The organism is Bradyrhizobium sp. LA6.1, assembly GCF_040547805.1.
GTDB classification, from domain to species: domain Bacteria; phylum Pseudomonadota; class Alphaproteobacteria; order Rhizobiales; family Xanthobacteraceae; genus Bradyrhizobium; species Bradyrhizobium barranii.
The window spans coordinates 1-56,112 of the sequence record NZ_JBEPQK010000006.1; the positions used below are offsets into that span (position 1 = coordinate 1).

The window sequence follows — 56,112 nt, forward strand, 5'->3', positions numbered from 1 at the left end:
GCGGCTAATCGCTGCGATCGCGGCCTGAAACGTCCTCGGCACCTAACTCTCAGAACCGACCTCCCGTGAAACTGCTTTTTACACGGCCAAGACCCAACGCGGACGTAGCCGCTGTGCGCAGGCGGAAACCAAGACCTCCTTCAATGCGACGAAACAAAACCTGTCGGGATGAAACCATTTTCCGGCGTTCACGAAGGCATGGTGAAACCGCCGGCCATTAGAAAGCAACCATGGGAAGCGATGGGCCGGGGGGCGCTGCGTAAGGATCGACAATCGCCATGGGGCGAGGAGCGAAGCCATGTCACAGATTCGCAAAGCTCTTCTAGGCGCTGTCGCGACCGCGTTGACGCTCGGTGCAGTGCAGTACGCTTCAGGTCACGACCTCGTAAACCGCTGGCAGGCGGTCTCCGAACAGTCAAGCCACATCGTCAATCGCGCCGGCAAGGCAGATCGTCTTGCCGACCGCAAGCCTTTCGCAGTGCCGACGAAAACGGTTTCGCTGCGCTTGAACGATCTCGCCGATACCTCGGTCTTGCTGCGTATTCCGTCTGCGCAGGCCCGCACCACCAAGCCGCCGACGCTGCTGCGAAATCAGAGCCGTAAGCCGACACTTGCCTGCGAGCCCGTGGTCAGCGCGCTCACGGAAGTCGCAAGGCTTCTGCAGCCCGGCCGTTGCGTGACCTGATCGGCTCAATCCTCACCGTTCATACGCCGACCGGAACGCAAACGGCCGCGCGTTGCCTTCATGCGCCAACGGCTGCTCGAGGCAGCCGCCGATTGGTAGGGAGGGCGAGGCCTCTGTCGGAGGGAACTACTACTTTAGCGGTTCGTCTCAGCCCGCGCCGGCCAGTGCCACCGCATCGGCGCCGACTCGCGGGCGTACCAGAAAATAGAATGCGGAGACGTGCGTGATCATCAGCAGCGGCACGTAGATGATCGGGATCGCGTAGGTTGAGCCAAGCCACTCCGCATGCGCGGGAAGGCCGACCTGGATGGCATCATAGTAGTCGACGACGAGATCGACCGTGCCCGCGAGATTGAAGGCGACGACGAACAGCCAGAAGAGCGTGCGTATCCTCACCGTGAGAAGCGCCAGCATGGCCAGCACCCCGGTCGCGAAGTCGCCCCAGGCGGCGAACACCGCGAAGCCAGCCGGCAGGTCCGGGCTCACGATGCCGGGAAGGATGAAGACGAGCCCGAAGAAGCGGAAGCTGTGCAGAGTGGCGATGGCACGGTGCGCGTCGCGCCCGTCCATCGACCTGAGCCAGGGCCAGACATACGTGCCGAAGCAGAGCAGCCACGCGACATAACCGAGGACAAGATGTATCTGGAAGAGCGTTTCTGTCGTCATTTTGGTCTCCGATCAGATCGCGACTAGCGCATGGATCAACAGGTCCACAGTGCCGTGAATGGGACGGTCCAAAGCAGGCTATGCCAGGCTCGAAGCGGCGGGACGATCGCAGAGGGAGCAGCGTCGGTGGTCATCGGCAGTCCTCCATCCGGATCTCGCCCTTATTGCCGGCGCTCGGGATTGGCCATGAGCAAGCGGAGCGGCAAAAGCGGACCGATTGCGATATACTCGTGGTCCATCAGATCTTGCCTGGCCAATGGGAGATCCCCCATGATCGCCTGCGCCCCGGCGACATCCCTGGCATCGACGAGGAAGATCGCTCCGCGCCCATCGCCACGCGAATACCACTCGCGAATTTTCCCATTGAGATAGAGCTGCACCGTCTGCTGGATTTCAGCGGGCATGACGGCCATGACCTGCTCGCGCGTGACGCCCGTCTTCACGGTCAGGATGACCATCACCCCGGTGGTTGTGGGCGACATGGCTTGTGAGATGGCTTGTGTTTGGGCAACGGATGGATCGATCATGGAAGTCGCTCCCATCAGGGTTAGGGTGAGCATGACGACAAATTTGCGGATGACTTTCATCGGTCTCGTTTCCCGGAGCACGACGGTCTCCTTTGTTCTCTGAGATCGCGCTGACGTCGCAGATGTCCGCCATCAGCGATGCTTCCGATCTGCGAGCGAGACATACGACCGATTGGCGCGAGCGACTATTCGGGATAATGTTGATGGGCTATGAAGCAGAACTTCACAGTCAGACAAGGCGCGCTCGATGGCGTGGAAGCGTTCCTGCGCGTCGCCCAGTACCGCAGTTTCCGCCGCGCAGCCGCGGAGCTCGGCGTCACGCCATCGGCCATCAGCCAGGCGGTCCGTGCGCTCGAGGCACGTGTCGGCGCAGCCTTGTTCATACGCACGACACGCAGTGTCGGCCTGACCGAGGCCGGCGCGCGGTTCCTCTCGCGCGCAAAGCCCGCTTTCGAGGAGCTCGTCGCCGCAAGCGAGGTTGCGCGCGATCTTGGGCAGCGGCCGACTGGACTGTTGCGCCTCACCGTGCCGCGCGCGGTGGTACCGATCCTGTTGGAGCCGCTGATCGCATCCTTCTGCCAGGCCTATCCCGAGGTCGAAGTGGAGATCGCCGCCGGCGAGGAATTGGTCGACCTCGCGGCCAAGGGGTTTGATGCCGGCGTCCGGATGGGCCAATTCATCGCCACCGACATGGTCGCGGTCCGGCTGACGCCCCCCTTCCCGTTCGTGGTCGTCGGCAGCCCCGACTATCTAAGCCGGCACGGGCGACCCGAGCGTATCGACGACCTGCGTCGGCACGCATGCCTGCGCATTCGCCGCAGCAACGGATCGATCGCGCCATGGTCTCTTGTCGATGGCAACAAGACAGTCGAAGCGATCGTCTCGGGGCCGCTGATTGCCCACGACTTTCCCACCATGCTTGGCGCCGCCGTGGAAGGCATGGGACTTGCGCAAGTGCCCGCGCCGATCGCCACCAGCCTGGTGAAGACGGGAAAGCTCATACAGGTCCTGAAGTCTTTCGCGCCAATAGCGCCGGGCGTGTTTCTCTACTATCCGAGCCGTCATCAAACGATGCCGAAACTGAGAGCCTTCATCGACCACGTAAAGGGTCGTCAGGTTGCTGCCGGCAAAACGCGCGTTCACGTTGATGACAAGCGAACGCGCGGGACGAAAACGCGCTGATATCGAAAGCGCGGAACGGTTGATCGAGCAGTTCGAGAAGATGTCGCGGGGGTGAGGGAGACACCGCAGCAAAGCGGTGTCACCGCTTTCGCTTGCGTGCTTTGCCGTATGATGCGAGGAACCTGCGCGTACCGGCTTCCGCGTAACGCCAGAGTTCCGCAACGGCGAGAACAACCCCATGGTGATTGCAGGCAGATGACCCACTCCCCCGTCATGATCGCGTCGTGCGCCTGCGGCAGCGTCGAAGTCAAAGCGCTCGGCAAGCCGATTGTCAGCGCCGCCTGCTATTGCGACGACTGCCAGAAGGGTGCGGCGCAGCTCGAGGCTCTGCCGAATGCGCCTGCCGTCCGCGATCCCGGCGGCGGGACGGCCTATGTGCTTTATCGCAAGGACCGCTTCGCATGCTCCAAGGGAGCCGAGCTCCTGAAGTCTCATAAGCTCAAGGACATTTCGCCGACCAACAGGGTTATCGCGACCTGCTGCAACTCGGCGATGTTCGTCAGTTTCGATCGCGGTCCGCACTGGGTCTCGGCCTACCGGGCGCGATTTCACGGCGAGCTCCCTCCCCTGCAGGCCCGGATCTGCACGAAGTTCAAACCGGAGGGCGTCGTGCTGTCGGACGATGTGCCGAGCTATCGAAGCTATCCGCCCGGTCTCATGGTCAAGCTTCTGGCCTCGCGCATCGCGATGGCGCTGGGAAGATGAGCGTGTGGAATGGGTAGAGCGCAGCGAAACCCATCGGGTTCAACGCGCGGTATTGATGGGATTCGCTGCGCTCTACCCATCCTACCAATGGAGCTCACGCCCTCTTCCCGCTCCGTTTGGTCATCGGCGCGTGACGGCGCTCCCGTTTGCCGCGCGCGATCTCCGTCGCCAGCGCGTCCAGCTTCGGCTCCCAGAAATTCCTGAACTGACCGATCCAGGCATCCACCGACCGAAGCCCCGCGCCGTCGACCGAATAGAGTCGTCTTTGCGCCTCCGCCCGAACCGTCGCAAAGCCGCTCTCGCGCAGCACCTTGAGATGCTGCGACACGGCCGCCTGCGTGATCCCGAACTCGGCCCCGATCGCTTCAACGACCTCACCGGACGCCATCTCCCCCGGGGCGAGCAGCTCGAGGATACGACGGCGCACGGGATCGGCGAGGACCTCGAAGACGTGCATCAGCTTCCTGTGCCCGGATGTGCAACGTCAGGCGGCATCTCGCCGCGGTAGAAGGCGATGGTGCGGTCGGAGCGCTGCTTCGCCGTATCAGGATCGACCCCGCTTGCGACATGCGCCTTGCACCAATATTCACCGCTCGTCGTCATGAATTCCTTGCCGGCAGGAGAGCCCATCCAGGCCTCGGCCGTCTCGTGGTCGACCGATGCGCCGGTCGCAACATATCGCTCCAATCCCGCGATGGCGAGATCCCAGCCGATACCCACCGCACCAGGACCGAACTGATTCCAATGGTCCTCGATAATTGCGGTGTGCTCCAGCGTCAGACGCGCCTGATCGCGTTCTGCCGCCAGCTTGACGTCGATCCAGCTCATCCCGCCGCCGAATTCCCACGTCGCTGCAAAATGCGTCGGCGGCGCACATGCCGTGATGGTGCCGCCCGCGTTCCCCTTCAGCTGGTACCTCCCGCCCAGCTGGAGGTCTCCCTCGACCGGCAGGAACCAGCGCGGAATGCGTTGCCGGCTGGTCACTGCGTCCCAGAGATCGTCGACACTGGTCTCGTAAAGCCGCGTCAGCGTCACCGTGCTGGCTGCTTTTCCATCCTTCTCGAAATTCTTCACCGAACGCGTGACAAGCCCCAAGACCCTGGCGACGTCGATTTCCATTGCATCCCTCCGTATCGTTTCGCGCAATGGCGAGTATCGGCTTTCACTAATATAAGTCAACTCTTATATTAGTGAGACCGTGCCGCCGTGTGGAGCGCGCGATATTGATTGATGCCAGTTCGTCCGCCGTCGGAGGGCGCTATTTCAGAGGCAGGAATACGTCCGCAACCGTCTCATGCTCCGGCACCTCCGGGAAGAAGCTCAGCCGCTGGCAATAGATCGGGAAGTCGCGTGCTTCCTCGCCGCTCGCCGGAAGCCAGTCGCGATAGAGGTAGAGCGCGGCGGGTTCCAGATTGTCGGTGTAGCCGACGACACGCAGCACCGCGCAGCGTCCGCCGGGGATCTCGCCGGCCTTGATCTCTTCGCCGTTCGCCTCGATCGGCTGGTCGGTCCCGACACAGAGGTCCGTGCTGTAAGTGGCGGGCGAGGAAGGACGGCGTTCGGACCGCCAGACATTGAAGGTCGGACTTGTCCTGGGGTGCAGGCCGGCTTTCTTTCGCCATGCGATGAACCGCCGGATGGTGTCGCCGAGCGTCGCCGGGTCGCCCCGATGCTCCATGATCGCCACCCTCGTGGAGGGCACATCGCGTATGGTCACGTCGTCAGTGGTAAAAGTCTTCATGAGCTTGCTCCTCGCGTTGTCGAGAGGCCCGAAGGCCACAAGCCACGGCTCCCAGTCGGGAGAGTTGCGGAACGACGACGGCGATTGCCCGAACCGTTGCCGAAAGGCGCGGGCAAAGGCGTCCGGTGCATCGTAACCGGCGTCCATCGCGATGTCAGTGACACCAAGGGCGTCACTGTAGGCCAGCATGTAGGAAGCGCGCTTCATACGGGCCAGCTGGACATAGCGATGCACGGACAACCCGAAGGTCGCCGTGAACTGCCGGTGGAAATGAAATTTCGAGAAGGCTGCAACGCTGCTCAGCGTTTCCAGGTCCAGATCGCTGTCGAGATGCCGGTCGATATGGTCCAGCACCCGCCGCATCCGGTCCTGATAGTTCTGCAGCGCCGCCTTCATCGTCCCTCCTCCGTGGCGGCTCCAGATAGCCGCTGACGGCGATCATTTGCTCGACCGATCTTGCGGTTTGGAAGTTGTCGCGAATTCGTCGGCCCCGTAGGGCGGATTAGCGAAGCGTAATCCGCCGTCTTCAACGCGGCTCGATGAAAGGTGGTGGATTACGCCTTCGGCTAATCCACCCTACGCCATCACCCCCCGCCACGCCCTACCCGCCGGACATCAGTTCCTTCGCCAGCGCCATATAGGCCGGCAGCGTCACGGGGTCGTTGGCGGCGTTGCCCGCGACGGGGTGCGATGCGTAGCGCGCGATCACCATCTCGGCCTTGGGATCGACGTAGATGCCCTGGCCGTGAACGCCGCGCGCCATATAGGCGCCGTGGGCGTTGTGCGTGACCCACCATTGGTTGCGATAGGACGCGCCGGGCAGCGTGGCGTAGCCGGCCGGCTTGAACTTCTCGGGGGCGCCGCCGCGCGCGATATCCTCGACGACGGACGAAGGCACGATCTGGCGGCCGTTGAAGCGGCCATGATTGCGCATGGTCTCGCCGAACCGGGCGAGATCGCGCAACGCGGTCGAGAGGCCGCCACCGCCGCTCTCGGTGCCGATGCGATCGACGTGATAATGCGCGTCCTCCTCCGCGCCCATTGGCGTCCAGATGCGCTCGGAGAGAAGGTCGGATAACGTCATGCCGCTGGCGCGCCGGCAGATCCAGGCGAGCACATCGGTGTTGACGGTCTTGTAGGCAAAGGCCTTGCCGTGCTCGCCCTGCTTCTTCTGCGCGGCAAGGAAATCGAAGATATTGGTCGGGCCGTCATAGTCAGGCGGAATCGGCGCCATGCCGTTGGCACGGCGCAGGCCCCACACGTGGGAATTCTTGTCGGTATAGACTTCGGTGTATTCGAGCCCCGTGGTCATATCCATGACCTCGTGCACGCGCGCATCGCCGAACGCGCTGGCTTTCAGCTCCGGCACATAATCCGTGACCTGTGCCTGCGGATCGATCTTGCCCTCGGTGACGAGAATGCCGGCCAGCACGCCGGTGAAGGATTTCGTCACCGACATCGCGATATGCGGCTTGTGCGGCTTCAGCGCGCCGAAGTAGCGCTCATGGATCAGCTTGCCCCGATGCAGCACGGCGATGCCGTCGGTATAAGTCTCCTCCAGCATCTTCGCGAACGTCATGGGCCGGCCGTCCATGGTGGTCGAGGCGACCGCGCCGATGTCGTGGTCTTCCCGCGGCAACACGGACGCAGGCCCCGCCCCGCGCCAGACATTCACGGTCGGCACCAGCTGGCGGACGTTGCTCCAGGCCCAGCGCAACTCGGGAAAATTGCGGAACGAGCCGTTCTGGAAGGTGATGGTGCGGTCGGGAGATGGCGGGAAGCCCTTCATCCAGCCGAGCGCTTCGGGGTCGGTCTCGGTGGCGGTCGCGGTCTGTTGGTTGGGGGCGGTTGCAGCGGGCATGAAGGCGGGCTCCGGAGGCGACGATGTAGTCGGCGTACCATGGGACAGCGCCGTCTACATCCCGCGTTTGCGCCGGGGGGCCGTGCAGTGGTCCCGCCGCGCTTTACTCGAAGGTCGCGCTGTTCCAGTACACCGTCGGTGACGACTTGCCGGGATGCACGACGAGAAAGCCGCCCTGCCAGGGGACCACGCTAGGCGTCCGCTGGGTGAACGCGCCAGCGATCGTGCCTGAATCGCTCCAGTCCGCGCCGTCGCTGGTGACCGAGTAACGCACCTTCTTGTTGTTGTCGGCATAGAAGCAATAGAGCGTCCCGTTCGGCCCTGCGGCGAGCGCGCCGCTGGTGTTCGAACAGAGCGACATGCTCGGCAGCAGATTGGGGCCGGTCCAGTTCGAACCGTCGGACGACACATAGGCGCCGAGCACCGTCGGCATCCCCTTTTCGAGACCGGCGATCGGCGCCACGATCACCAGCGCGCCCCCGCAGCTCTCCACCGCAGGCGCCACCAGCCCACCGCCCGCGATCGTCGCAGGCACCGGGCCGTCGACGCTGGGAATCATCACGCTTTGCGGAGACCCGAAATGCACCCAGTCGGTCGTGCTGAGATACTGGATGCTGCCGTCGGCGCCGCCCCAGGCAATATACCAGACGCCGTTGAGCTGGCCGATGCTGGCCCCGGTCGTGGCCGGCGGTGCGGGCCAGAGCCCCGCTGCGCTCCACGGCCCTCCGGACGCCCCAGAGGACGAGATGAAGGCGAGAAGGCTGGTCTTGCCCAGACCGAGCAGCGCCAGTCCGCCCGAGGGCGTCGCGCAGGCGGCCAGTCCGCCGAACGGGCTCATGGTAGGCGACTTCGCACTGGACCATTTACCCTGATTGAGGCTCCACGCACGCATCGCCGGGGGCAAGGGACTCCCCATTCCGATGCAGAGGATTTGCGATCCCGGCATCGTCGCGAGCGCCACCGGAACGAGACTGACGCTCGAAGCGATCGGCGCGTCGGTGCCGAACGGCAGGAAGGTCGGCGTGACGGCCCAGGAGCCCTTCTGCGATGGTCCCGTTGGGCCGGTCAGGTCGCCCTTCGCGATCGGCAGGATCACTTCCGAAAGCCAGGCCTGCAGCGTGGTCGAGCCTGCCACGTACTGCACGGCGTCCTCGACCAGCACGTTCAGTTGCATGCCGCTGGCGGCGGCGGCGACCAATGAGCCTATCTCCGCGTCGGTCAGCGTGGGCTCGATCGGCTGTCCCCAGCGTCCCCTGAAGGCGAGCCAGGGTGGCGAGGTGACGGGCGTGGGAAGGATCGCCTGCGCATCGTTCTGGATCACGACCGGCGGATTGGGCGCGGACAGATTGACGGTCGGACCGCCGCCGCGCGCGTAGTCGGCCACCGCGAAGCGCACGTCCCACACGTCGACGCCGCCGATCTCATAGGTGCTGTTGCTCGCGGCCGGATAGTTGGCATGCGACCCGCTCGCGACATAGACGTTCGGGTGCGTACCGCTGAGCGACAGGAAGCCGTCGTTCGGCGAGCACCATTGTCCGCCCGAATGCTGCGAGAAGAATACGCCGAGGACCTGCTGGTCGATATTGACGCGCACCGTGACGCATTCCCAGTCGCCCCAATGGATCGAGAGCGGCATCAGCGCCTGACCGGTACTGCCGGTCCAACCGGTGACCTCGAAGGTCTCCTGCCCGTTGTAGGGATAGAACAGCCAGTACTGGAGATCGACCATGTCGGTGCGGTCGTCGACCGGCAGGACGTGAACATAGCTGGTGGCGGTGGGGATATAGCCCTTCATCAGCGAGGCCCATATCGCCTGCGGCGCGACCAGATAGTCGTCGGGGCTGCTCTGCTCGGCCGTCCCCCAATTCCACTGACCGGGACCGGAATAGATGCCGCCGGCGGCCTGATAGCCGACCTGGCCGATGTACCAGTCGGTCGACGAGGGCAGATTGACCTCGTCCTTGTCGAGATGAAGGATCGGCGCGAAGTTCGAGACGAGTTCGGCAAGCGTAGGCCAGGCCATGATTTGCTCCCTGCTGGTCGTAGATCGACGGTCGGGAGCTTCGAACAACCGATATTGGACGCGAGCCAGCCCCTGCGCGATAGCCTACAACAATACACGCTTAAAGCGAGATCACATCATACTGAAACTGAGCGCAGATGAAACAGCGCGGCAGCGATGGAGAATTTCACACTGCTGTCATTCGTCTGTGAAGTTTGCGTCCTGGCGCGGCCGCTCGCGCGGGTGCGCGTCATGAGCGAGCACTCGCGCGCCGAGGCTAGTCGAGCAGGCGGCGAGCTATTGTATTGATGGTCAGGTCGATGGCGGCGCCCTGCTCGTCGCCGTCGCCAATGAACCAGGCTGCCGACAACCCCGTCCACGCAACGATCCAGCGAAGCAGCCGCTCGGGCTGAAGTCCCGTCACGGCGACCACGATATCCAGCCGGGCCTCCAGTCGACCCGGCAGGGTCGCAAGCGGACGGCCGGGATCGCTGAGGTCGGGGTTCGTGAAGATGTTGGCATAGTCGAATGTTCGTTCGCCGACGAGCCCATGCGGGTCGATCGCCAGCCATCCCCGCTCACCGAAGTCGAGCACATTCTCGTGGTGCAGGTCGCCGTGCAGCGGACCGATGGCGCGTGGCGCGGCCAGGAGTTGGCGGGCGATGTCGGCGGCGGGCTCGAGTGCCGCGTGGTCCGGGGCGAGCTGGAAGAGCGGCTGAAACCAGTCTTCCAGCGGGTGCAGGTCGGGAAGCGGGCCAGACCGCGTCGCGTGCAGCCGCGCCGCCGTGTCGCAGAGGATCCGGCATGCCTCCTCGTCCCGGCCCGACCAAGCCATCTGCGCGAGATCACCGGCTCCCGAGGCCCGTTCCATCAGCAGCGCGTCCGCAGTCGAGGCAAAGACCCTGGCTGCGCCCTGACCGTCCCACCAGGTCAGAAGGCGATAGCCCGCCCCCTCATCGGGAATACGGGCAACCTTGAGCATTGCAGGCCGGCCCTCATGTCGGACCGGCAGGACCCAGCTGGAATGGGTGGTCAGCAGTGCCCCGTCCGGAACCAGACGCCATCGTTCTAGCCACGTTGTGACTGGCGCTGGAATATGGGGATGCGAGTCCATGGGGTCATCACCTGGGATCATGTCCGGCGCTCTGTCTGCCGGGACTTGATCAATCATGCGGCCGGCCGCCACCGTTTCGTTGCAGCGATACCCTTTCCACGTTTTCGTTTTCCTTTCCCGTGGCCAAAGAGTCGCGCTTTCGCGTCGCGGTCGGCGAAGGTGACGGCGCACCTGCGACGACACGGTCGCAGGTGCGCTCGCCCATGACACCGATGGTCTTCACCGGACTCTGGCGAAACCGTTACCGCTTTCGCCCAGCGCGCCCCTTTGCCTTCGCCGCGCGTTTGCGGCCTGGGGCGGCTGCTCGCGCCGGTCCGCGTGGCGTACGGCCGCCGGTCTCAGTGGACAGTTCGGGACGCAACCTGGCGAGCTTGGCGCGATCGGGCAGCATGTCGGCAAAACCGTCGATCGCGCGCGGCGCGGTCGTATCGTCGCCGGCCGCAGCTGTTGCGGCGCGCGCGCCTGACGGCACTGCGGTCTGGCTGAGCGCCTGCAACCGCCGGCACGCTTCACCGAGGTGATAGGCATCGCCGCCGAGCGCCACCCATTTGCCGACCTCGGGATGCAGCACGAGATTGGCCGAATGGTTGTCGCTCGCGCTGGTCGGATAGTCGACGAACACGTCGATGCCCGACTGCACGCCAACCATCACGCCCTGCGCCGACCACGACACCGCGACGTCGACGCGGTAGCGGCCCGGTTTCTCGAAGGCGAAGCCCGCCGTGCTCCAGAACACCTTCGCTGACGCCGTGACGCTCTTGCCGGGCTCAAGCTCGCCCAGCTTCGCGTGCTCGCACAGGATCACGAACGGCCTGACCGGACGCTCGTGCCCCTCGCCGTCGGTGACGGTGATCGATGCGAACAGCGCCTCGGTGCTGACGTCGTTCGGCGCGCGCAGCGACACGCCGCTGGTGTTCGTCATGGTCCAGGTCAGATCCAGCGGCTGGCCGAGCGCGACGCGGTCGGTCGTGGCCGTGACCGTCAGCGCCAGCTCGGAAGGTTCGAAGTCGTGCCGGTCGGCGGCTTGCGGCGCACCGGTCGGGAACCAGCTTGCGAACGGCCATCCGCCCGGACGAATGACCGGATCGGGCATGTGGTTGAGGTGATGACGGACGTTGGTGTTGTGCGCGAGCGCGATCTGATCCGGGAACACGCCGGGTGCGCCGGTCGCGGGACCGCCGAGCACGTCCGCGACACTCGGCGTCGTGGTCATGATCGAGTTGTCGGCCGCCGTCTCCTGCTCCTGATGGATCTGGTTCAGCGTATGCGTCAGCTCGTGGGTCGCGCTGCGCAGGAACGCTCGCGGCACGTCGCGTTGCTTCTTGTTCGCGGCGAGACCGAAGTTCGAGGAGTCCGAGACGGGATAGCCGTCATCGGAGAAGCTGGCGCAGCCTTCGCGAGGTACGCCGATCTGGTCGTACATGATGCCGCGCGAGCAGCCGAGCTTGGCGGGCACCACGATCATGTGCACGCGCCATTCGGTGTCCAGATTGGTCGCGGGATTGCGTACGGTCGTCATCAGCGCATGCAGATCCGCTGAGCTCCAGCAATTGGTCGCCACCACGCCTGATGGCACCGGAACGTTGAGCTGGTCCTGCACTACCGACAGCTGCCAGCCGGTCTTCGCAAAGACCGTGTCGAAGAACTCGGTGCCACCGGCACCGTCAGGCACCGGCGCGGGCCGGACGGCTCCGACCAGCGTGTCGATCTCCAGCGTGGCGCGGCGGAAGAACTTCGACACCCAGGCGAGCGTGATGCTGCCCTTGTCCACGCCGCCCTCGAACAGCCGGCCCTGGTAGAACGGGCCGCCGGTCAGGGAGAACGGAAACGGCGCCGGCACCTTTGAAAGCTTCATCGTCACGGTGCGCGACGGCGAAGCCGGGAACGTGCCTTTGAACTGGCCGGCCGGCGGCTGCGTGTAATTGAACTGCTCGGCTGTGATCGTCAGCTCGCACTTCTTCGGCGGCGGGACCGCGACAGGCGCGGACACGCTGGTCACCCTGAGATAGGAATGATAGCGCGCGCGGGGGAAGATGGGGATCCGCGGCCTGCGGATCGGAAACGGAATCAGGGGGTCATCGAGCGCACTGAGCGAACCGGCCAGGCTCGTCAATCCCGAGCCCGCCGCCGCTTCATCTTCGTCCGCGTCGCCCACCGGCACCACGAGCCCCACCGGCGGGATCGGACCGATCACCGGCCGGCGCGAGTAGAGATCGCCGCTGACGATCAGATGGTCGGCGCCGCCGTCGGGTGCCGAGCGATCGACGCGCAGCGTGCCTTCAAAGGTCACGAAGCCCGCGGTCGGCCTGAAGTTGATCTGGTAGCAGCCTTCGCGGAAGTCGAGCCTGCACAGCCTGAACGGCGGAAACGGCTGCAGATCGGTCGAGGCCGGCTGATCGCCGGACTCCTCGTCGCTGAAGCTGATTTGGCGCGACAGGGGGACTTGCGGCTTCATCGCGGGCTCGACCGATGCCGCGGTCATCTTGGAAAGGCTGCCACTCGATTCATGCTCTGAGCAATTGCACATGTCGTCTTCTCCTCGTTGAAAGGGTGAGACGATCGACGTGAGCATCGGGCTCGTTCGCGGGTACAGCCGCGTTATTTCGGTCAGCTGTGGCGTGCGCAGTCCTACGCGCGCCGATAGGTCACGACACAGCCCTCTGAATCCGTAAACTCAAATCGGTCGGCCTTGAGTGAAATGCGATAGGTCACAAGTTCATCAGTCGCCGTCCCGACGACGAGTGTGTTGGAATCTTCGAGACGGTAGATTCCCGCGTCCCACCACACCATGCCCTGCCCTGGTCCGCGCATGCCGCGGTAGGTGCCGGTCGAGAATGTGAGAGTGGCGGGATATTTGTCCGCACACGCAGCCGACGTGGATTTGGTCCACGTACCAACCATGCTCTGTTCGTGTTTGTCAGCCATAGTGTCTCCATAGCTCTCATCGGCCGAGCGGCCGATTGGAGGCTATTTCAACATGCCGTTCTGGCGTGTGCAGCTCATTTGAGGCTGATGTGATGGCAGGTGTGTCAAATCGACTAAATTCACCTCGCTCAATCACAACAGGTACTCTATCGCAGCATTGACGCAAGCGTGCGTGTGAGATGCTTCACACCGAAGGTGCGACAATTGAGCACCGGCGATGAGAGCGAGATGAAAGCGCGGCGGAGAAGCAGCTCAGTCCGCATCTTGCGACAGCGGGCTCAAGTCACAGCCGGCGTTCGTGAACCGGACATTTGGACGGCGCGGTTCGCAGAGGCGTGGTCGTGTTGCAGGTTCGCAGCACGCCTGACATTCCCTGTCGGCACCAACTGACGCAAATTCAATCGGAGACGTTCACTTCCGAACCGTGCGGTTGACCTTGGTGTCCATCAAGGCGCTGAGAGGTCCGGTAGCGGCCGGGCGACATGCCATGATGTCGATGAAAGAGTTTTGAAAACGCCGCCGCTGTCTCGTAACCGACCTGGCTCGCGATCCGTGCGATGGGCTCATCGCTGGTTTCGAGCAGGAACGCCGCTTCCGCCATCCGGCGTTCGATCACATAACGATGCATCGACTGGCCGACGAGCTTGGTGAAGCGGGCCGAAAATACCGAGCGGCCGAGCCCCACGCGATGGCCGAGGTCGCTCAGGGTCCAGGGCCGCTCCGGGTTTTCGTGGATCAACTTGAGCGCCGGTCCGATATGGCCCCGAGCCAGCCGCCTTGTCCGGGACTGAGAGACGCGATCCAGCTTCGGAGCACCTCGACAAACAGCACTTCCGTCAGTCGTGAGAGCGCGACGCGCTGGCCGGGACGCTCGTGCGCGGACTCACTCACCATGCGCCGCAGGATCGCTTCGAGCCAGCCACCGTCCGCCGTCGGCTTCAACAGAAGCACGGGCGGAAGCATTTCCAGCACGCTGCTGAACGAGGGCCGCGACACGGTGAAATTGCCGCAGATCATGGTCGAGAGCGGCTTGGCACGGCCGCCGTGACGAACGACGCCAAGACGTGCCGACGATCGATCGAGGTCCACAATCTGCAAAGGCTTGGCCCGGCGATCCGAATAAAACACATGGGGCTCGCCGCGTGTGATGACGACAAAATCGCCCTCGGTCATCTGGATTTCTTGTCCGAGTTCGAGCGCGAGGGTCGCGGAGCCCCGACTGAGATAGTGAAACAGCGCGTAGGGGCGCGCCGGCAGCGCCAAATTCCAGGGATGGCCGAGCTCGAAGTGGAACAGCAGCGTCCCACCGAGACGAACGCGATCGAGCACTTGGGCGAGGATGTCCATGCCGCCGAAGTTAGTCCGGTGGACGGTCGGACACAACATCCGGACGATTGATCCCTACCGTCCGAAAAGCCTGCGAACTAGGTCATGTCGCGGCGGGCCGACGTCATGTGCGGCAACCATCTCGCCAACGGCGGATGGAAGAAACCGCGACCAGGCAGGAAACGCCTGTCCATTCCCCCGGACCTTATTCCGTCCGACATATCAACAGGAACAATCAATGCTAAATATCCTTCTCTCAGCCGCCACCGTACTCCTGGCCGGAACGGCATGGGTCGGCCCCGCCCATTCCGCTGAGCTGCCCAAGGGAGCAGCCCACAACATCGTGCTCGTGCACGGCGCTTTCGTGGACCAGACGAGCTGGCAGCCCGTTGCCGATATTCTGTCGAAGAAGGGCTACAACGTCACGCTCGTGGAAAATCCGCTCACTTCGCTCGCCGCTGACGTCGATGCCACCAAACAGGCGCTCGCGAAACAGGACGGCAGGACCGTTCTGGTCGGCCATTCATGGGGCGGCGTGGTGATCACGCAAGCCGGCAACGATCCCAAGGTCTCGGCGCTGGTCTATGTCTCCGCCTTCGCACCGGAGGTCGGTCAATCCCTGGCGTTGCTGGCCAAAGACGGCCCGCAGACCGAAGGCGTCAAGGCGATCCATCCCGACGCGAAGGGCAATCTGTATATCGATCCTAAGTTGTTTCCGTCAGCCGTCGCGGCTGACCTTCCTCCTGAGATCGCCGAGCACCTGGCCAACTCGCAGCTTCCGCTGAGCCTCGCTGCGTTCGAGGCGCCTGTCAGCATTGCGGCCTGGCGCGACAAGCCGACGTTCTACGTCATCACCACGAAGGACAAAGTCATCGCGCCCGAGGTCCAGAAGTTGTTCGCAGCCAGGATGAAGGCTCAGACGACGGAAGTCGCCGGCAGCCATGCCTCGCTCGTGGTCCATGCGAAGGAAGTCGCTGAGGTCATCGAAAAGGCGGCGCTCGCGAAGTGACGAACCTGCTCCCGGCGCTGTCGCGCCGGGAGCGCGCACGCTCGCTCGGAGGAATGCGGAACGCCTCGGACCGCGATGGCGCGAAGCGCCAGCGACATCCTAGAGGAAGGTTTCGGTCGCCGCGCTGCGTGCGTCACCCGCTCGATCATTTCATGCCAAGCATCCGGAGTACGATATGACTCAACTCGACATCGCGAACCAGGACGCCCTCACACTCGAAACGGCGCCAACCCATTACATCGAAGGCCACGGAATCCGCTTCGCCTATCGCCGTCTCGGCCCCACGACTGGAACTCCGCTGGTTCTTCTGCAGCACTTCTCGGGAAACATCGACGGATGGGATCCCGCCGTCGTCAACGCTCTGGCCGCTGATCGCCCCGTGATCGCCTTTGACAACGCAGGGGTCGGCCGGTCGACCGGTCAAACGCCCGACAACGTCGCGACGATGGCACGAGACGCCGTGGATTTCATCGACTTGCTCGGCCTCTCCGAAGTGGACCTGCTTGGCTTCTCCCTCGGCGGCTGCGTCGCTCAGCAGATCGCCGCCGAACACGGACAGCTGGTCCGCAAGCTCATACTCGTCGGTACCGCGCCGAAAGGCGGAGAGGAACACCTGTTAGCGGTTCTGCAGGAAGCGTTTTCCCAAACCGATGCGCCGGACCCCCGCCTGCCGCTGTTCTTCACGAATTCATCCGCCAGCCGGTCGTCCGGCTTGGCCTTCCTGAAGAGGACCAAGGTGCGCAAGGATGATCGGGACACCGATAACGGCAACGCGGTAACCGATCCACAGGCCAAGGCGCTGATCACCTGGTGCGCCACACCTGATCCCGGGCACGCCATTCTGCGCGCTATCCGCCAGCCCGTTCTTGTGGTCAGCGGCAGCCACGACACCATGCTGCCTGCGAACAACGCTTACGCAATGTCTAGGGAACTGAGTAACGCTCAGCTGGTCCTCTATCCCGATTCAGGGCACGGCGCGCTGTTTCAGCACCACGACATCTTCGTCAGCCACGTCCGGACTTTCCTGGATGCCCAACCCGCCCGTGGCCGCATGACACAAGGCGCGTTCTGACGGGATCAGGCGCACTTTATCCATGAGAATTGTTACAGAGGACAAAATGACAATCGCTAAAATCGAAGTAGAGCGCTTCAGCCTCACGAGCTTAAAATCATTCGACACTATTGTGGCGGCGCTCAAGTCGGCGGTCGGGCAGCCCAACATGGTCGAATTTTTCAAGGAAACGAGGGCGACAAATTCCTTCCCGGATTTGGAGCGCGTTGTACGAAGCGGCCTCGGCCGAACGGACCTTATGCTCTTCGCAGAATTTGACTTGGGCGACATTCTGCGTCGCGAAGCCGGATCCAAGACGCCTAAAATCGTACGGCTTGTGATCGGCAATCCACTCATCATGAAAGAAATGGTCAAGCACGTGCCCGATGCTGGATCTTACGCTCCAGTCACGGTGCTCATTGATGAGCGTTCCGATGGCGTGCATGTCTCTTACGACAAAATGGAGAGTTTTCTGCTGCCTTATGGCAATTCGGACGCACTCTCCGTCGCCCGAAATCTTGATACGAAAATCACAACCTTGCTACGCGAATGTGCAAGCTAAACGCCCTCGACGTCTTCGGCCGATGGAAGTGCGTACCTCATAGCAGTCGCGGAACGAGCTTTGAGTCACAAGCAGCCGTCGCGACCAAACATCGCGCCCGTGGCCCAGAAGTTGTTCGCGGCTAGGATGAAGGCTCAGACGACGGAAGTCGCCGGCAGCCATGCCTCGCTCGTCGTCCATGCGAAGGAGCTCGCTGAAGTCATCGAAAAGGCAGGGCTCGCCAAGTGACGAACCTGCTCCCGGCGCTGTCGGTGTCGGGAGCAGCCTGTGTTTATGCAGAGGACAATTGGGAGGTCGCTTCCAAGATTCTGAAGGGCCGCCTGCACCGGCGTCAACGGCGGGCGATGGAATCTGGCTCTTGGCAGGCGTGTTTGTGAGCCGCTCACACCGAAGGTGCGACAATTGAGCACCGGTGCTCGGAAGGAAATGAAATCGCGGGCAACCAAGGAAATCAATCTGGCAGGTGGGTGGATGTGGCGAAGCACCACCCCCAAATGCTCATTGCTTGAAACAATGCTCGCGATGCCACTTTAAAAAATGCGGATGAGGCCGGTCCGATGGCCTCCTCGGCTCAAGCGCACGACCGGTCTTGTTGATGACCGATCGAACGCCTTCCAGGTCGTTTGTCTGGCGCGAGATCAATATTTCCAAATCATCGGCCAAGCTGATCAGACCGCGATCGAACATCCAATGAGCGGTACCGGACAGTGCGATCCCGTTGCTCACGATGTCCGGCCCGCTCGCCTCCACAGGCCGAATGTGCGCAGCTGCAACTTCTGCGCGCCCCATCCCGTTAATTAGTTTCAACCCGGTAATGGCACAGCGCTCGTCGTAGGCACGCAGTACAATCCGGCGAAAAACTCGATCGCGCAAAACTCTGGATACCGTAAGGCTGACGCGATCTCGCTGCTGCTCAAAGATGAACGGCGCCTGCTCTTTTTCGTCAATTTGAGACAACCGAACATCGGCATCAACCCGGGGCAACACCGGTGCGCCTTCTGTGAAACCGAGCTCGAATATTCGATTGAAATCGTCGGGTGAGATTGGCCGAACCGCCGCCTGAGCACGTCCCGAAATTCGTCCCCGCTCGTTCAACACGCCGCGCTCCACCGGACCATCAGGCCCGTTGAAAGCGACTGGATTGGCAAAATCGAGATAACTTCCGGGTTCAATCAGAGCGAGATACATCCCCGAAGTACCGGGGTCAGGAATAACCTGCTGAACCCGAGCAATCGCAAAGTAGCCGCGCGTCTCGGTAACCTTGCTCGGTTCGTAATAGATGATCCAGTCACCGACGCAGGCTTGAACGCGACGCAAATACTGACTGGGGAACTGATACCGTTCAGCCGGGCTGTCATCGTAGATCGAGTCCAATCGATGGATGAATACCCCAAACCCCATGATCTATGCTGCGACGCCTCTCCGGGAAGTAACCACCGAATTCAGTGCTGTTGAACTTGGAGCCCCCTACTCCCACTCAATCGTCCCGGGCGGCTTGCTCGTCACGTCGTACACCACCCGGTTCACGCCCTTCACCTCGTTGATGATGCGCGTGGCGGTCTCGCCGAGAAACTTCATGTCGAACTGATAGAAGTCCGCGGTCATGCCGTCGGTTGAGGTGACGGCGCGGAGGCCCACGACGTAGTCGTAGGTGCGGCCGTCGCCCATGACGCCCACCGTCTTCACGGGAAGCAGCACGGCGAAGGCCTGCCAGATGTCGTCGTAGAGGCCGTGCTTGCGGATCTGGTCGATGTAGACGGCATCGGCCTTGCGCAGGATGTCGAGCTTGTCCCTGGTGATGTCGCCGGGGCAGCGGATGGCGAGGCCGGGGCCCGGGAACGGGTGGCGGCCGACGAAGATTTCGGGCAGGCCGAGCTCATAGCCGAGCTTGCGCACCTCGTCCTTGAACAGCTCGCGCAGGGGCTCGACGAGCTTCATGTTCATGCGCTCAGGCAGACCGCCGACATTGTGGTGCGACTTGATCGTCACCGAGGGGCCGCCGGTGAAGGAGACGCTCTCGATCACGTCGGGGTAGAGCGTGCCTTGCGCGAGGAAGTCGGCGCCGCCGATCTTCTTGGCTTCCGCTTCGAACACCTCGATGAAGAGGCGTCCGATGGTCTTGCGCTTGGTTTCGGGATCGGTGACGCCTTCGAGCTCGCCGAGGAACTGCTTGGACGCGTCCACGTGCACGAGCGGGATGTTGTAGTGGTGGCGGAACAGGTCCACCACAGTCTTGGCTTCGTCGAGGCGCAGCATGCCGTGGTCGACGAACACGCAGGTGAGCTGGTCGCCGATCGCTTCGTGGATCAGCACGGCCGCGACCGCTGAATCGACGCCGCCGGAGAGGCCGCAGAGCACCTTGCCCTTGCCGACCTGGGCGCGGATCTTGGCGATCTCCTCCTCGCGGAAGGCGCGCATGGTCCAGTCGCCGGAGAGGCCCGCGATCTTGCGGACGAAATTGCGGATCAGCTTGGCGCCGTCGGGCGTGTGCACCACTTCGGGGTGGAACATCAGGCCGTAATATTTGCGCTTCTCATCCTGGATGATCGCGAACGGTGCGTTCGGCGAGGTGCCGGCCACCGAGAAGCCCGGCGGCATTTTTGTGATGCGGTCGCCGTGGCTCATCCAGACCTGGTTCTTGCCGCCGGGCGACCAGACGTCCTCGAACAGCTTGCTCGGCGCCTTCACCTCGACATCGGCACGGCCGAATTCGCGGTGATGGCCGCCCTCGACGGTGCCGCCGAGTTGCTCCGCCATGGTCATCTGGCCGTAGCAGATGCCGAGCACGGGCACGCCGGAGGCGAAGATCAGCTGCGGGGCGCGGGGCGAGCCGGCTTCATGCACCGACTCAGGTCCGCCGGAGAGGATCACCGCTTTGGGTTTCATCTCCTTGAAGGCTTCTTCGGCCTTATTGAACGGGACGATCTCGCAATAGACGCCGTCCTCGCGCACGCGACGCGCGATCAGCTGCGTCACCTGGCTGCCGAAGTCGACGATGAGAATCTTGTCGTGCGCCGAGGCCACCGAGGGCGTCGACGCGGAGCGGTCGTTCTGTGCTGCTGTCATGGCCAGCAAATACGCGACCGTGCCCCTGCCCGCAACCGCGCGATGCGCGCGCCCACATTCTTCTTTGGGCATGGACAAACGGATATAGGTAAGTAATATTGACCTAATATACCCTCGCGCCAAACAGAGGGCAATCGGGGAGAACGCCATGTCACAGCACCATCAGCCATCAACGCTTGCCGCGCTCGGCCGGACCTGGGTCGAGGCCTGGAACGCGCGCGATCTCGAGCGCGTGCTGACGCTCTACGACGAGGACACCGTGATGGCCTCCGACCGTATCCCCGCGATGGGGTTCGATGCCAGCGGCACCGTGCGCGGCAAGGACGCGTTGCGGGCGTATTGGGGCAAGGCGCTCGCCCTGCTGCCGGAGCTGCATTTTGCGCTGATCGACCTGTTCGTCAGCCCGGATAGCGTCGTGGTGTTTTACGAGAACGAGCGGGGCAAGCGGATCTGCGAGTATCTGCGGGTGAATGATGCGGGGCTGATCGTGCAGGGGTCGGCGAACCATTTGGTGTAGTGACAGCTCGCTGGATTGGACGGTGCCGCCCCATCCACCGCTGTCATTCCCCGCGCAAGCGGGGAATCCAGTACGCCGCGGCTTCTCCGCATCACGGCACGGCCTCTGGAATACTGGATCGCCCGATCAAGTCGGCGATGACACCGAGTATTGCTCGCAATGACGGAGACTGCCGGACGAGCGTGCGCTAACACTGCGCCCGCCGGCTCTGAGACAGGATCACCACCCATGAAACTCCCCGCCTCCCCCTTCACCGTCACAGACTGGAGCAAGGTCGAGGCCACCACGCATCCCGGCGAGACCGGGCAGGCCAAGTGGCGGACGCTCAACATCGGCGATCTCCGGGTGCGGATGGTCGAGTATTCGCCGGGCTATCTCGCCGACCATTGGTGCGACCGCGGCCACGTGCTCTACGTGCTCGAGGGCGAGCTCGACAGCGAGCTGCGCGACGGGCGGAAATTCAAGCTCACCGCGGGGATGAGCTACCAGGTCTCGGACTTCGGCGACGCCGCGCACCGGTCCTCGACGGCCACGGGGGCGACGCTTTTCATCGTGGATTGAGGGCTGTCGGGCGGCTCATTTGCACCGCAAAATAGCAAAGCCGCGCCACATGCCGGCCCACGGGTGGCGCCTTGAAGTAGCCCCAAATTCTCGCTATATTGTGATCATCGATACTTGGCCGAACGACTGGGCCGCTTCGCTTCGTTGCAGACGGGCGCGCACGCTTCAGATGACTTCCCCAAACATCGACTGAACAGGATCATGGGCGCAATTTCGCGTACCGGTCCACGTGCGTATCCTCTCTAACTAACTAAAGGAAATTCCCATGGCTATGGGCACCGTGAAGTGGTTCAACACCCAAAAGGGTTATGGTTTCATCCAGCCGGATGACGGCCAGAAGGACGTGTTCGTTCACATCAGCGCCGTCGAGCGCGCTGGCCTCTCCTCCCTCAACGAGGGTCAGAAGGTCTCGTTCGACATCGTCGCCGACCGCCGCAGCGGCAAGTCGTCGGCTGACAATCTCCGCGTCGGCTAACGCCCACGCACCGTTCTGACCACGGACGTACCGGCAGAACGTCGAGTTAGAAAGCCCCGCGAGCTTCGGTTCGCGGGGTTTTTGTTTTGGGGAACTGCGGCGCGGCACACGCGGTGCCGTAGGGTGGGCAAAGGCGCGCTCTTCGCGCGCCGTACCCACCACCGTTCACACTGCGAATGGTGGGCACGCTTTCGCTTTGCCCACCCTACGAGGGTCACTACGAGAGCTACGTCTTCTTCAGCACCGAGACGAAGAACCCGTCCGTCCCCGTTCGCCGCGGCGTCATCAGCCAGCCTTCATCCGACTGCAGCGCGGCCTTTGCGAAATCCTCCGCCTTGTCCCAGAGCACGCTTGCGGTCTGCTCGGGCGGCACGACGGCGAACTCGGGATGGCGGGCGGTGAACGCCCTCACCTGCTCGCCGTTCTCTTCCGCCAGCACCGAACAGGTGATGTAGGCGATGCGCCCGCCGGCCTTGACCAGCGGCACGGCGCGCTCCAGCACCTCGGCCTGGTCACGCAGGCGGATCTCCAGCGCGCCGGGGCGCATGCGCCATTTGGCGTCCGGATTGCGGCGCCAGGTGCCGGTTCCCGTGCAGGGCGCATCGATCACGACGAGGTCGGCGGTGCCGCTGATGTCGGCCAGCGGATCGGCCTCGCCCTTGGGCGTGCGAACATCGGCATTATGGACGCCGGCGCGCGACAGGCGCTCGTGGATCGGGGCAAGCTGGCGTTTGTCGCTGTCGGTGGCGATCAGCCGGCCCTTGCCCTGCATCATGGCCGCGAGCGCCAGCGTCTTGCCGCCGGCGCCGGCGCAGAGATCGATCACCTGCTCGCCGGGTTTTGCCGCGGTGAAGCTCGCCGCAAGCTGCGATCCCTCATCCTGCACTTCAACGGCGCCCTTGATGAAATCCTCCTCCGCCTGGAGGCCGGGATTGCGCGCATCGGCCGAAAGCTCGATGCGCAGGCCGTTTGCGGACCATGGCGTCGGTTCCGCATGAAGATGAGCAAGCCCGCGCAGCACCTTGTCGCGATTGGATTTTAGCGTGTTGACGCGCAAATCGAGCGGCGCCCGGCTCGCCATCGCAGCCGCCTCCGCGGCGCGCTCCTCGCCGAACACTTTCGCAAAGTACGGGTCGAGCCAGTCCGGATAGTCGCCGGCGATCGCAGCCGGTGCGTCCTTGAGGGAACGCGAGGCCAGCGCGGCCTGCTCGGCCTCGGTCAACGGCGCCGGTGCAAACCGGCTGCCGTCGAGCAGCGCGCCCATGGTGGCCGCGTCCATGTTGCGCTCGAGGCGGAGCATGCCGATCAGCCGGGCGCGCGCGGTATCGGCATCCATCAGGAAGGCGCTCGAGGCATAGCGGCGCAGCACGTCCCAGACGAGGCCCGCGATGGCGGCGCGGTCGCCGGAGCCGGCGAAGCGGTGCGCGGTGCCCCACTCCTTCAGCGCCTTGGCGGCGGGCACGCGGTCCTTCTCGATGGTGTCGATCAGTTCGATGGCTGCGGACAGCCGGGCAGCGGGAGTCATTTGAATCTTTCAGGTCAGGAATGGCTATTTTTGTTTTGCGCTGATCTTGTCGGAAAACCGGTATCCACTTTGCGCTAACGCGGCCCTCCGAGTCCGGATCATGCGTGCATCAGATCAACAACAGCATCTTCAGCGCGAAGTAGATCCACATCGCGAGCAGCACAAGCACGCCCGCGAGCCAGATCGTGGAGCGCCGGCCGGGATCGTTGGAGGAGACGAACACGCCGGCATGGGCAAAGCGCGTCACCACGAACACCCAGGACATCAGCACGATGAAGAGATCGGCATGGCGCAAGGGCAGCGCCAGGGCGATCAGCGCGTAGAACAGCACCGGCAATTCGAACTGCTCGCCCAGCGCAATGTCGCGGCTCTTGGTCTCGCCGGAGACCAGCGAGCGCCGGCGCGCCAGTACCATTCCGATCAGGAGTGCGAAGGTGAGACCGACCTGCACGAAGACAGGCAGCAAAACCATTTGGATGGACATCGGAACTTTCCCGTAAGGCGGAACACCGCGGACCGTCATTAGCCGCGACTGCTGGCGCTGACAATCAACGAGTTGAACCGGTGTTCCCGGTCCCGCGACCAAAGGCCGATAGTTAAAGCGATTTCGGCCCCCGGGGCCGCAAGGCGAGCGGGCGCCAAGAGACTGACATGAACACCCTCTCCAGCCTTTTGACCGAATCCGCGGACGGCCGGCTCGGCGTCCTGATGTCGGCGCTGTCAGGCATGGCGGCGGCGCTCGCGGTCGCGCTGGCGATGACAGTGTACTTCCGCCTGAGCTACCGGAGCTGGCGCGACGTCGTCAGGCATGGTCTCGCCACTCTGGCCGCCCTCGCCCTGTTTGCCTTCGCCGCCTACGACATGCGCCACGCCGCGCTGGCTTATCTCGGCCTCAACCCGTCCAAGCCGGCGGTCGAGTTCGAGATCCGGATGCCCAGGGAAACGCTAACGGCGGTGACCGACAGCCAGATCGAGCTGCACACCGACCGCAACCAGACGCTGGCGCTGGTCGACGGCGTGCGCGAACTCGGTGATGGCCGCTCCGTGCTGCGCGGCGCCGTGGCGCTCAACCACCGCACCGCCGACCGCGTGCTGGTCGTGAACCTGCCCGGCAAGGGCACCTTTGAATTCCGTCTCCGCCTGCCCGCCGAGCCGCACCGGTCCGAGCAGTTCGGGCCCTGGCACCTCGCCGACCGCATCGCCTCGCCGGCCACCGGCAGCGTCGCCCCGCAGGACGCCTACACGATCCGCTATCGCGTGCTTTAAACTTTGTTTCATTGCGATGCATGCGCGCGCCGTCATCGTTCCGACGTGCGACACCGCGTATGCTGACCCCATGTCCGAATTTCGCCTGACGCAGATTTCCGACACCCATCTCGGCCGGCGCTTCCCCGGCCTGATCGCCAACTTCGATCGCGTCAGCGAGCATATCGACGCTGATAGACCCGACCTCGTCGTCAACACCGGCGACGTCTCCTTCGACGGGCCGACAAGTCGCGACGATGTCGAATTCGCCAAGAGCCGGCACGCCGCCCTGCCCGTCGCCTGCCGCTACCTCCCCGGCAATCACGACATCGGCGACAATCCGACCGCGATCGGGCCTGCGCCCAAGCCGCCGGTCGAGGAAAAGCACCGCCAACAATTCCGCGACATCATCGGCGAAGACCATTGGTCGTTCGAAGCGGCCGGCTGGCACTTCATCGGCCTGAACTCGCTGGTGATGAATTCCGGGCTCGCCTTCGAGGCCGAGCAGTTCGACTGGTTGTCCCGGGAAATGGCGCGCATCAACGGCAGGCCGATCGCGCTGTTCGTGCACAAGCCGATGTTTCTCAACCTGCCCGACGACCCCGAGACGCCGGAGACCTCCATCCGCTACGTGCCGCAGCCGGCACGCGCGCGTCTGATCGAGATGTTCTCGACCGTGGACCTGCGCCTCATCGCCAGCGGGCACGTGCACCAGCGGCGCGACTTCACCTACCGCCACACCCGCCATGTCTGGGCGCCGTCGGCAGGCTTCAGGATCAACGACGCGCGCCAGGACCGGATCGCGATCAAGGAAGTCGGGCTCGTCGAGTACCGCTTCCGGCCGAACAGTTTTGAAGTTCGTCACGTCAGGGCCGCGGGCCAGGTCGATGTCGATATCGAGGAGCTGCTCGCCCAAATGGGCGGCGAGCACTAACCCAATTCACGGGCACAACACCTTACCCAATTACCTCACTGCATTGAATTCGCGCCAAGATTGGCTAGAATACGCTAATGACAACGTTGTCATTCCGACATATCGTTCCCGAGCGGTCGAGGAGCCGCTGAGGGAGCGACGATGCAGTTCTTGTCCCGGTGGGAGAGCCAACGTCTTTCAACGACCACGCGGGGCATCCCCCTGGTCGATGGCCTGCCGATCGAGGAGATCGCCCGCCAGAATTGGCAGCCTTGCCGCGGCGATCTCGCCCTGCCCGCCCTCACCCTCGATGAAGCTGCCTTCGCGGCCAATCGCGACCTCTTCCTTCGCTGGTGCGAGAGCGCCGGCGTTGCCGTTGCGCCCCACGCCAAGACGCCGATGTCGCCGGAGCTCGCACGGTCGCTGCGCGGGGCCGGCGCCTGGGGCACGACGGTTGCCAACATCCAGCAAGCCGCTGTGCTGCTCGCCCATGGCGAGCGGCGCCTGCTGCTGGCCAACGAGATCGGCGGGCTGGCGGCCGGCCGGCGGCTCGGCGCGCTGATCGGCGCCTATCCCGACGTCGAATTTCACGCCTTCGCGGATTCACCGGCGGCGGTCGCAGCACTGGCGGAAGCGGCCCGGATTGCGGGCCGCCGCGAATTGTCCGTGCTGGTCGAGCTCGGCGCGGGCCGGGCCGGGGCGCGCGATCGCGCCGCGGTCGAAGCGACGATTGCGGCCGTGCTCGCGGCCGACGGCCTCCTGCTCGGCGGCGTCGCCACTTACGAAGGCGCGGTCGCAACGCCCGATGCCGACGAGACGATGCGCGCGATCGCGGCGCTGATGGAGCGCACCATCGCGGCCTTCGCGCTGGTACGTCATGCTGCCCCGGGCCGGCCGCTGATCATCAGCTCCGGCGGCTCGGCCTATTTCGACGTCGTCGCCCGCGCGCTCACACCGAGCGCGCAGGCCGACGGCAACGCCAGCGTCCTCTTGCGCTCAGGCGCCCTGTTCTTCGCCGATCACGGCATTTACGCGCGCGCTTTCGCCGAGCTCGACCGTCGCGGCGGTCTCGTCATCGACGGCGCGCGGCACTCGGCGGCCGAGGGTTTCCAGCCTGCACTCAAACTTTGGGCCGAGGTGTTGTCGCGGCCGGAGGCAAGCCTTGCGATCGCCGGCTTCGGCATGCGCGATGCCTCCTTCGACCAGGGATTGCCGGTGCCGCTGTGCGTCTTCCGCGACAGCGTCGCGCAGCAAGGGCTCGCCGAGACCTTGTCGGTCACCCGACTCAATGACCAGCATGCGTTCCTGTCCGTTGCGCCCGATGGCTCGCTTGCGGTCGGCGACGTCATCGCCTTCGGCATCTCGCATCCCTGCACCTGCCTCGACCGCTGGCGCGTCATCCTCGGCCTCGACGCCGACGGCGTGGTGACGCGCGCCCTCCCCACCCAGTTCGGCTGAGGCGGCGCGCGCAATGAATTTCCTGCCGCTGTGGCGCTATCAGAACCAGCTCATCGATGGCGCCATCGTCACGCTCGAGCTGACGGTGATCGCGGCCCTGGCCGGGCATTTGATCGGCGTTGCCGGCGCGGTCGCGCTGAACGGCCGCGTCACGCCGTTGCGCTGGCTGGTGCGCGGCTATATCGAGCTGTTCCGCAACACGCCGTCGCTGATCCAGATCTTCATCGTGTTCTTCGTGCTGCCGAACTTCGGCCTGAAGCTGCCGGCCTTCGAAGCCGCCGCCGTCGCGCTGTCGCTCTATTTCGGCGCCTACTCGGTCGAGATCATCCGCGCAGGTCTCGATTCCGTGCCGAAGAACCAGATCGAGGCCGGCCAGTGCCTTGGGCTGTCAGGTTGGCAGGTGTTCCGTCACATCCTGCTGCCGCCGGCGCTGCGCAACGCCTATCCGGCCGTGACCAGCCAGTTCGTCCTGCTGCTGCTCGGCACCTCGCTCGCCTCGCAGGTCGCCGCCGACGAGCTGTTTCATGCCGCGGGCTTCATCGAGAGCCGCACCTATCGCAGCTTCGAAGTCTATGCGGTGATCTGCGTGGTCTATTTCGCGATGGCGATGTCGTTCAAGGCGCTGTTCGCCATCATCGGTCTGGCGGCCTTCCGCTGGCCGCGGCGGCGCTGAGGGGAAAGCGATGCGATCCTTCACCCTCATCGATTTCGTCTCGCTGTTCGCGGCGCTGCGCTGGACAGTTGCGCTCGTCGTGCTCGCGCTCGCCTTCGGTGCGCCGCTGGCGCTAGCGCTCGCCACGGGCCGCATCAGCCGCTTCGCCGGCCTGCGCTGGACGATGGCGGCGTGCATCCAGATCGTCCAAAGCGTGCCGCTGCTCGGGCTGCTGTTCTTCTTCTATTTCGGCATGCCGATGTTCCTGGGCATCCAGGTGCCGGCCCTCGTTGCCGTGACCGTCGCCTACACGCTCTAGACCGCCGCCTTCCTCGGCGAGATCTGGCGCGGCGGGCTGGAAGCCGTGAAGCAGGCGCAATGGGAGGCAGGCAGCTGTCTCGGCCTCTCCGCCTGGCAGCAATTCCGTCACATCATCGCGCCGCAGGCGCTGCGGCTGTCGCTGCCGCCGACCGTCGGCTTCCTGGTGCAGCTGATCAAGGGCACCTCGCTCGCCTCGATCCTCGGCTTCGTCGAGCTCGCCCGCGCCGGCCAAGTGGTGAGCGCGGCGACGTTCCAGCCGCTGCTCACCTACGCGCTGGTCGCCGCGATCTATTTCGCGCTGTGCCTGCCGCTCACGCTCTGGTCCCGCTCTCTGGAGGCCCGCCTCGATGGCTCTCGTTGAAATCCGCGACGTGCACAAGACATTCGGCAAGGTCGAGGTGCTCAAGGGCGTCTCGCTCGACGTCGAGGAAGGCGAGATCGTCACGATCATCGGCCGCTCCGGCTCGGGCAAGTCGACCCTGCTCCGCTGCATCAATGCACTGGAGAGCGTCGATTCCGGCGAGATCCGCGTCGAGGGCGAGAAGGTCCACGCCAGGATGCCTGACCTGAAGGCATTCCGTCAGCGCGTCGGCATCGTGTTCCAGGCTTTCAACTTGTTTCCGCACCTGAAGGTCGAGCGCAACATCACGCTGGCTCCGCTCCTCACCGGCCGCACCGACAAGGCCCGCGCGCGGGCGCTTGCCGACGACGTGCTGACCAGGGTCGGTCTCGCCGACAAGATCGACGCCTGGCCGGAGCAGCTCTCCGGCGGCCAGCAGCAGCGCGTCGCCATCGCGCGCTGCCTCGCCATGGCCCCTCACCTCATGTTGTTCGACGAGGTGACCTCCGCGCTCGACCCCGAGCTCGTCGGCGAAGTCCTGAAGGTGATGGAGGCGATGGCGAAGCAGGGCATGACCATGATCCTGGTCACCCACGAGATGGGGTTTGCCCGCAACGTCGCCAACCGCATCGTCTTCATGCATCAGGGCCGCGTCTGGGAACAGGGACCGCCGGCAAAGCTGTTCGCCAATCCTGAAACCCCCGAGCTCGCAAGCTTCATCGCGTCCGCCAAATGATCAACCAGCCATCCGCCACCAGGAGAGAGTCATGAGACAACTGAAGTCCCTCTTTGCGATCGCAGCCACCGCGCTCGCCGTGCTCGCTGCCCCCACCCTCGCGCAGGCCGACAAGCTCCAGGACGTGCTCGCCTCCGGCAAGCTGCGCGTCGGCCTGCTGACCGATGCCGCGCCGTGGGGCTTCAAGGACGACAAGGGCGAGATCGCAGGTCTCGATGCCGATCTCGCCCGGCTGATCGCCGCCGACATGGGCGTCAAGCTCGAGCTCGTGCCGGTGACGGGCGCGGCGCGCATCCCGAGCCTGCTCTCCGACAAGATCGATATCCTGATCGCGGGCCTCGGCGCGACGCCCGAGCGCGCCCAGCAGGTGATGTTCTCGCAGCCCTATGCGGTGGTGAATCTCGGCGTCTATGGCGCCAAGGCAATTCCGGCCGCGACCGGCAAGAAGCCTGACAATCTCGACGGCCGCAGCGTTGCGGTCGCCAAGGGCTCGACGCTCGACGTCTGGCTCACCGACAACGCGCCGAAGGTGAAGCTGGTGCGTTTCGAGGATACGCCGGCCGCGCTCGCCGCGTTTCTCGCGGGACAGGCCGATACCTTCGCCGAGAACAGCGCCATCGCGCTGAAGGTGCAGGACCAGAACCCGACCAAGGAGGTCGAGCTGAAGTTCCTGATCCGCCAGTCGCCGGCTCATGTCGGCGTGCGCCAGGGCGAGCAGAACCTGCTCAACTGGATCAATACTGACATCTTCTTCAACAAGCTCAACGGCAAGCTCGGCGCGTTGCAACTAAAGTGGTTCAAGGAAGAGCAGACGCTGCCGACGCTGTAAGCTTGCGCACGGCTCCTGCATCATGCGGGGGCCAAGCTTCACGAGGAGAATTTCGAGATGATCAAACGTTACGTCGTCGGCTCGCGCATGAGCCAGGCCGTCGCCGCAGGCGGCATGGTGCACATCGCCGGCCAGGTCGCTGACGACCGCAAGGCCGGCATCGTGTCGCAGACCCAACAGGTGCTCGCCAAGATCGACGCGTTGCTGAAGGAGGCCGGCTCCGACCGGTCGAAGCTGATCGCCGTCAACGTCTTCCTGCCGCATATCACCGACTTCGACACCATGAACTCGGTCTACGATGCCTGGATCGATCCGGCCAACCCGCCGGCGCGCGCCTGCGTCGAAGCCCGCCTCGCCGATCCCGACCTGCGCGTCGAGATGACCGCGGTCGCCTTGCTGTAAAGGCACCGCCACCCTTTCAACCTTTGGCCGGCGCCGGCGACGGCGCGGCCGCGAGGCAAGCCATGCATACCGGACTTTTCCATGAGATCGATTTCGAGAAAGACCAGAAATGGTCGGGCCATCTCGGCATTCCCTTCTCGATCGATCGCTCCCCCTACTACCAGCTCAAGATCCCGATCTTCCGAATCAAGAACGGTGCCGGACCAAAACTGCTCTTGATGGCCGGCAATCACGGCGACGAATATGAGGGCGAGATCGCGCTGACGCGGCTGTATCGCCGGCTCGATGCAAAGGACGTCAAAGGCGAGATCACCATCCTGCCCTTCGCCAATTGGCCAGCCGTGATGGCTGCGCGCCGCCGCTCGCCGCTCGACGAAGGCAACCTCAACCGCGCCTTCCCCGGCGATGCCGCGGGCACGCCGACGTTCCGGCTTGCGCACTTCCTCGAGCACGAGCTGTTTCCGCGGCACGAAGTCGTCTTCGACATCCATTCCGGCGGCACCTCGATGGCGCATGTGCCTTGCGCGCTGATCGAGCGGCAGGGCACGCCCGAGATGTTCGGCCACGCGCTGCGCCTGATGGAGGGGTTGGGGATGCCCTTCGCCTTCGTCGCGGAAAACGGCGCGACCGCTCCGACCTCGATGGCCGCGGCTGCACGCGCCGGCGCGATCGGGCTCTCCGGTGAATTCGGCGGCGGCGGCACCGTCACGCCGCAGACCATGGCGCTCACCGCGCGTGCGATCGACCGGCTGCTGCTCGCACTCGGCCTCGTCCAGGCGCCGGTGCTGGGCCCTCACGCGCCGGTCGAGCGCGCCACCGAATTGCTGGCGCTGCAAAGCCATGCGCAGGCGGTGTTCGCGACCCGCCGCGGCTGGTTCGAGCCCGCCGTCATGGTCGGCACGCGGGTTGCGGCCGGCGACATCGCCGGCTGGTACCATAATTTCGAGCGCCCGGAGCTGCCCGAAGAGGTGCTGCGCTTCCCCGCCGACGGCATCGTGATCTCGCAGCGCCTGCACACCGACAGCCAGAGCGGCGACTGCCTGGTCCAGGTCGGCCGCGCGCTGTCACGAGACGAGCTGCCGGCGCGCTGAGTTTTGGAGACGATACCGACTGCGATTACACTCGGGATTCGATGACCGATCCGGCAAAGCCGACCTATGACGACGTGGTGCGCATTCCAGCGCCGCCCGGCCGCGCCAGCGCGAGCGGGCGGCCGCCGCGCATCGAGGAGGTCGCGGAGCGTGCGGGCGTTGCGCCGATCACGGTGTCGCGGGTGCTGCGTCACCCCGAGAAGGTCAATCGCGAGACTCGCGAGCGTATCCTCGAAGTGATCGAGGCGACCGGTTACGCCTCCAACCCGCATGCGCGCGCGCTGCGCTCGGGGCGCTCGAATGTGGTGATGGCCTTCGTCTCCAACATTCTCAGCCAGCAGTTCGGCCTCGCGGTGCGCAGCTTCGCCGCCACGCTGGAGCCGGAAGGCTTCGAGGTGCTGGTCGGCCAGACCTCCTACTCCTATGCCAAGGAAGTCGCGATGATCCAGTCGCTGCGCGGCATCCGCCCCGCAGCAGTGATGTTCACCGGCGTGATCGAGCTCGAGGAGAATCGTGCCGCGCTGCTCGAACTCGGCATTCCCGTGATCGAGACCTGGGCGTTTCCGCGCGACCCCATCGACATGCTGGTCGGCCTGCCCAATGCCGATGCCGGCGCGATGGCGGCGCGCAGGCTGGCTGAAGCCGGACATCGCCGCGTCGCCTTCATCGGCCGCGGCAGCGGCCGTGGCGCACTGCGCTGCGACGGATTTCGGAACGCAGCGGCACAGCTGGGCCTCGAGATCGTCCACGAGATCGGTGTCGGTGAGATCACGGGACTGGCCGACGGCCGCGCCGCCTTCACCGCCCTGCTCGAACGCGGCGGCGACGTCGATGCGGTGTTCTGCGCCAACGATCTGCTTGCGACCGGCGCGCTGATCGAGGCCCGCGCCCGCGGCCTCTCGGTACCGCACAATCTGGCGCTGCTCGGCTTCGGCGACAACGATGTCGCCGATCAGATCACGCCCGGTCTCACCACCATCTCGTTCGATGCGGCGGCCGTGGGGCGGATCGCGGGCGAACTGCTACTGGCGCGGCTATCAGGCACGCCGCACGCCGAGCAGCGGCTCGCCGTCGAGCTGTTCCTGGTCGAGCGCGGTAGCGTCTGAGGTTGCGGATCAGGCGATGGTCTTGAGATCCTGCTGGATCGCAGCCAGCAGCGATTGCAGCGCATCACTGTTCACCGGCCTCGCCTCCGCCTTCGCAGGCTGGATCTTGTCAGGCTGCGCAGCTTTGCCCGGACGTTTCGGGAATGGCGGTGGTGGCGCCGGCATCGCGGCTGGCGTGAAATCGCCCTCCTCGTCGACATGGACAAACTTGCCATGGATGACGTCGTCGCGACGGCCCATGACGAACAGGGTCGCCCAATAGCCGGCAGCCAGAAGGATTACGCTGAAAATACCAATCTCTAACATCGCAGCACCTAAAATATGCGCGATGATTCAATGCCTTCGCCCAGCCGTCAATGAACCGACGGTCACACCTGAGGCTTTTGCGGGCAGGTGTGGCCGGTCGGTCACTCTTTGTTAACCATCGATGTCCGGGGTGTGACGCCTTTGCAACTAGGCCTTGCAGCTAGAGCCCCGTTCCGGGGCTCTAGAGTCTCGTTTGGCGCGTTTTCTTCACGCGAACCGGTACCCACTTCGCTCGAAAACGCTTTACGCCTTATCTTGCCCGACCCGCACCAGCTGCTTGCCGAAATTGGCGCCCTTCAGGAGCCCCATGAAGGCGCCGGGTGCGCTGTCCAGGCCCTCGGTGACGAACTCCTTGTACTTGACCTTGCCGTCGCGGACCCAGGTAGACATGTCGCGCAGGAAGTCGCCATGGCGGTTGGCGAAGTCGGAGACGATGAAGCCGCGGAAGGTGAGCCGCTTGGTCAGCGTCGCGCGCATCATGCTGGCCGCCCATTTCGGCGGCTTGGCCTCAGTGTCGTTGTAATGGGCGATCAGGCCGCAGACCGGCACACGCGCGAACGGATTGAGCAGCGGGAAGACCGCCTCGAACACGGCGCCGCCGACATTCTCGAAATAGACGTCGATGCCCTTCGGACAGGCAAACTTCAGCTTCGCGGCGAAATCGGTTTCGCGGTGATCGAGGCAGGCATCAAAGCCGAGCTCCTTCACCACGTAGTCGCACTTGTCCTTGCCGCCGGCGATGCCGACCGCGCGCGCCCCCTTGATCTTCGCGATCTGGCCTACGGCCGAGCCGACCGCACCGGAGGCACCGGCGACGACGACGGTCTCGCCTTCCTGCGGCTTGCCGATGTCGAGCAGGCCGGTATAGGCGGTCATGCCGGGCATGCCGAGCACGCCGATGGAGGTCGAGATCGGACCGAGCTTCGGATCGACCTTGATCAGGCCCTTGCCGTTGGAGATTGCGTGCGACTGCCATCCGGTACGGGCTCGCACGATGTCGCCCTTGGCGAAATCAGGATTGTTGGAGGCCGCGACCTCGCTGACCGCCTCGCCCTCCATCACGCCGCCGACCGGCACAGGTGCTGCGTAGGACGGACCGTCACTCATGCGCCCGCGCATATAGGGATCGAGCGAGAGCCAGATCGTGCGCAGCAGGACTTCACCCGCGCCGGGCGCCGGAATCGCGAATTCCTCCAGACGAAAATCGGATGGCTTTGGCTCGCCGACGGGACGCGCGGCGAGAACGATGCGTTTTGCTTGGGACATGGCTTCCTCCGGATTTTGTTTCGACCGGACGGAAGCGGAGGGAAAGGAGCGCGTCAATACAAAAGCACACTCTCGCTGTCATCGCCCGCGAAGGCGGGCGATCCAGTATTCCGAGACGCCTGTGATTGAGCCGAGAAGCCGCGGCGTACTGGATGCCCCGGTCAAGCCGGGGCATGACAGTGGTGTGTGGAGTACCTAACCCGCGCCCGGATAGTTCGGGCTCTCGCGCGTGATCGTGACGTCGTGGACGTGGCTTTCGCGCAGGCCCGCGCCGGTGATGCGGACGAACTGGGCCTTGTCGTGCAGGTCCTTCATGTCCTTTGCGCCGACATAGCCCATCGCGGCGCGCAAGCCGCCGGCGAGTTGGTGCATGACGTTGCCGACCGGGCCCTTGTAGGGCACCTGGCCCTCGATGCCTTCAGGCACGAGCTTGAGCGTGTCCTTGATGTCCTGCTGGAAATAGCGGTCGGCCGAACCGCGCGCCATCGCGCCGACCGAGCCCATGCCGCGATAGGCCTTGTAGGAACGGCCCTGCCACAAGAACACTTCGCCGGGGGTCTCGTCGGTGCCGGCGAGCAGCGAGCCGACCATGGCGATGTCGGCGCCGGCGGCGAGCGCTTTCGCAAGGTCGCCGGAGAACTTGATGCCGCCGTCGGCAATGACGGGAATGTCGGACTTCTTTGCAGCTTCCACCGCATCCATGATCGCGGTGAGCTGGGGAACGCCGACGCCGGCGACGATGCGGGTGGTGCAGATCGAGCCCGGGCCGATGCCGACCTTGATGCAGTCCGCGCCCGCATCGATCAGCGCCTGCGCGCCCTCGGTGGTGGCGACGTTGCCGGCAACGACCTGCACGGAGTTGGACAGGCGCTTGATGCGATTGACCGCATGCAGCACGTGGCGGGAATGGCCGTGCGCGGTGTCGACGACGACGAGATCGACGCCGGCATCGATCAGGCGCTCGGTGCGCTCGAAGCCGGTGTCGCCGACGGTGGTGGCGGCGGCGACGCGCAGGCGGCCCTGTGCGTCCTTGCAGGCGAGCGGATGAGCGACCGCCTTCTCCATGTCCTTCACGGTGATCAGGCCGACGCAGCGATATTGCTCGTCAACCACGAGCAGCTTCTCGATGCGATGCTGGTGCAGCATCCGCCGCGCCTCGTCCTGGCTGACATTCTCGCGCACGGTGACGAGGCCGTCATGCGTCATCAGCTCGGAGACTTTTTGCCGGCGGTCGGTGGCAAACCGCACGTCGCGGTTGGTGAGGATGCCGACCAGCTTGCCGGGCGTATTCTTGCTCGCGCCGGTGACGACGGGAATGCCGGAGATGCCGTGGTCGCTCATCAGCTTGAGCGCATCGTCGAGCGTGGCGTCGGGGCTGATGGTGAGCGGGTTCACCACCATGCCCGACTCGTAGCGCTTGACCTGCCGGACCTGGGCGGCCTGCCCTTCGGGATCGAAATTGCGGTGGATGACGCCGAGGCCGCCGGCCTGCGCCATGGCGATGGCCATGCGGGCTTCGGTGACCGTGTCCATGGCGGAGGCCATGATCGGGATGTTGAGCGGAATGGCGCGGGTGACGCGGGAGCGGATGTCGACCTCGCCCGGCATGACGTCCGACAGGCCCGGCTTCAACAGCACGTCGTCGAACGTAAAGGCTTCGCGAATGCCTTGAAGTTGCACCGTGGCCATCTGCCAACTCCTTCCTGCGGCCCTGCCGCAAATAGCTATGGATGAGCGCCGCCCTCAGCGTGCCTTGCGGCATCGCCGGAGAATCGGAGCCCATCGGTGGGGTTGACGCGGGTCGATAGCACGGCCACGCGACGAATCAAAGCAAATCGGACCGCCGGCCAGCCATGCACAGGCTTTTTAAGTAAATTCGGCGTGGATGGCCGGGTGGCGGCCCCCCTCGTCATTCCCCGGCGCGACGAAGTCGCGAGCCCGGAATCCATCCCGCAGCGGTCTCTGGGGCCCGATGGATTCCGGGCCCGCCAAGGGGCGCGCCGCGGAATGACGCGGGAGCGCGCACACCCGCCGTCGAGGGTCACACCGTTGTTACGCAGGATTTAGGTGCTATGCGTTGATCCGCAATGGTCCCGGCGGAGCGGCGGTGATAAGCCGCAAGTCCACCTTTCCTTCTGATTTTCATTACCAATCCGTCATGGTCGACAAGCAACGCGTCATTCCGCTGATCGTGGCCACCGCTCTCTTCATGGAGAACATGGATTCGACGGTGATCGCCACCTCGCTGCCCGCGATCGCGGCCGACATCGGCACGAGCCCGCTGACGCTCAAGCTTGCCATCACCTCCTATCTGCTGTCGCTCGCGGTGTTCATCCCGGCGAGCGGCTGGACTGCGGACCGGTTCGGCGCGCGCATGGTGTTCGCGATCGCGGTCGGCGTGTTCATGGTCGGCTCGATCGGCTGCGCACTCTCGACCTCTGTCACCGATTTCGTATTCGCGCGCATCCTTCAGGGCATGGGCGGGGCGATGATGACGCCGGTCGGACGCCTGGTGCTGCTGCGCTCGGTCGACAAGAGCGCGCTGGTCAACGCAATGGCCTGGGTGACGGTCCCTGCCCTCATCGGCCCCGTGATCGGCCCGCCGCTCGGCGGCTTCATCACGACCTATGCGTCATGGCACTGGATCTTCCTGATCAACATTCCGATCGGGCTGCTCGGCATCTTCATGGCCTTGCGTTTCATCGATCCCATCAAGAGCGAGACGCGGGAACCGTTCGATCTTTACGGCATGGTGCTCGCGGGCGTTGGCCTCGCCGGCATCGCCTTCGGTCTTTCCGTCGCCGGGCTCAACCTTCTGCCCTGGAGCACGGTCGCGGCCCTGGTCGTGGGCGGAGCGATCTCGATGACGCTGTATGTCCTGCACGCGCGGCGGACGGGTTCGCCGGTGCTGGATTTTTCGCTGCTGAAGCTGCCGACGCTGCGCGCGGCCGTTTTCGGCGGCTTCATGTTCCGGCTCGGCATCGGCGCGCTACCGTTCCTGCTTCCGCTGCTGATGCAGATCGGATTCGGGCTGTCGCCCTTCCATTCCGGCCTCGTCACCTTCGGCTCCTCGCTCGGCGCCATGGGCATGAAGACGCTGGCAGCGCGCATCATCCGCACCTTCGGCTTCCGCAACTTGATGACGGTGAACGCGATCGTCAGCGCGTTCTTCCTCGGCGTCTGCGCACTGTTCACGGTGACGACGCCGCTGCTCATCATCATGGTGATCCTGGTGGTCGGCGGGTTCTTCCGCTCGCTGGAGTTCACCGCGATCAACACGGTGGCCTATGCCGACGTCGAGACCGCGCAGATGAGCCGCGCCACCACGCTGGTTAGCGTCAACCAGCAGCTCGCGGTCTCCGCCGGCGTCGCGGTCGGCGCGGCCTGCGTGGAAACGACGATGTGGTTCAACCATGTCAGCGAGATCGACGCCACCGTGTTCGCGCCGGCCTTCGTCGTGATCGCGCTGACCTCGGCGGCGTCGAGCTGGTTCTTCTGGCAGATGCCTGCCGATGCCGGCCACGAGATCTCCGGCCGCAAGGCGGTGGAGATCGCCAGCCGCAAGGGGGCCGCAAAGAGCGCCGCGACCGCCGCCGTCAAGACGGCGACGGAGGATACGCAGGACGTGCGGGACCAAAGGCTCGGCTAAGGCGCTATCAGGCCCGAGTGACGTCGGTCAGAACCCGACGTCGCAAAATCGTCCACGATGTGGCGGGCACGGGCGGCGTCCGCCGGCCGGTCGGCCCAGCACTCGTGCCCAGCCGCCTTGACCTAGCTCAAGGAGCGAAAGCCGGACATGAGCCTCGATGACACCTGCAAACGGTGATCGAAGACCAGGCCATGGCTCTATTGGGACGGGATACTCCGTTCGGGGACGTACTTGATCCGATGGAACGGATCTCGGAGACTTTGTTCGGGCTGATCATGGCCCTTACCTTCATCTGCTCGCTTGGTGTCGCGACCGGGACCAATATCAATGTTCAGACGATGCTGGTTGGTGCGCTCGGCTGCAACCTCGCCTGGGGCATCGTTGACGGCGGTCTTTATCTGCTGGCGCGCATCAATGACCGGGGAGACAAGATTCTGACCCTCCGCGCGATCCGCAAGGCGCCGGATCCCGAAGCAGCGCGCCGCGTCATTGCCGACGCACTGCCGCCGGAATTGTCGGCCATGCTGCCCGTAGAGCAGTTGGAATCGCTGCGGCAACGGTTGCAACAATTGCCTGAGCCGGCTCCCGGTCCAGGGCTGACGAAGCGTGACTGGATCGGAGCGCTCGGCCTTTGCCTGCTGAGCTTCCTGTCGACCTTCCCGGTGGTCATCCCGTTCCTGTTCCTGAGCGATGCCAGACTGGCGCTGCGCGTCTCCTATGCCGTCGCCATCGTGATGCTCTTCTGTTGCGGTTACGTGTTCGGGGTTCGTAGCGGGCTGCGGCCTTCAGTGGCGGGACTTGCGATGGTGGCTGTCGGTAGTACGCTGGTTGGCATCGCGGTCGCTCTGGGAGGATGATCGACTTGCGGCGACACGAAGCATCGTTTCGGGGTGCAAGCGGCGCCTTATTTGCCGCGCTGGCCGGATTGTGGCTTGCACCCATGACCGGCGGTTTGGCGCTGGCCCAATCCTCGGCCGGGGCGCTCGGCCTCGGCAACCGCGGTTGGTCGGCGGCCGACACCACCCACGCAACGCCTGCCGACGAGTTCGAGTTCAGCGCTCGCGCGGGGCTTGCATCCGACTACATCTATCGCGGGACCACGTTGTCCGATCATGGCCCCGCGGCTGGCGCCGCCTTCGAGACGAGATGGGGCCCGCTCTACGCCGGCACAACGGTCGCCACCGTCAAGCTGCCGACCCAACCGGCCGCCGAACTCACCTTTGCCGCCGGCGTGCGCCCGCAGATTGCCACGATCGATTTTGATCTTGGGGCGACCTATTTCGCCTATCCCGGTGAAAGACTTCCTGGCGAAACCAACGGCATCAATTATTGGGAGATCGTGGTCCGCGGCGATCGACGCATCGGCGATCAGTTCCGCGTCGCCGGCGGTTACGCCTATTCTCCGAACGTCTCGAACACCGGCGCCTGGAGCCAATATGTGGCGGCCGGAGTCGGCTTCGACGTGCCGGAGCGGCTTCTGCTGCAGAACCTGACCGTGTCGTTCACCACCGCCGCCGGCTATTCCTGGTTTGGCAACCAGACCCCCCAACTCGGCGGCTTCCCGCTGCCTGCCTATCTCAACTGGCAGGCTGGCGTGACGTTCACGCACAAGGCGCTCAACCTCGATCTGCGCTACTACGACACCAATCTGTCGAAGGAAAACTGCTTCGTCTTTACAGGCGATCCAAATGCGCGGCCGGGCGGCCGTGTCAATCCGATCACCAACCCGGACGGCCTGGTCTCGAACTGGTGCGGCGCGACATTCGTCGCCAAGGTCTGGTTTGCGTTCAACTAACTCAGGGAACCACCGTCGGCGGCAATATTCGGTAGAGCACGACACCCAGCCCGAGCGCGTCGCCCGTCAGGACGAGCTTTCCGCTATTGATCGTTCGCTGCAGCAATATCCTCTGCAGGTTGGGATCGGGGTGGGTCGGATCGGAATAGAACTTCGCCAGGTTGCTGGTATTCGCATCGATCAGGTAGCGCTCAATCGTCACGGTCGAGCCATTGCTGAACGGCAGGTTGTCGACCTCAAGCGAAATCCCCTCCGGCGTCTCGGTCGAAATGTTGTTGCCGAAGACACGTGTCGGATCATAGTTGTAGACCATGATGTTCGCGGTCGAGTTAGCGCCGTCCCAGGTCGCGAACGCATTGAGGTGGGAGCCCGACCCGCCGGTGAGAGCGGCCTGCACGCGCTGGCCGGACATCTTGTTGTACATCTTGAAGAGGTTCGCGACCGGCTTCGGGTAGTAGTCGGCCGGCTTGTCGCCGTGCGGCACCTTGTGGAGCAGGCTGGCCTGGCCGAGGAAAGGTGTGATGTTTGGATCCCCCTGGCCGTCGCCGATAATGAGGTAAGACCCCATCGATATCTTCTTTTTCACGGCTTCGGACAGGAACGCCGCCGTCCAGGCCGCCCCCTTGTGCGAATAATTGACGTCAGTCGCCTCATAGGCCGTAGGGCCCCATTCCGACAGGAACAGTTTAACGTCGGGCATGTTGGCATTGTTCTTCTTCAAGGCGTCCAGCTTGGCCTTGGCCTTGTCGACCAGATTGTCGAAGAACGCGAAACCGCCGGTGCCGTCTGTCGAGCCGTAATAGTGGAACGAAAAACGATCGAGCCGCGCGTTGAATTTTGCCAAGTAGGTGTCTGCCAGCGGATTGAAGGTCTGGTCGAGGAAGACTTCCTCCAGCGTCGGAAGATTCTCCGCCGGATAATAGTTGAAGCTCAGTCCGACCAGGGCCGGCCCGGCCATTTCCAGCGTCTTGCCGCTATAACTCTGGTTGGCGGCGAGTTCGTTTCTGATGTTCACGATCGCCTGCGAGAAGACCTTCTGAACCGGCAAGAGTTGCCTGGGCAGACGGCGCGCATCGAGCCCGTAAGGGTACGACAAGGTCGGATCCTCGGCCTTGGACATCACGTGGGTCTGCAGCGGGGTCCACTGGTTGAGGACATACTTGGCCGGATCCATCCACCACAGCCAACGGCCCCATGACCCCAATGGCTTGAGCCTGTAGGCGGATGGATTGGTGTCGCTCCAGTTCTCCGGGGCTGAATCGGCGATATCAGCCTCGTTGCTGACCTCGAAGATGACGGATGACGCCCCGCCGTCGAACGATTTCTTCGCGATATATCGCACGAGAGCGTTGGCGTATTTCTGGAAAAGTGCCGGAGCCGGCCCGTTCCGATTCCAACTCTCGCCAGGTCCGTATTGCACCAGGCGCGGCGGCATGAAGGCCGCGACCGCCACGTGAGGCGAGAGCCCGCGACCCAGGGCCCACTCAAGATGCCAGGCCAGAGGCTGGCAGTCCCCCGGATGGAAAACGCCGTCCTGCGTGTACCCGAACACATCGCCGGTCTGATCGACATCGCAATAGACATCGCTGAGCAGCAGGCGCGTCCGCTTCATGCCGGTATCGGTGATGATCTGGTTGAACTGGTCGAGAGCCTGCTCGGACGGGCTGTTCGCGCTCTGGTAGATCTTCTTGAGATCACCGAGATCGTCGTTGCCGCTGAGGCCGATATTGTAAGGCCTCTGGGTGCTGACCGTGATCGACGTCCCTGCACGCGACGTCGTCGCCGAAGCAAAGCCGAGCGACGCCAACGCCAGAAAGGAGACCGAGGCAAGGGACAGGCGATGCTTGCAAACGCGCAAGCGTTGTCGATGAAGGCACGGCATGGATTGATCTCACCCGCTGAAATTGCAGATGATGAATCTATCAGCTCAAGATGTTATCGATGTGAATGTCATGCTGATGTGAGCGTGACACGTCAGCCCGGGTCCGGCTGCCCGCCGCGAAACCCCGTCGCCAGCACATAGCGCTCGGAGGAATCCTGCCTGCTGGCCGCGGGCTTCACATGCCGCACTGTCGCAAAATCGCGCTTGAGCTGGGCCAGCAGATCGGCGTCGGCGCCGCTCTGGAACGTCTTGGCCAGAAATGCCCCGCCCGGTTTCAGCACGTCGCAGGCGAACGCGGCCGCCGTCTCGATCAGGCCGACGATGCGGAGCTGGTCGGTCTTGCGGTGGCCGGTGGTGTTGGCGGCCATGTCGGACATCACGATGTCGGCGCCGCCCCCGAGCATCGCAGTGAGCTTCGCGGGTGCGTCGTTGTCCATGAAGTCGAGCTGCGCGAAGTCGACGCCGGCAATCTCGGGCATGTCCAACAGGTCGATCGCGACGACCTTGCCCTTGCCGTCGACCGAGCCGACGCGCTTGGCGGCGATCTGGCTCCAGCCGCCCGGCGCAGCGCCGAGATCGACCACCGCCATGCCGTGTTTGAGCAGGCGGTATTTGTCGTCGATCTCGAGCAGCTTGAACGCGGCACGCGAACGATAGCCGAGCGCCTTCGCCTTGACGACATAGGGATCGTTGAGCTGCCGCTCCAGCCACAGCTTCGACGACAATTTGCGCTTGCCGCCGGTCTTGACCTGGACGTGCAAGCGGCCGGTGGTGTCCTTGGCCATCTCACCAGCTCCTGAGTGCGCCGTCCTCGCGCATCATCTCGACCAGCATGCCTTCGCGCAGGCCCCGGTCGGCGACGCGCAGGCGCGGCAGCGGAAAGGCGCGGCGGATGGCATCGAGGATGGCGCAGCCGGCCAGCACGAGATCGGCGCGCTCGACGCTGATGCAGCTGTTGTTGGCGCGCTCCTCGTAGCTCATGCCGAGCAGCTTGCTGATGGTCGCGGTGATGTCGGAAACGTTCATCCAGATGCTGTCGATGCGGCGGCGGTCGTAGCGCGCGAGGTTGAGATGGATGCCGGCGAGCGTCGTCACCGTGCCCGAGGTGCCGAGCAGGTGCATGTCGGCGAGATCGCCGCCGTGCGCTTCGGCGAACGGCGCGACGTGGTTGGCGACCTCCTGCTCCATCGCGGCATAGATTTCCGGCGTGACGTCGCGGCCGCCGAACTGCTCGGCCAGCGTCACGACGCCCAGCGGGATCGACATCCAGGCCTTGATGCGCGGCTCCGGATTTTGCGGATCGCGCTCGATCCGCACCAGCTCGGTCGAGCCGCCGCCGATGTCGAACAGGATCGCGCCCCTGCCCCGGGGGTCGACCAGCGGCGCGCAGCCGAGCACGGCGAGCGAGGCCTCGGTCTCGCGGTCGATCACCTCGAGCTCGATACCGGTCTCGGCCGCGACGCGGCTACGGAAACCTTCCGCATTCGAGGCGGCCCGGCAGGCTTCGGTCGCGATCAGCCGCAGCCGCTTGGCCTTGCGCAGATTGATCTTGTCGCGGCAGATGCTGAGCGCGGCGACGGCGCGCTCGATCGCGGCCTCGCTGATGCAGCCGGTCGCCGAGACGCCCTCGCCGAGCCGGATGATGCGCGAGAAGGAATCGACCACGCGAAAGCCGTCGCTGGTCGGACAAGCGATCAGGAGCCTGCAATTGTTGGTGCCGAGGTCCAGCGCCGCATAGACGCCGGTTCCCGGCGCTTGCGCGGCGACGGCCGGTTCGGGGGCCAACGCCACCGCCGCCATCGACCCCTCCAGCCCACCGTGCGGCGCATGGCCGTCGCGGAGCCGCGTGTGGTCATTCATACAAATTGTCTTTCCGCGGCCCGATGGGGCCGATCTGGAATTGCTTTTTCGCCTGAAACATTAGCAGCGCGGCAAGCCTGCGCAACAACGCATCACATGGGACCATGCCCATTCGTGCGTTGTCGTGAACGGGACCGTGGGTTATTTTTGGAGGGTCCGGTCCTCCAGGCGCCCCCCAAAACGCGCGATTGCCGGCTTTTCAGGTCAATTCCATGCAAGAACACACCAAATCGTCCACGCTCGAAAACGCTATTGCACTGCAAAAATACGGCGTCGGGCAGCCGGTCCGTCGCAAGGAAGACGATACGCTGGTGCGCGGCAAGGGCCGCTACACCGACGATTTCAACCTGCCCGGCCAGGCCCATGCCGTGGTCGTCCGCTCAACCCATGCCCATGGGCTCATCCGCGGCATCGGCACCGACGCCGCCAGGGCGATGCCCGGCGTGCTGGGGGTGTGGACCGGCAAGGACCTCGATGCCGCCGGCTACGGCCCCTTCACCTGCGGCCTGCCGCTGAAGAGCCGCGACGGCTCCCCCCTGCTCCAGACCAACCGGCAGCCGCTGGCGACCGACAAGGTCCGTTTCGTCGGCGATCCCGTCGCCTTCGTGGTCGCCGACACGCTGGCGCAGGCGCGCGACGCCGCCGAAGCCGTCGAGCTCGATATCGAGCCGCTGCCGGCGGTGACCGATCCCGAGGAAGCCACCAGGCCCGGTGCGCCGCTGCTCTATGACCACATCCCGAACAATGTCGCGCTCGACTACCACTATGGCGACATCGACAAGGTGAACGCGGCCTTCGCCAGTGCCGCCCACGTCACCAAGGTCGACATCGAGAACACCCGCGTCGCCGTCGTCTCGATGGAGCCGCGCGTGGGGCTCGCCTCCTACGACAAGAAGACCGAGCGCTACACCATCCAGATGCCGACGCAGGGCGTTGCGGGCAACCGCGCCAACCTCGCCAAGAACCTGAAGGTGCCGAACGAGAAGGTGCGGGTCCTCACCGCCAATGTCGGCGGCTCCTTCGGCATGAAGAACGTCAATTACCCCGAATACATGTGCATCCTGTACGCGGCCAAGGAGCTCGGTCGCCCGGTGAAGTGGCTGGACGAACGCTCCACCAGCTTCCTCTCCGACAGCCACGGCCGTGCGCAGAAAATCCATGCCGAGCTGGCGCTCGACGCCGAAGGGCATTTCCTCGCGGCAAAGCTTGAAGGCTACGGCAATCTCGGCGCCTACATCACCGGCGTCGCGCCGGGACCGCTCTCGCTCAACACCGGCAAGAACTTTTCGAGCGTCTACCGCACGCCGCTGATGGCGGTCGACATCAAGACGGTGCTCACCAACACCACGCTGATGGGCGCCTATCGCGGCGCCGGCCGGCCCGAGGCGAACTACTACATGGAGCGGCTGATCGACCGCGCCGCCGACGAGATGGGCATCAACCGGCTGACCTTGCGCAAGCGCAACTTCATCAAGCCGAACCAGATGCCGTTCCCGGCCTCCTCCGGCGTGACCTATGACAGCGGCGACTTCCAGGCGGTGTTCAACAAGGCGCTCGAAATCTCCGACCACGAGAACTTCACCAAGCGCAAGAAAGAGAGCAAGAAGATCGGCAAGCTGCGCGGCATCGCCGTCGGCTCCTATCTCGAGGTCACCGCGCCGCCGAGCCCCGAACTCGGCAAGATCGTGTTCGATCCCGATGGCTCGGTACAGCTCATCACCGGCACACTCGATTACGGCCAGGGCCACGCGTCCGCATTCGCGCAGGTGCTGTGCGCGCAGTTAGGGGTGCCGTTCGAGAGCGTGAAGCTGGAGCAAGGCGACAGCGACATCGTCCACACCGGCAACGGCACCGGCGGCTCGCGCTCCATCACGGCAAGCGGCATGGCCATCGTGGGCGCCGCCAAGCTCGTGATCGAGAAGGGCAAGCGCGCCGCCGCGCACATGCTGGAGGCCTCCGAGGCCGACATCGAGTTCGCCGACGGCAGCTTCACCATTGCCGGCACCGACCGCAGCATCGACATCATGGAGCTCGCCAGGAAGCTGCATGACGGCAAGGTGCCGGACGGCGTGCCTGACAGCCTCGACGTCGACCATACCAGCGAGCCGGTGCCCTCGGCATTCCCGAACGGCTGCCACGTCGCCGAGGTCGAGATCGACCCTGATACCGGCGTAGTGCAGATCGTGCGCTACAGCGCGGTCAACGATTTCGGCACGGTGATCAACCCGCTGCTGGTCGCGGGCCAGCTTCATGGCGGCGTCGTCCAGGGCATTGGCCAGGCGCTGATGGAGCACGTCCGCTACGACGAGAGCGGCCAGCCGATCACGGGCTCGCTGATGGACTACGCGCTGCCGCGCGCCGAGGACGTTCCGAACATGACGGTCGGCGATCATCCGGTGCCGGCCACGACCAATCCGCTCGGCAGCAAGGGTTGCGGCGAAGCCGGCTGCGCCGGCAGCCTGTCGACGGTGGTGAACGCGGTGCTCGACGCCCTCTCCGACTACGGCATCAAGCACATCGACATGCCGCTGACCCCGGAGCGGGTGTGGCGCGCCATCCAGGATGCGAAGGGCAACGCGGCGTAGGGGGAGTTCCGCGATCGTGACAACGCCGGGGGTTCGACCGGCATTCCGAAAGAGATCACTTGATCGCTGTTTCGGCGGCGATCAACTCCTTTCCCTCCGTGGTCGTGATCGTTAGCCGTATCTTTTCCCCGCTGCGGCCGTCGGCAATCGCTGCCGAAATGCGATTTCCGTTGTTCGGATCGGCGCTCACGACCCCGCTGAACAGAGCCGTGTCACCCTGTTTCAACGTGACAAGCAACGGGATGGCCGGTTCGACGCTGAAGAACTCGAGAACAGCGCGAGACGCCTCGGCCGAGAAATTGATCAGGATTTTCTCGTTCGCATGCGTCACGTTGCTCATGCCGACGGTCGGGCTGTAGGTTTCCGGAATCGACACCTCACTGCGTGCGGGAAAATCTGTGCTGTGGAAGAACTGGTCTGACACGCCCGCCCATAATTCGACATACGGCCGCCACTCGTTCGGATCCTTCCGGGCATCGGTTTCGCCGGTGAACGACGGAAACCCCCACGTCCACATTTTCAGGCCCCGCGTGAGGGTATTGTCCGCAATGCGAATAATTCCTTCTGCATTGTCATGGTTGATGACGCCCCAGAAATTCCCGCCCTGCATATCTGGTGCAGCATAGGCGATGCCCATCGTTGGCCAGTTCTTGAAGTAGCGCAGGTTTTCGAAGCGCCGCCTGCCCATACCCGCGCTCTCGTCGCCGTCGGCCAGATTGGCCGACCAGGCAGGCGTCGTGAAAGTTCGGATCGGCGCGATGATTTCGGCGCCGCCCGTTGCCTTGGGATTTTTCGGCTCCGATCCCGGAGCGAGCGTCGTGCACGTCCAGTATTCGTATTGGACAGCCTCGTCGTTCGGATTCTTCAGCACCACGCGCGCATCGAGTGCGGCACGATCGGCCTTCAGCGTGACGTAGTAGCTCGCCTCGATGCCGGTCGCGCCCCTGAACTTGCTCGGCCGCGCGGAATAGTCGAAGTCATCCCGGAACGACATCACGACCGTGACTTCGTCGGCGCCCTGCTTCACCACCCGGAAAGCCCACGGCTTCAGCCACGTCTTGCCGTGCTCGGCATCCGGGAACGTTGAAAAGATTCCGCCGTACACCATCAGCCAGTCGTAGTAGAAATTTCCGGCCTTCATGCCGTAGGGCACTCCGACTTCCGTTCGATAGAGCTGCTCGTGGCCGGTCGGCTTGTAGACCATGGAAAGAATACGCCCTCCGAATTCGGGCACGAGCGTTACCCTCAGATATCGATTCTCAAGCACGTAGGACTTGAAACTGCGTTCGACGATCACGCTCTTGTCGAGCGACCCGCTGACAAAGCCATTCTCCGCATCGCCGGCGAATTTGACGGTGCTCCACGTCGTCGTCTGCTCGCTGAGCGACACACTATCGGACACCGGTCCGGCGGCATGCACGACGCAAAGCGCCTGGAGTGACAAAAGGAGTGCTATTCCAAAACAAACGAGGGCGCGCAAGGAGACCTCAACTGGCTTTCAGGCCGCCGCCTGCTCGCGCGGCTGGTAGATCGCAGTATGCTGGCAGTGCGCCAGCGGCGTCGTGCCGTTGGCGACGACCAGCGCGTCGAGCTCGACGAAGCGGTGGCCCTTCTTCTCGTAATTCGCGATGACTTTTGCCCGCGCGGTGATCTCGTCGCCGGCGCGCGCGGCCGACAGCAGCTGCATGCGGCTGCCGACATGGATCCACGGGCCCAAAATCGTGTTGTCGACGAGGACGCGATTCATCACGCGCTGGATCAAGCCGGGATGGCCGAGCCCCTCGCGCGCAAAAATCGGATCGGTTTCCCTGACGTCGGCGAGATAATCGGTCGCGTCCTGCCCGGCCCAGCGGCGCGGCATCGTGCCGAGCCACTTGCCGGTCTCGAAAGTCGCTGGGCTGACCGGCTTGCGTTCGGCTACGACCGGCACCGCCACATAGTCGTTCAGCGACACCACAGGCGCGGCCACCGGCAGGGAGGCCGTGCCCGTGGCACAGAGTTCGGTGCGGCTGAACACCTCGATCGTGAGCAGGCCGTTGTGCTCGGTCGCATCGACATCGGCGGTCTCGCCGTCATAGACCGGCTTGATGAAGCGGGCCTCGACCAGCCCGCGCGACAGGAAATCGCGGCCCCAGCGCGCCACCGGCACGTGCATCATGTAGGCGAAGACATCGACGCCGGGGACCAGCCCGCCGGAAAAGCCGAAGCGGCGCGCCACCGTGTCGTCATGCATCTTGTTTTCGGACTGTTTGGCGGTGTTGTAGGCCTCGACGCGGTAGGTTTCGAGCCGGTTCGGCATGGCGGGCCTTTCCCTGAATTCTTGTTGTTTCAGGGTTGATCGTAGGCCCCCGGGAACACCGGTCAATCCCCTCGCCTTTGCGGCCCGAATGGGGTACCACGCGGCGAATGACTGATACCCCCACCCGCATCTATGTCGACGCCGACGCCTGCCCGGTGAAGGACGAGATCTACCGCGTCGCGCTCCGGCACGGAGTGCCCGTGAGCGTGGTCGCCGGCAACTTCATCCGCGTTCCGCAAGACCCGATGATCGAGCGGATCGCGGCCGGCGCCGGCATGGATGCCGCCGACGACTGGATCGCGGAGCGGGCCAAGCCGGGCGACGTCGTCGTGACATCGGACATTCCGCTGGCGAGCCGTTGCGTGAAAGCGGGCGCCGACGTGATCGCACCGAACGGCAAGCCGTTCACGGAAGAGTCGATCGGAATGACGCTGGCGGTGCGCAATCTGATGACGGATCTGCGTTCGGCCGGCGAGGTCACCGGCGGCCCACGCTCGTTCGCGCCGCGCGACCGCTCCGCGTTCCTCTCCGCGCTCGACCAGACGCTGCGCCGGATCCAGCGCCGCCGTGCCGACCAGGCCGCGACGAGCCAGAATTTGAATCAAGGCTAGTCATGGCGCCGCCCCTGATCCAACTCAAAGACATCAAGCTCACCTTTGGCGGCACGCCGCTGCTGAGCGGCGTCGAGCTCAACGTCGCGCCGAGCGAGCGCGTCTGCTTGATCGGCCGCAACGGCTCCGGCAAGTCGACGCTGCTGAAGATCGCAGCCGGCCTCGTCGAGCCCGACGGCGGCACGCGCTTCGTGCAGCCGGGCGCCACCGTTCGCTATCTGCCGCAGGAGCCTGACTTCGGCGACCACAAGACCACGCTCGCCTATGTCGAGGCGGGCCTCGCGCCCGGCGACGACCCGTACCAGGCACGCTACCTCGTGGAGCAGCTCGGGCTTACCGGCAACGAGAACCCGGCCAACGTCTCCGGCGGCGAGGCCCGCCGTGCCGCGCTGGCACGCGTGCTGGCGCCCTCGCCCGACATATTGCTGCTGGACGAGCCGACCAACCATCTGGACCTCTCCACCATCGAATGGCTGGAAAAGGAGCTCGACAGCCGCCGCGGCGCGCTGGTGATCATCAGCCATGACCGCCGTTTCCTCACCAATCTCTCGCGCTCGACCGCATGGCTCGACCGCGGCAAGATCAAGCAGATCGATCGTGGCTTCGCCTCGTTCGAGAGCTGGCGCGACGAGGTGCTCGCCGAGGAAGAGCGCGACCAACACAAGCTCGACCGCAAGATCGTCGACGAGGAGCACTGGCTGCGCCACGGCGTCTCCGGCCGCCGCAAGCGCAACGTCAAGCGGCTCGGCAATCTGCATGCACTGCGCGACCAGCGCCGCAACTATCGCGGCACGGCCGGCACCGCCAGTCTCGCTGCGTCCGAAGCGGAGCAATCCGGCAAGCTGGTGATCGAGGCCAAGGGCATCACCAAGGCCTTCGGCGACCGCGTGATCGTCGACAATTTTTCCACCCGCATCCAGCGCGGCGACCGGCTCGGCATCGTCGGACCGAACGGCGCCGGCAAGACCACGCTGGTCAACCTGCTGACCGGCGGCGCGGAGCCTGATTCCGGCATCTTGCGGCTCGGCGCCAATCTTGAGACGGCCACGCTCGATCAGCACCGCGAAAGCCTCGATCCCAAGTCGACGCTGGCCGAGGCGCTAACCGGCGGCCGCGGCGACCAGATCATGGTCGGCGGCAAACCGAAGCATGTGGTCGGCTACATGAAGGACTTCCTGTTCGCCCAGGAGCAGCGCGGCACGCCTGTCGAGGTGCTCTCGGGCGGTGAGCGCGGCAGGCTGATGCTGGCGCGCGCGCTGGCAAAGCCCTCGAACCTGCTGGTGCTGGACGAACCGACCAACGATCTCGACCTCGAGACGCTCGACGTGCTCGAGGACATGCTCGGCGACTACGAGGGCACCGTGATCCTGATCAGCCACGACCGCGACTTCCTCGACCGCGTCGTCACGTCCGTGATCGCACCCGAAGGCAACGGCAAGTGGACCGAATATGCCGGCGGCTACAGCGACATGCTGGCGCAGCGCGGTGCCGATCTCAAGCGCGAGACGACGAAGGCGCAAGCCCCCGCGGAGAAGAAAGAGGAGCGGCTGGCTGCTCCGCCCGCCACGGCAAAACGTCGGTTGAGCTTCAACGAGAAGCACGCGCTGGAAACGCTGCCGAAGAAGATCGAGACCCTGCACGCCGACATTGCCAAGCTGCAGCGCTTCCTTGATGATCCCAATCTCTACACCAAAGACCGCAAGAAATTCGACGACACCTCCGCCTCCATCGCCAAGGCGCACGACGAATTGTCCGCCGCCGAAGAGCGCTGGCTCGAACTGGAAATGCTCCGCGAAGAGATTGAACAGGCTTAACTCATGACCACTCCCCTCGCCGCCAAAATCGCCCGTGAATATGGCACGCCCTGCGCCGTCATCGACATGGACCGGGTCGAGCGCAACATCGCACGGATCCAGAAGGCCTGCGACGATGCGGGTGTCGCCAACCGGCCGCACATCAAGACGCACAAGAACCCGACGATCGCCAAGCTGCAGGTTGCGGCCGGCGCGAAGGGCATCACCTGCCAGAAGCTCGGCGAGGCCGAGATCATGGCCAATGCCGGCATCGACGACATCCTGATCAGCTACAATCTGCTCGGCGAAGAGAAGATGGCGCGCCTCGGCGCGCTGCAGGCGAAGGCGAACATGACGGTCGCTGCCGATAACTCGACGGTCGTCGCCGGCCTGCCCAAGGCAGCCGCAGCCTCGGGTCGTCCGCTCTCGGTCGTGGTCGAATGCGATACGGGGCGCAAGCGCGCGGGCGTCGAGACCCCGGCTGAGGCGATTGCGCTGGCCCGCGAGATCGCCGGGTCCAAGGGGCTCGAATTCGCCGGCTTCATGCTGTACCCGACCGAGACCGGTTGGGCCGACGCGCAGAAATTCTACGACGAGGCGCTGGCCGGCGTGCGCGCGCACGGACTGGACGCCAAAATCGTCTCGACTGGCGGCACGCCGAACCTGAAGAATCTCGGCAAGCTCAAGGGCGGCACCGAACATCGCTTCGGCACCTATATCTACAACGACCGCATGCAGGTCGCGGCCGGCTCCGCCACCTGGGACGATTGCGCGCTGCACATCTATTCGACCGTCGTCAGCCGCGCCGCACCCGAGCGCGGCATTCTGGACGCCGGCTCGAAGACGCTGACGACGGACACCGGCGGCCTCGACGGCCACGGCCTGATCCTGGAGCACCCCGAGGCCAAAATTGCGCGCTTCGCGGAAGAACACGGCTTCCTCGACCTCTCCCGCAGCAACACGCGCCCCAATGTCGGCGACGTCGTCCGCATCGTGCCCAATCACGTCTGCGTCGTCGTCAACATGATGGACGAGGTCGTGATGGTGCGCGGCGATGAGATCATCGGCACGCTGCCGGTGGCCGCGCGCGGGAAGCTGCGCTAGGCGCGAATTAGAGTTTGCAGCTCCCGATCCAGTCCGTCGCGGAACAGGTTAATCGGGCGAGTCAGTCGCCCGGCCGGCGGGCGATGCACCAGCCATGCGCGGACGGCGGGATTGAACTCCCGCGCAGCGACCGGCTTGAGCTTGTCGCGAAATGCGCTGCGCTTCAGCCCGATCGGCGTGACCAGGCCGACGCCCAGACCGCGTGACACCAGCGACAGCCGAAGCTCGCTGTCCAGCGCCTCCACAGCGACGGTGAACGGTAAATGCTCTGCATCGAAGCGACGCTTGAGTGTGTCGCGAAATCCGCAACCGTCCTGATTGATCACCCACGAGAGCTGCGACAGGCGCTCCAGGTCGACGGTGCGCGGAATCTTCATGTCGCGCGCGACGACGAACACCACCGGCTGCGACCCGAGATCGTCGGCGACGAGATCGGCAGGCGGCGTTGCCCCGTCAGGCAGGCAGATCGCGGCGGCATCCAGCTCGTTGCGGCTGACCCGCTCGACTTGGTTGGGCGACCAGCCCGAGACGACGCGCACGCTCAGTGCCGGAAATTCGGCACGCACCGCGTCGAGCGGCGCGCTGAGTCCGGCTTCGGAGAGAAACGGCGTGAGGCCGAGCCTGAACTCGCCGCGTACAACGCCGTCATTGGCGACGCCTGACTTGAGGTCGTCCAGCATCCGAAGAAGGCGCCGGCCCTGCTCATAGGCCTCACGACCTGCGGCCGTGGGCTTCAACGGTTTCGACAGGCGGTCCAACAACTGCGCGCCCAGCATCTCCTCGAGATTCTGGATGCGCCGGGTTACGCCAGGCTGCGTGAGATTGAGGCGCGTCGAGGCGGCAACGATTGATCCGGTCTCGACCACAGCGACGAAGGCGACAAGGTCATGGGTATTCATAACGAACTCGCATATTCTTTATAGGCTTAATTGAATTGTAGCATATTAGTCACCCCGCTTAAAGGGGACCCCGTACCCTGCCCGCGAGGTCCCATGACCATCTCCGAAACCACCAAGCACGCATCCCCGAAGCAACTTGCCGAGCGATCCCTGATCTGGCTCGGCGCCATCACCACCGGCGTCGTCGTCACCAATTTGTTCGCGCCGCAGATCCTGGTTGGACTGATCGGCCGGTCGCTGGCCATGACCGCCTGGCAGGCTGGCCTCGTCAGCACGCTAACGCTGCTCGGCTATGCGCTCGGCCTGTTGTTGCTGGTGCCGCTGGTCGATCTTATCGAGAACCGGCGCCTGATCCTGCGCACGCTCGGCTGCGCGATCTTCGCGGCGCTGGCAACGGCGCTGGCGCCGACGCCGTCGCTTTTATTGCTCGCCACGTTCGTTCTCGGCGCCTCCTGCGCCGCGATCCAGATGATGGTTCCGCTCGTGGCTTCGATGGTGGCGCCCGAGCGTCGCGGCCAGGCCATCGGTGAAGTCATGAGTGGATTGATGATCGGCATCCTGCTGTCGCGGCCAGCAGCGAGCCTGATCGCAGATCTCTGGAGCTGGCGTGCCTATTATCTCGCCTCAGCCATCCTGATGACGTTCCTCGCGGGTGCGCTCGGCCGTTATCTGCCGACGCTGCGACCGGCAGCCCGCGTCGGCTACGGCGAATTGCTCCGCTCGTTCCCAAAGCTGCTGCGGGAAGAACCTGTGCTGCGCGTGCGGGCCTGGACCGCATCGCTGGTCATGGCCTCCTTCACCGCCTTCTGGTCGGCGGTCGCGCTCCGCCTGCCGGAGGCGCCATTCGGCCTCGACTCCAAGGGCATCGCGGCCTTCGCGCTGATCGGCGTCGCAGGCGCCGCGGCGACACCGCTCGCTGGCCGCTGGGGCGATAAGGGCTGGGCGCGCCCGCTGTTTCTTGTGGCGCATCTGCTCATCATCGGCTCGCTCGCGCTCTGCGCCGTGGCCGGTGCGATGGAGTCCCGCATGGCGGCACTGCTGGTATTGAGCCTCGGCACGATCCTGCTCGACGTCGGCATCACCGCCGACCAGACGCTCGGCCGCCGCGCCGTCAATCTGCTGCACCCCGAGGCGCGCGGCCGCATCAACGGCCTGTTCGTTGCGCTGTTCTTCATCGGCGGCGGCGTCGGCTCCGCAGCGGCCTCGCTGGCCTGGAGTTTTGGCGGCTGGACCGCTGTCTGCGTGGTCGCGGCGAGCTTTGGTGTGCTAGGTCTTCTCACCGATCTTCTGACCAGGACCGGCACGTCGTGATCAGGACGACGCGAGCCATCGCAACACGCCCCTTCCGGCCGCCGCCCCCGTCGCAAACGACGCCTGCAACAGATAGCCGCCGGTCGGCGCCTCCCAGTCCAGCATCTCGCCGGCGGCGAACACGCCGGGCAGCTTTCGCAGCATGAAGTGGTCATCGAGTTCGTCGAAGGTCACCCCGCCCGCCGTCGAGATCGCGCGCTCGATCGGGGCAACGCCGGTGAGCTGAACGGGAATGGCGTTGATCAGCTTCGCAAGCTCCGCCGGCGAGAACAACGCCAGCGGCCGGCCGGATGCGATGGCGGCCTCCTGCATCAGGCCGATGCCGACCGGCGACAGCTGCGCCGCCTTGCGCAGGAAATTTGCGAGCGATTGCTTGCCGCGCGTGCCTGATAGCCGCGTGGTCAGCGCGGCGACGTCGAGCTCGGGCCGCAATGCGATCGTCAGCGTCGCCTGCCCAAGACCCAGCACCGCCTCGCGCAGCTCGGCCGACAACGCGTAGATGGCGCCACCTTCGATGCCGCTGCGCGTGATCATGGCTTCGCCGCGCACCGTATGCGCCCCGATCGTCAGCGCCACACCCTTGAGCGGCTGGCCCTCAAAGCGGTCGCGGAACACGTCGGACCATGCGACGGTGAAGCCGGAATTAGCCGGCCGCAGCCTTGAGACCGCCACGCCTTTGGACGCAAGGATATCGGCCCAGCCGCCGTCGGAGCCCAGCCGCGGCCAGCTTGCGCCGCCGAGCGCGAGGACTGTGGCCTTGGCTTCAATCGGCCGTTGCCCATCGGTGGTGCGAAATAGCAACCGCCCCTCACCGTCCCAGCCGGTCCAGCGATGACGAAACGCGAACCGCACGCCGGCGGCATCGAGGCGCCGCAGCCAGGCGCGCAGCAAGGGCGAGGCCTTGAACGCCTTTGGAAACACGCGCCCGCTGCTGCCGACGAAGGTCGGCTCCCCCAGCGCATCGCTCCAGACGCGCAACGCATCCGGCGAAAACGCTGCGATCGCCGCTCGCAGCATCGGCGCCGCCTCGCGATAGCGCGCCATGAACTGCGGCAGCGGCTCGCTGTGGGTGAGATTGAGCCCGCCCCGACCGGCCATCAGGAATTTGCGGCCCGCGGACGGCATGGCGTCGTAGACACTGACGCGGGCGCCGCCCTGCGCCAGCACCTCCGCCGCCATCAGCCCGGCGGGACCGGCGCCGATGACGACGATGTCAGTCAGAGCTTGATCCCCGCCCGTGCCGCGGCCTGCGCCACGTATTTCTGCGTCTGCTCGAACGCGCCCTGCAGCGCCTTCGCTTTCGACATGTCGCTGATCTCGGCGAAATGCGCGGCGACCGCATCCGGCGTCCATTCGGATTCCGGCAGGTTGATGCCTTCGCTCTCCACAATCTTGATCACGGCGAAGGAGCCGGCACCGGCGCCCATGATGGTGCGGGTCGGTGCGTCCTCGCTCAACATGTACTCGACAGCGGGCGTGATCGCGTTCGGCTTCATCAGTTGCAGCGCCTGCGGCGGCAGCAGCTCTTCCGTCATGCGGGTCGCCGCGGTCGGCGAGATGATGTTGACGCGGATGTCGGTCTTGCGGCCCTCTTCCGCCAGCACGTTCATCAGGCCGACCATGCCAGACTTGGCCGCGCCGTAATTGGCCTGGCCGAAATTGCCGTAGAGGCCGGAGGACGAGGTCGTCAGCACGATGCGGCCGTAATTGCGGTCGCGCATGCCGGCCCAGGCCGCCTTGCAGCAATAGAAGGTGCCGACGAGATGCACGTCGAGCACCTTCTGGAAATCGGCGGCCTCCATCTTGCCGAACGACTTGTCGCGCAGGATGCCTGCGTTGGCGCACATCAGGTCGACGCTGCCCCACTCCTTGGTGGCGCGCTCCACCATGGCGGTGACCTGCTCGAAATTGGAGACGTCGGCGCCGTCGGCCATCGCGGTGCCGCCGGCTTTACGGATCTCCTCAACGACGGCTTCGGCCGGCGACAGCGAGCCGCCGCTGCCGTCACGCGCGCCGCCGAAATCGTTGACGACGACTTTTGCGCCGCGGCTGGCCAGCCCCAGCGCATGCGCGCGTCCGAGGCCATTACCCGCGCCGGTGACGATGGCGACACGTCCGTCGAACCTGATTGCCATGTGCTTCCTTTCTTCCTTCTCCCC

The 56,112-nt window shown here is 64.7% G+C and carries 51 protein-coding genes and 3 pseudogenes; 28 read left to right on the plus strand and 26 right to left on the minus strand.

Going from position 1 to position 56,112, the window contains the following annotated elements:
* Positions 1–298 precede the first annotated feature (298 nt).
* Positions 299–685: a hypothetical protein gene (locus ABIB99_RS16825; protein WP_354176695.1), complete on the plus strand. Its 387-nt coding sequence runs from the start codon at positions 299–301 to the stop codon at positions 683–685.
* A gap of 147 nt (positions 686–832) precedes the next feature.
* On the opposite strand, the gene ABIB99_RS16830 is transcribed toward ABIB99_RS16825, so the two are convergent.
* Positions 833–1,351 (minus strand): DUF8737 domain-containing protein, encoded by a 519-nt coding sequence (locus ABIB99_RS16830; protein ID WP_354176696.1) that lies wholly within the window; start codon positions 1,349–1,351, stop codon positions 833–835.
* A gap of 161 nt (positions 1,352–1,512) precedes the next feature.
* Positions 1,513–1,938: a hypothetical protein gene (locus ABIB99_RS16835; protein WP_354176697.1), complete on the minus strand. Its 426-nt coding sequence runs from the start codon at positions 1,936–1,938 to the stop codon at positions 1,513–1,515.
* 150 nt (positions 1,939–2,088) lie between these two features.
* Here ABIB99_RS16835 and ABIB99_RS16840 point away from each other — a divergent pair, with 150 nt between their 5' ends.
* Positions 2,089–3,060, plus strand: a complete 972-nt coding sequence (locus ABIB99_RS16840; RefSeq protein ID WP_354176699.1) for a LysR family transcriptional regulator — start codon at positions 2,089–2,091, stop codon at positions 3,058–3,060.
* A gap of 195 nt (positions 3,061–3,255) precedes the next feature.
* Positions 3,256–3,765 (plus strand): GFA family protein, encoded by a 510-nt coding sequence (locus ABIB99_RS16845; RefSeq protein WP_354176701.1) that lies wholly within the window; start codon positions 3,256–3,258, stop codon positions 3,763–3,765.
* Between the two features lie 94 nt (positions 3,766–3,859).
* On the opposite strand, the gene ABIB99_RS16850 is transcribed toward ABIB99_RS16845, so the two are convergent.
* From ABIB99_RS16850 to ABIB99_RS16890, 9 genes and pseudogenes are all read right to left on the minus strand, one after another.
* Positions 3,860–4,222, minus strand: a complete 363-nt coding sequence (locus ABIB99_RS16850; protein ID WP_135214285.1) for an ArsR/SmtB family transcription factor — start codon at positions 4,220–4,222, stop codon at positions 3,860–3,862.
* Positions 4,222–4,884, minus strand: a complete 663-nt coding sequence (locus ABIB99_RS16855; RefSeq protein WP_354176703.1) for an SRPBCC family protein — start codon at positions 4,882–4,884, stop codon at positions 4,222–4,224. Before ABIB99_RS16855 ends, ABIB99_RS16850 begins: the two co-directional genes overlap by 1 nt.
* A gap of 139 nt (positions 4,885–5,023) precedes the next feature.
* The gene (locus ABIB99_RS16860) at positions 5,024–5,902 is read right to left on the minus strand and encodes an AraC family transcriptional regulator (protein ID WP_063983771.1); all 879 of its coding nucleotides are present in this window, start codon (positions 5,900–5,902) and stop codon (positions 5,024–5,026) included.
* 205 nt (positions 5,903–6,107) lie between these two features.
* Positions 6,108–7,367 carry a serine hydrolase domain-containing protein gene (locus ABIB99_RS16865; protein WP_354176705.1) on the minus strand — a complete coding sequence of 420 codons (1,260 nt, stop codon included), beginning with the start codon at positions 7,365–7,367 and terminating at the stop codon, positions 6,108–6,110.
* A gap of 103 nt (positions 7,368–7,470) precedes the next feature.
* Positions 7,471–9,390 carry a Vps62-related protein gene (locus ABIB99_RS16870; RefSeq protein WP_354176706.1) on the minus strand — a complete coding sequence of 640 codons (1,920 nt, stop codon included), beginning with the start codon at positions 9,388–9,390 and terminating at the stop codon, positions 7,471–7,473.
* Positions 9,391–9,646: 256 nt separating this feature from the next.
* Complete coding sequence (locus ABIB99_RS16875; RefSeq protein WP_502917503.1) at positions 9,647–10,540, minus strand: APH(6)-I family aminoglycoside O-phosphotransferase; 894 nt, start codon at positions 10,538–10,540, stop codon at positions 9,647–9,649.
* 184 nt (positions 10,541–10,724) lie between these two features.
* Entirely contained in the window at positions 10,725–12,965 is a 2,241-nt protein-coding gene (locus ABIB99_RS16880; protein WP_354176709.1) for a COG1361 family protein, read from the minus strand.
* Between the two features lie 146 nt (positions 12,966–13,111).
* Positions 13,112–13,408, minus strand: a complete 297-nt coding sequence (locus ABIB99_RS16885; RefSeq protein ID WP_028150930.1) for a hypothetical protein — start codon at positions 13,406–13,408, stop codon at positions 13,112–13,114.
* A gap of 397 nt (positions 13,409–13,805) precedes the next feature.
* Positions 13,806–14,755 (minus strand): annotated as a pseudogene (locus ABIB99_RS16890) (cupin domain-containing protein).
* 217 nt (positions 14,756–14,972) lie between these two features.
* Here ABIB99_RS16890 and ABIB99_RS16895 point away from each other — a divergent pair.
* The 4 genes and pseudogenes from ABIB99_RS16895 to ABIB99_RS16910 all read left to right on the plus strand — a co-directional run.
* The gene (locus tag ABIB99_RS16895) at positions 14,973–15,743 is read left to right on the plus strand and encodes an alpha/beta hydrolase (RefSeq protein ID WP_063983778.1); all 771 of its coding nucleotides are present in this window, start codon (positions 14,973–14,975) and stop codon (positions 15,741–15,743) included.
* Between the two features lie 175 nt (positions 15,744–15,918).
* Positions 15,919–16,815 carry an alpha/beta fold hydrolase gene (locus ABIB99_RS16900; RefSeq protein WP_063983779.1) on the plus strand — a complete coding sequence of 299 codons (897 nt, stop codon included), beginning with the start codon at positions 15,919–15,921 and terminating at the stop codon, positions 16,813–16,815.
* Positions 16,816–16,861: 46 nt separating this feature from the next.
* Positions 16,862–17,356, plus strand: a complete 495-nt coding sequence (locus ABIB99_RS16905) for a DUF302 domain-containing protein (RefSeq protein WP_354176712.1) — start codon at positions 16,862–16,864, stop codon at positions 17,354–17,356.
* Between the two features lie 90 nt (positions 17,357–17,446).
* Positions 17,447–17,584 (plus strand): annotated as a pseudogene (locus ABIB99_RS16910) (alpha/beta hydrolase); the annotation flags it as partial.
* A 270-nt stretch (positions 17,585–17,854) separates the two neighbouring features.
* Here ABIB99_RS16910 and ABIB99_RS16915 read toward each other — a convergent pair.
* Positions 17,855–18,757 carry an HNH endonuclease gene (locus ABIB99_RS16915; RefSeq protein WP_354176713.1) on the minus strand — a complete coding sequence of 301 codons (903 nt, stop codon included), beginning with the start codon at positions 18,755–18,757 and terminating at the stop codon, positions 17,855–17,857.
* Between the two features lie 66 nt (positions 18,758–18,823).
* On the minus strand, positions 18,824–20,422 hold the full coding sequence (gene guaA / locus ABIB99_RS16920) for a glutamine-hydrolyzing GMP synthase (protein ID WP_354176715.1): 1,599 nt from the start codon (positions 20,420–20,422) through the stop codon (positions 18,824–18,826).
* 148 nt (positions 20,423–20,570) lie between these two features.
* On the opposite strand from guaA, the gene ABIB99_RS16925 reads away from it, so the two are divergent.
* From ABIB99_RS16925 to ABIB99_RS16935, 3 genes are all read left to right on the plus strand, one after another.
* Positions 20,571–20,939, plus strand: a complete 369-nt coding sequence (locus ABIB99_RS16925) for a nuclear transport factor 2 family protein (RefSeq protein WP_354176716.1) — start codon at positions 20,571–20,573, stop codon at positions 20,937–20,939.
* A gap of 228 nt (positions 20,940–21,167) precedes the next feature.
* Positions 21,168–21,500, plus strand: a complete 333-nt coding sequence (locus ABIB99_RS16930; protein ID WP_063983785.1) for a DHCW motif cupin fold protein — start codon at positions 21,168–21,170, stop codon at positions 21,498–21,500.
* Positions 21,501–21,765: 265 nt separating this feature from the next.
* Positions 21,766–21,975: a cold-shock protein gene (locus tag ABIB99_RS16935; protein ID WP_008141931.1), complete on the plus strand. Its 210-nt coding sequence runs from the start codon at positions 21,766–21,768 to the stop codon at positions 21,973–21,975.
* A 226-nt stretch (positions 21,976–22,201) separates the two neighbouring features.
* Here the strand turns inward: ABIB99_RS16935 and ABIB99_RS16940 are convergent, their stop codons facing one another.
* Both ABIB99_RS16940 and ABIB99_RS16945 read right to left on the minus strand, forming a co-directional pair.
* On the minus strand, positions 22,202–23,500 hold the full coding sequence (locus tag ABIB99_RS16940; protein ID WP_354176718.1) for an RsmB/NOP family class I SAM-dependent RNA methyltransferase: 1,299 nt from the start codon (positions 23,498–23,500) through the stop codon (positions 22,202–22,204).
* A gap of 109 nt (positions 23,501–23,609) precedes the next feature.
* A complete protein-coding gene (locus tag ABIB99_RS16945) occupies positions 23,610–23,984 on the minus strand; it encodes an MAPEG family protein (RefSeq protein WP_063986431.1) in 375 nt (124 codons plus the stop codon).
* A gap of 167 nt (positions 23,985–24,151) precedes the next feature.
* On the opposite strand from ABIB99_RS16945, the gene ABIB99_RS16950 reads away from it, so the two are divergent.
* The 10 genes and pseudogenes from ABIB99_RS16950 (at position 24,152) to ABIB99_RS16995 (ending at position 32,593) form a co-directional block, all read left to right on the plus strand.
* On the plus strand, positions 24,152–24,766 hold the full coding sequence (locus ABIB99_RS16950; RefSeq protein WP_354176719.1) for an acriflavin resistance protein: 615 nt from the start codon (positions 24,152–24,154) through the stop codon (positions 24,764–24,766).
* A gap of 70 nt (positions 24,767–24,836) precedes the next feature.
* Complete coding sequence (locus ABIB99_RS16955) at positions 24,837–25,679, plus strand: metallophosphoesterase family protein (RefSeq protein ID WP_038955218.1); 843 nt, start codon at positions 24,837–24,839, stop codon at positions 25,677–25,679.
* 141 nt (positions 25,680–25,820) lie between these two features.
* Entirely contained in the window at positions 25,821–27,116 is a 1,296-nt protein-coding gene (locus tag ABIB99_RS16960) for an alanine racemase (protein WP_354176720.1), read from the plus strand.
* A gap of 13 nt (positions 27,117–27,129) precedes the next feature.
* Positions 27,130–27,789: an amino acid ABC transporter permease gene (locus ABIB99_RS16965; protein ID WP_354176721.1), complete on the plus strand. Its 660-nt coding sequence runs from the start codon at positions 27,130–27,132 to the stop codon at positions 27,787–27,789.
* Positions 27,790–27,799: 10 nt separating this feature from the next.
* Positions 27,800–28,450, plus strand: a pseudogene (locus tag ABIB99_RS16970) (amino acid ABC transporter permease).
* Positions 28,437–29,165 (plus strand): amino acid ABC transporter ATP-binding protein, encoded by a 729-nt coding sequence (locus tag ABIB99_RS16975; protein ID WP_063983791.1) that lies wholly within the window; start codon positions 28,437–28,439, stop codon positions 29,163–29,165. The pseudogene ABIB99_RS16970 and the gene ABIB99_RS16975 overlap by 14 nt, the downstream one beginning before the upstream one ends.
* Positions 29,166–29,196: 31 nt before the next feature.
* The gene (locus tag ABIB99_RS16980; protein ID WP_354176723.1) at positions 29,197–29,994 is read left to right on the plus strand and encodes a transporter substrate-binding domain-containing protein; all 798 of its coding nucleotides are present in this window, start codon (positions 29,197–29,199) and stop codon (positions 29,992–29,994) included.
* A 57-nt stretch (positions 29,995–30,051) separates the two neighbouring features.
* Positions 30,052–30,396, plus strand: coding sequence for a RidA family protein (locus ABIB99_RS16985; RefSeq protein WP_018645782.1), 345 nt, complete (start codon positions 30,052–30,054; stop codon positions 30,394–30,396).
* A gap of 62 nt (positions 30,397–30,458) precedes the next feature.
* Entirely contained in the window at positions 30,459–31,487 is a 1,029-nt protein-coding gene (locus ABIB99_RS16990; protein WP_063986433.1) for a succinylglutamate desuccinylase/aspartoacylase family protein, read from the plus strand.
* A gap of 41 nt (positions 31,488–31,528) precedes the next feature.
* Positions 31,529–32,593 (plus strand): LacI family DNA-binding transcriptional regulator, encoded by a 1,065-nt coding sequence (locus ABIB99_RS16995; RefSeq protein ID WP_063983793.1) that lies wholly within the window; start codon positions 31,529–31,531, stop codon positions 32,591–32,593.
* Between the two features lie 9 nt (positions 32,594–32,602).
* On the opposite strand, the gene ABIB99_RS17000 is transcribed toward ABIB99_RS16995, so the two are convergent.
* From ABIB99_RS17000 to guaB, 3 genes are all read right to left on the minus strand, one after another.
* Entirely contained in the window at positions 32,603–32,899 is a 297-nt protein-coding gene (locus tag ABIB99_RS17000; protein ID WP_063983794.1) for a hypothetical protein, read from the minus strand.
* A gap of 243 nt (positions 32,900–33,142) precedes the next feature.
* Entirely contained in the window at positions 33,143–34,165 is a 1,023-nt protein-coding gene (curA, locus tag ABIB99_RS17005; RefSeq protein ID WP_166352583.1) for an NADPH-dependent curcumin/dihydrocurcumin reductase, read from the minus strand.
* A gap of 195 nt (positions 34,166–34,360) precedes the next feature.
* Positions 34,361–35,854: an IMP dehydrogenase gene (gene guaB / locus ABIB99_RS17010; protein WP_354176725.1), complete on the minus strand. Its 1,494-nt coding sequence runs from the start codon at positions 35,852–35,854 to the stop codon at positions 34,361–34,363.
* A gap of 469 nt (positions 35,855–36,323) precedes the next feature.
* Here guaB and ABIB99_RS17015 point away from each other — a divergent pair, with 469 nt between their 5' ends.
* The 3 genes from ABIB99_RS17015 to ABIB99_RS17025 all read left to right on the plus strand — a co-directional run bounded on the left by ABIB99_RS17015 (position 36,324) and on the right by ABIB99_RS17025 (position 39,609).
* Positions 36,324–37,814, plus strand: a complete 1,491-nt coding sequence (locus tag ABIB99_RS17015) for an MFS transporter (RefSeq protein ID WP_354176726.1) — start codon at positions 36,324–36,326, stop codon at positions 37,812–37,814.
* Positions 37,815–37,987: 173 nt separating this feature from the next.
* Positions 37,988–38,671, plus strand: coding sequence for a VIT1/CCC1 transporter family protein (locus tag ABIB99_RS17020; RefSeq protein WP_354176727.1), 684 nt, complete (start codon positions 37,988–37,990; stop codon positions 38,669–38,671).
* 83 nt (positions 38,672–38,754) lie between these two features.
* Entirely contained in the window at positions 38,755–39,609 is an 855-nt protein-coding gene (locus ABIB99_RS17025) for a TorF family putative porin (RefSeq protein ID WP_354176729.1), read from the plus strand.
* Between the two features lies 1 nt (position 39,610).
* On the opposite strand, the gene ABIB99_RS17030 is transcribed toward ABIB99_RS17025, so the two are convergent.
* The 3 genes from ABIB99_RS17030 to ABIB99_RS17040 form a co-directional block, all read right to left on the minus strand.
* A complete protein-coding gene (locus ABIB99_RS17030; RefSeq protein WP_354176730.1) occupies positions 39,611–41,467 on the minus strand; it encodes a hypothetical protein in 1,857 nt (618 codons plus the stop codon).
* Positions 41,468–41,583: 116 nt separating this feature from the next.
* Positions 41,584–42,276, minus strand: a complete 693-nt coding sequence (locus tag ABIB99_RS17035) for an RlmE family RNA methyltransferase (protein WP_063983800.1) — start codon at positions 42,274–42,276, stop codon at positions 41,584–41,586.
* A gap of 1 nt (position 42,277) precedes the next feature.
* Positions 42,278–43,351 (minus strand): Ppx/GppA phosphatase family protein, encoded by a 1,074-nt coding sequence (locus ABIB99_RS17040; RefSeq protein WP_354176733.1) that lies wholly within the window; start codon positions 43,349–43,351, stop codon positions 42,278–42,280.
* A gap of 212 nt (positions 43,352–43,563) precedes the next feature.
* Here ABIB99_RS17040 and ABIB99_RS17045 point away from each other — a divergent pair, with 212 nt between their 5' ends.
* Positions 43,564–45,936, plus strand: coding sequence for a xanthine dehydrogenase family protein molybdopterin-binding subunit (locus tag ABIB99_RS17045; RefSeq protein ID WP_354176735.1), 2,373 nt, complete (start codon positions 43,564–43,566; stop codon positions 45,934–45,936).
* 55 nt (positions 45,937–45,991) lie between these two features.
* On the opposite strand, the gene ABIB99_RS17050 is transcribed toward ABIB99_RS17045, so the two are convergent.
* Both ABIB99_RS17050 and ABIB99_RS17055 read right to left on the minus strand, forming a co-directional pair.
* Positions 45,992–47,233, minus strand: a complete 1,242-nt coding sequence (locus tag ABIB99_RS17050; protein WP_354176737.1) for a DUF5107 domain-containing protein — start codon at positions 47,231–47,233, stop codon at positions 45,992–45,994.
* Between the two features lie 201 nt (positions 47,234–47,434).
* Entirely contained in the window at positions 47,435–48,235 is an 801-nt protein-coding gene (locus tag ABIB99_RS17055) for a hotdog family protein (RefSeq protein WP_063983804.1), read from the minus strand.
* Positions 48,236–48,342: 107 nt separating this feature from the next.
* Between ABIB99_RS17055 and ABIB99_RS17060 the strand changes: the two genes are divergently transcribed.
* From ABIB99_RS17060 to ABIB99_RS17070, 3 genes are read left to right on the plus strand one after another with little or no spacing between them, the layout of a single operon-like run.
* Complete coding sequence (locus tag ABIB99_RS17060) at positions 48,343–48,846, plus strand: YaiI/YqxD family protein (protein WP_063983805.1); 504 nt, start codon at positions 48,343–48,345, stop codon at positions 48,844–48,846.
* Between the two features lie 2 nt (positions 48,847–48,848).
* Positions 48,849–50,660 carry an ABC-F family ATP-binding cassette domain-containing protein gene (locus tag ABIB99_RS17065; protein ID WP_063983806.1) on the plus strand — a complete coding sequence of 604 codons (1,812 nt, stop codon included), beginning with the start codon at positions 48,849–48,851 and terminating at the stop codon, positions 50,658–50,660.
* A gap of 3 nt (positions 50,661–50,663) precedes the next feature.
* Positions 50,664–51,743, plus strand: coding sequence for a D-TA family PLP-dependent enzyme (locus ABIB99_RS17070; protein ID WP_354117515.1), 1,080 nt, complete (start codon positions 50,664–50,666; stop codon positions 51,741–51,743).
* Here ABIB99_RS17070 and ABIB99_RS17075 read toward each other — a convergent pair.
* Positions 51,740–52,642, minus strand: a complete 903-nt coding sequence (locus tag ABIB99_RS17075) for a LysR family transcriptional regulator (protein ID WP_071914874.1) — start codon at positions 52,640–52,642, stop codon at positions 51,740–51,742. The genes ABIB99_RS17070 and ABIB99_RS17075 overlap by 4 nt on opposite strands.
* Before the next feature lie 93 nt (positions 52,643–52,735).
* On the opposite strand from ABIB99_RS17075, the gene ABIB99_RS17080 reads away from it, so the two are divergent.
* Entirely contained in the window at positions 52,736–53,953 is a 1,218-nt protein-coding gene (locus ABIB99_RS17080) for an MFS transporter (RefSeq protein ID WP_354176739.1), read from the plus strand.
* On the opposite strand, the gene ABIB99_RS17085 is transcribed toward ABIB99_RS17080, so the two are convergent.
* The gene (locus ABIB99_RS17085) at positions 53,954–55,174 is read right to left on the minus strand and encodes a BaiN/RdsA family NAD(P)/FAD-dependent oxidoreductase (RefSeq protein ID WP_354177096.1); all 1,221 of its coding nucleotides are present in this window, start codon (positions 55,172–55,174) and stop codon (positions 53,954–53,956) included.
* On the minus strand, positions 55,171–56,088 hold the full coding sequence (locus tag ABIB99_RS17090; RefSeq protein ID WP_071914878.1) for an SDR family NAD(P)-dependent oxidoreductase: 918 nt from the start codon (positions 56,086–56,088) through the stop codon (positions 55,171–55,173). Before ABIB99_RS17090 ends, ABIB99_RS17085 begins: the two co-directional genes overlap by 4 nt.
* Between the last annotated feature and the right edge of the window lie 24 nt (positions 56,089–56,112).

What these genes read in the sequence shown, in the direction of transcription:
- ABIB99_RS16955 (WP_038955218.1), top strand. Translation starts at nt 24,837, where the DNA reads ATGTCCGAATTTCGCCTGACGCAGATTTCCGACACCCATCTCGGCCGG.
- ABIB99_RS16830 (WP_354176696.1), bottom strand. Translation starts at nt 1,351, where the DNA reads ATGACGACAGAAACGCTCTTCCAGATACATCTTGTCCTCGGTTATGTC.
- ABIB99_RS16840 (WP_354176699.1), top strand. Translation starts at nt 2,089, where the DNA reads ATGAAGCAGAACTTCACAGTCAGACAAGGCGCGCTCGATGGCGTGGAA.
- ABIB99_RS16915 (WP_354176713.1), bottom strand. Translation starts at nt 18,757, where the DNA reads ATGGGGTTTGGGGTATTCATCCATCGATTGGACTCGATCTACGATGAC.
- ABIB99_RS17045 (WP_354176735.1), top strand. Translation starts at nt 43,564, where the DNA reads ATGCAAGAACACACCAAATCGTCCACGCTCGAAAACGCTATTGCACTG.
- ABIB99_RS16825 (WP_354176695.1), top strand. Translation starts at nt 299, where the DNA reads ATGTCACAGATTCGCAAAGCTCTTCTAGGCGCTGTCGCGACCGCGTTG.
- ABIB99_RS16980 (WP_354176723.1), top strand. Translation starts at nt 29,197, where the DNA reads ATGAGACAACTGAAGTCCCTCTTTGCGATCGCAGCCACCGCGCTCGCC.
- ABIB99_RS16965 (WP_354176721.1), top strand. Translation starts at nt 27,130, where the DNA reads ATGAATTTCCTGCCGCTGTGGCGCTATCAGAACCAGCTCATCGATGGC.
- ABIB99_RS16870 (WP_354176706.1), bottom strand. Translation starts at nt 9,390, where the DNA reads ATGGCCTGGCCTACGCTTGCCGAACTCGTCTCGAACTTCGCGCCGATC.
- ABIB99_RS16925 (WP_354176716.1), top strand. Translation starts at nt 20,571, where the DNA reads ATGTCACAGCACCATCAGCCATCAACGCTTGCCGCGCTCGGCCGGACC.
- ABIB99_RS16835 (WP_354176697.1), bottom strand. Translation starts at nt 1,938, where the DNA reads ATGAAAGTCATCCGCAAATTTGTCGTCATGCTCACCCTAACCCTGATG.
- ABIB99_RS16990 (WP_063986433.1), top strand. Translation starts at nt 30,459, where the DNA reads ATGCATACCGGACTTTTCCATGAGATCGATTTCGAGAAAGACCAGAAA.
- ABIB99_RS17065 (WP_063983806.1), top strand. Translation starts at nt 48,849, where the DNA reads ATGGCGCCGCCCCTGATCCAACTCAAAGACATCAAGCTCACCTTTGGC.
- ABIB99_RS16895 (WP_063983778.1), top strand. Translation starts at nt 14,973, where the DNA reads ATGCTAAATATCCTTCTCTCAGCCGCCACCGTACTCCTGGCCGGAACG.
- ABIB99_RS17075 (WP_071914874.1), bottom strand. Translation starts at nt 52,642, where the DNA reads ATGAATACCCATGACCTTGTCGCCTTCGTCGCTGTGGTCGAGACCGGA.
- ABIB99_RS16850 (WP_135214285.1), bottom strand. Translation starts at nt 4,222, where the DNA reads ATGCACGTCTTCGAGGTCCTCGCCGATCCCGTGCGCCGTCGTATCCTC.
- ABIB99_RS17015 (WP_354176726.1), top strand. Translation starts at nt 36,324, where the DNA reads ATGGTCGACAAGCAACGCGTCATTCCGCTGATCGTGGCCACCGCTCTC.
- ABIB99_RS17035 (WP_063983800.1), bottom strand. Translation starts at nt 42,276, where the DNA reads ATGGCCAAGGACACCACCGGCCGCTTGCACGTCCAGGTCAAGACCGGC.
- guaA (WP_354176715.1), bottom strand. Translation starts at nt 20,422, where the DNA reads ATGACAGCAGCACAGAACGACCGCTCCGCGTCGACGCCCTCGGTGGCC.
- ABIB99_RS16885 (WP_028150930.1), bottom strand. Translation starts at nt 13,408, where the DNA reads ATGGCTGACAAACACGAACAGAGCATGGTTGGTACGTGGACCAAATCC.
- ABIB99_RS16855 (WP_354176703.1), bottom strand. Translation starts at nt 4,884, where the DNA reads ATGGAAATCGACGTCGCCAGGGTCTTGGGGCTTGTCACGCGTTCGGTG.
- ABIB99_RS16985 (WP_018645782.1), top strand. Translation starts at nt 30,052, where the DNA reads ATGATCAAACGTTACGTCGTCGGCTCGCGCATGAGCCAGGCCGTCGCC.
- guaB (WP_354176725.1), bottom strand. Translation starts at nt 35,854, where the DNA reads ATGGCCACGGTGCAACTTCAAGGCATTCGCGAAGCCTTTACGTTCGAC.
- ABIB99_RS17025 (WP_354176729.1), top strand. Translation starts at nt 38,755, where the DNA reads ATGACCGGCGGTTTGGCGCTGGCCCAATCCTCGGCCGGGGCGCTCGGC.
- ABIB99_RS16865 (WP_354176705.1), bottom strand. Translation starts at nt 7,367, where the DNA reads ATGCCCGCTGCAACCGCCCCCAACCAACAGACCGCGACCGCCACCGAG.
- ABIB99_RS17060 (WP_063983805.1), top strand. Translation starts at nt 48,343, where the DNA reads ATGACTGATACCCCCACCCGCATCTATGTCGACGCCGACGCCTGCCCG.
- ABIB99_RS16940 (WP_354176718.1), bottom strand. Translation starts at nt 23,500, where the DNA reads ATGACTCCCGCTGCCCGGCTGTCCGCAGCCATCGAACTGATCGACACC.
- ABIB99_RS16905 (WP_354176712.1), top strand. Translation starts at nt 16,862, where the DNA reads ATGACAATCGCTAAAATCGAAGTAGAGCGCTTCAGCCTCACGAGCTTA.
- ABIB99_RS16995 (WP_063983793.1), top strand. Translation starts at nt 31,529, where the DNA reads ATGACCGATCCGGCAAAGCCGACCTATGACGACGTGGTGCGCATTCCA.
- ABIB99_RS16845 (WP_354176701.1), top strand. Translation starts at nt 3,256, where the DNA reads ATGACCCACTCCCCCGTCATGATCGCGTCGTGCGCCTGCGGCAGCGTC.
- ABIB99_RS16900 (WP_063983779.1), top strand. Translation starts at nt 15,919, where the DNA reads ATGACTCAACTCGACATCGCGAACCAGGACGCCCTCACACTCGAAACG.
- ABIB99_RS16945 (WP_063986431.1), bottom strand. Translation starts at nt 23,984, where the DNA reads ATGTCCATCCAAATGGTTTTGCTGCCTGTCTTCGTGCAGGTCGGTCTC.
- ABIB99_RS17040 (WP_354176733.1), bottom strand. Translation starts at nt 43,351, where the DNA reads ATGAATGACCACACGCGGCTCCGCGACGGCCATGCGCCGCACGGTGGG.
- ABIB99_RS17055 (WP_063983804.1), bottom strand. Translation starts at nt 48,235, where the DNA reads ATGCCGAACCGGCTCGAAACCTACCGCGTCGAGGCCTACAACACCGCC.
- ABIB99_RS16875 (WP_502917503.1), bottom strand. Translation starts at nt 10,540, where the DNA reads ATGATTGATCAAGTCCCGGCAGACAGAGCGCCGGACATGATCCCAGGT.
- ABIB99_RS16930 (WP_063983785.1), top strand. Translation starts at nt 21,168, where the DNA reads ATGAAACTCCCCGCCTCCCCCTTCACCGTCACAGACTGGAGCAAGGTC.
- ABIB99_RS17070 (WP_354117515.1), top strand. Translation starts at nt 50,664, where the DNA reads ATGACCACTCCCCTCGCCGCCAAAATCGCCCGTGAATATGGCACGCCC.
- ABIB99_RS16880 (WP_354176709.1), bottom strand. Translation starts at nt 12,965, where the DNA reads ATGACCGCGGCATCGGTCGAGCCCGCGATGAAGCCGCAAGTCCCCCTG.
- ABIB99_RS17080 (WP_354176739.1), top strand. Translation starts at nt 52,736, where the DNA reads ATGACCATCTCCGAAACCACCAAGCACGCATCCCCGAAGCAACTTGCC.
- ABIB99_RS16935 (WP_008141931.1), top strand. Translation starts at nt 21,766, where the DNA reads ATGGCTATGGGCACCGTGAAGTGGTTCAACACCCAAAAGGGTTATGGT.
- ABIB99_RS17000 (WP_063983794.1), bottom strand. Translation starts at nt 32,899, where the DNA reads ATGTTAGAGATTGGTATTTTCAGCGTAATCCTTCTGGCTGCCGGCTAT.
- ABIB99_RS16975 (WP_063983791.1), top strand. Translation starts at nt 28,437, where the DNA reads ATGGCTCTCGTTGAAATCCGCGACGTGCACAAGACATTCGGCAAGGTC.
- ABIB99_RS16860 (WP_063983771.1), bottom strand. Translation starts at nt 5,902, where the DNA reads ATGAAGGCGGCGCTGCAGAACTATCAGGACCGGATGCGGCGGGTGCTG.
- ABIB99_RS17090 (WP_071914878.1), bottom strand. Translation starts at nt 56,088, where the DNA reads ATGGCAATCAGGTTCGACGGACGTGTCGCCATCGTCACCGGCGCGGGT.
- ABIB99_RS16950 (WP_354176719.1), top strand. Translation starts at nt 24,152, where the DNA reads ATGAACACCCTCTCCAGCCTTTTGACCGAATCCGCGGACGGCCGGCTC.
- ABIB99_RS16960 (WP_354176720.1), top strand. Translation starts at nt 25,821, where the DNA reads ATGCAGTTCTTGTCCCGGTGGGAGAGCCAACGTCTTTCAACGACCACG.
- curA (WP_166352583.1), bottom strand. Translation starts at nt 34,165, where the DNA reads ATGTCCCAAGCAAAACGCATCGTTCTCGCCGCGCGTCCCGTCGGCGAG.